The organism is Kitasatospora sp. NPDC088160, assembly GCF_044741445.1.
Taxonomy (GTDB): Bacteria; Actinomycetota; Actinomycetes; order Streptomycetales; family Streptomycetaceae; genus Kitasatospora.
In genome coordinates this window covers 1-55689 of sequence record NZ_JBIUSS010000040.1, presented here as the reverse complement: position 1 = coordinate 55689, position 55689 = coordinate 1, and the positions used below count along the sequence as shown (strand labels likewise).

At 74.3% G+C, this 55689-nt stretch carries 51 protein-coding genes and 1 pseudogene (1 of these 52 only partly in view); 31 read left to right on the top strand and 21 right to left on the bottom strand.

Annotated features, from left to right (window positions below):
- From ACIOGZ_RS39590 to ACIOGZ_RS39580, 3 genes are all read left to right on the top strand, one after another.
- On the top strand, positions 1-401 hold the 3' end of the coding sequence (locus ACIOGZ_RS39590) for an MFS transporter (protein WP_400989506.1). Its footprint begins 1129 nt before the window's first position; 401 of the gene's 1530 nt are visible here — the last part of the coding sequence; the start codon falls outside the window, past its left edge; its stop codon occupies positions 399-401.
- Between the two features lie 208 nt (positions 402-609).
- Positions 610-2220 (top strand): cytochrome bc complex cytochrome b subunit, encoded by a 1611-nt coding sequence (locus ACIOGZ_RS39585; RefSeq protein WP_400811439.1) that lies wholly within the window; start codon positions 610-612, stop codon positions 2218-2220.
- A gap of 36 nt (positions 2221-2256) precedes the next feature.
- On the top strand, positions 2257-2697 hold the full coding sequence (locus ACIOGZ_RS39580) for a PPOX class F420-dependent oxidoreductase (RefSeq protein ID WP_363585638.1): 441 nt from the start codon (positions 2257-2259) through the stop codon (positions 2695-2697).
- Positions 2698-2802: 105 nt separating this feature from the next.
- Here ACIOGZ_RS39580 and ACIOGZ_RS39575 read toward each other — a convergent pair whose 3' ends face one another.
- Together ACIOGZ_RS39575 and ACIOGZ_RS39570 are read right to left on the bottom strand one after the other, a co-directional pair.
- A complete protein-coding gene (locus ACIOGZ_RS39575; protein WP_363585639.1) occupies positions 2803-3006 on the bottom strand; it encodes a hypothetical protein in 204 nt (67 codons plus the stop codon).
- A complete protein-coding gene (locus tag ACIOGZ_RS39570) occupies positions 3003-3272 on the bottom strand; it encodes a DUF1876 domain-containing protein (RefSeq protein ID WP_063346968.1) in 270 nt (89 codons plus the stop codon). The genes ACIOGZ_RS39575 and ACIOGZ_RS39570 overlap by 4 nt, the downstream gene beginning before the upstream one ends.
- 155 nt (positions 3273-3427) lie before the next feature.
- On the opposite strand from ACIOGZ_RS39570, the gene ACIOGZ_RS39565 reads away from it, so the two are divergent.
- The 9 genes and pseudogenes from ACIOGZ_RS39565 (at position 3428) to ACIOGZ_RS39525 (ending at position 10924) form a co-directional block, all read left to right on the top strand.
- The gene (locus ACIOGZ_RS39565; protein ID WP_363631387.1) at positions 3428-4270 is read left to right on the top strand and encodes a YndJ family protein; all 843 of its coding nucleotides are present in this window, start codon (positions 3428-3430) and stop codon (positions 4268-4270) included.
- Positions 4267-4779, top strand: a complete 513-nt coding sequence (locus ACIOGZ_RS39560; protein ID WP_363631389.1) for a DUF1990 domain-containing protein — start codon at positions 4267-4269, stop codon at positions 4777-4779. Before ACIOGZ_RS39565 ends, ACIOGZ_RS39560 begins: the two co-directional genes overlap by 4 nt.
- A gap of 85 nt (positions 4780-4864) precedes the next feature.
- A complete protein-coding gene (locus tag ACIOGZ_RS39555) occupies positions 4865-5605 on the top strand; it encodes a hypothetical protein (protein ID WP_363585642.1) in 741 nt (246 codons plus the stop codon).
- Between the two features lie 114 nt (positions 5606-5719).
- Positions 5720-6121: pseudogene (locus tag ACIOGZ_RS39550) on the top strand (thioredoxin family protein); the annotation flags it as partial.
- A gap of 154 nt (positions 6122-6275) precedes the next feature.
- A complete protein-coding gene (locus tag ACIOGZ_RS39545) occupies positions 6276-7010 on the top strand; it encodes an alpha/beta hydrolase (RefSeq protein ID WP_363631392.1) in 735 nt (244 codons plus the stop codon).
- A 157-nt stretch (positions 7011-7167) separates the two neighbouring features.
- On the top strand, positions 7168-7386 hold the full coding sequence (locus ACIOGZ_RS39540) for a hypothetical protein (protein WP_363631394.1): 219 nt from the start codon (positions 7168-7170) through the stop codon (positions 7384-7386).
- Positions 7383-8825 (top strand): NAD(P)/FAD-dependent oxidoreductase, encoded by a 1443-nt coding sequence (locus tag ACIOGZ_RS39535; protein WP_363585645.1) that lies wholly within the window; start codon positions 7383-7385, stop codon positions 8823-8825. The genes ACIOGZ_RS39540 and ACIOGZ_RS39535 overlap by 4 nt, the downstream gene beginning before the upstream one ends.
- Positions 8826-8994: 169 nt before the next feature.
- Positions 8995-10089, top strand: coding sequence for a WD40/YVTN/BNR-like repeat-containing protein (locus ACIOGZ_RS39530; RefSeq protein ID WP_400989504.1), 1095 nt, complete (start codon positions 8995-8997; stop codon positions 10087-10089).
- Between the two features lie 73 nt (positions 10090-10162).
- Complete coding sequence (locus tag ACIOGZ_RS39525) at positions 10163-10924, top strand: GNAT family N-acetyltransferase (RefSeq protein WP_363631397.1); 762 nt, start codon at positions 10163-10165, stop codon at positions 10922-10924.
- Positions 10925-10986: 62 nt separating this feature from the next.
- On the opposite strand, the gene ACIOGZ_RS39520 is transcribed toward ACIOGZ_RS39525, so the two are convergent.
- On the bottom strand, positions 10987-11844 hold the full coding sequence (locus ACIOGZ_RS39520) for a DMT family transporter (RefSeq protein ID WP_363631399.1): 858 nt from the start codon (positions 11842-11844) through the stop codon (positions 10987-10989).
- Between the two features lie 74 nt (positions 11845-11918).
- Here ACIOGZ_RS39520 and ACIOGZ_RS39515 point away from each other — a divergent pair, with 74 nt between their 5' ends.
- Both ACIOGZ_RS39515 and ACIOGZ_RS39510 read left to right on the top strand, forming a co-directional pair.
- Positions 11919-12785: a MurR/RpiR family transcriptional regulator gene (locus ACIOGZ_RS39515; protein WP_363585649.1), complete on the top strand. Its 867-nt coding sequence runs from the start codon at positions 11919-11921 to the stop codon at positions 12783-12785.
- A gap of 66 nt (positions 12786-12851) precedes the next feature.
- The gene (locus ACIOGZ_RS39510; protein WP_063346980.1) at positions 12852-13898 is read left to right on the top strand and encodes a LacI family DNA-binding transcriptional regulator; all 1047 of its coding nucleotides are present in this window, start codon (positions 12852-12854) and stop codon (positions 13896-13898) included.
- A 70-nt stretch (positions 13899-13968) separates the two neighbouring features.
- Here the strand turns inward: ACIOGZ_RS39510 and ACIOGZ_RS39505 are convergent, their stop codons facing one another.
- Both ACIOGZ_RS39505 and ACIOGZ_RS39500 read right to left on the bottom strand, forming a co-directional pair.
- A complete protein-coding gene (locus tag ACIOGZ_RS39505) occupies positions 13969-14481 on the bottom strand; it encodes a GNAT family N-acetyltransferase (RefSeq protein WP_400989501.1) in 513 nt (170 codons plus the stop codon).
- Between the two features lie 158 nt (positions 14482-14639).
- A complete protein-coding gene (locus tag ACIOGZ_RS39500) occupies positions 14640-15092 on the bottom strand; it encodes a molybdopterin-dependent oxidoreductase (RefSeq protein ID WP_400989499.1) in 453 nt (150 codons plus the stop codon).
- Between the two features lie 420 nt (positions 15093-15512).
- On the opposite strand from ACIOGZ_RS39500, the gene ACIOGZ_RS39495 reads away from it, so the two are divergent.
- Entirely contained in the window at positions 15513-17138 is a 1626-nt protein-coding gene (locus tag ACIOGZ_RS39495) for a PucR family transcriptional regulator (protein WP_400989497.1), read from the top strand.
- Between the two features lie 84 nt (positions 17139-17222).
- Here the strand turns inward: ACIOGZ_RS39495 and ACIOGZ_RS39490 are convergent, their stop codons facing one another.
- Complete coding sequence (locus ACIOGZ_RS39490; protein WP_063350998.1) at positions 17223-17690, bottom strand: MarR family winged helix-turn-helix transcriptional regulator; 468 nt, start codon at positions 17688-17690, stop codon at positions 17223-17225.
- A 129-nt stretch (positions 17691-17819) separates the two neighbouring features.
- On the opposite strand from ACIOGZ_RS39490, the gene ACIOGZ_RS39485 reads away from it, so the two are divergent.
- Entirely contained in the window at positions 17820-18602 is a 783-nt protein-coding gene (locus tag ACIOGZ_RS39485) for a class III extradiol ring-cleavage dioxygenase (RefSeq protein WP_363631404.1), read from the top strand.
- A 22-nt stretch (positions 18603-18624) separates the two neighbouring features.
- On the opposite strand, the gene ACIOGZ_RS39480 is transcribed toward ACIOGZ_RS39485, so the two are convergent.
- The 3 genes from ACIOGZ_RS39480 to ACIOGZ_RS39470 form a co-directional block, all read right to left on the bottom strand.
- Complete coding sequence (locus ACIOGZ_RS39480) at positions 18625-19272, bottom strand: NAD(P)H-binding protein (protein WP_363585655.1); 648 nt, start codon at positions 19270-19272, stop codon at positions 18625-18627.
- A 245-nt stretch (positions 19273-19517) separates the two neighbouring features.
- Positions 19518-19904, bottom strand: a complete 387-nt coding sequence (locus ACIOGZ_RS39475; RefSeq protein ID WP_363585656.1) for a VOC family protein — start codon at positions 19902-19904, stop codon at positions 19518-19520.
- A gap of 4 nt (positions 19905-19908) precedes the next feature.
- Positions 19909-20475, bottom strand: coding sequence for a GNAT family N-acetyltransferase (locus ACIOGZ_RS39470; protein ID WP_400989495.1), 567 nt, complete (start codon positions 20473-20475; stop codon positions 19909-19911).
- A 260-nt stretch (positions 20476-20735) separates the two neighbouring features.
- Between ACIOGZ_RS39470 and ACIOGZ_RS39465 the strand changes: the two genes are divergently transcribed.
- A complete protein-coding gene (locus ACIOGZ_RS39465) occupies positions 20736-22274 on the top strand; it encodes an AMP-binding protein (protein WP_363585658.1) in 1539 nt (512 codons plus the stop codon).
- A 48-nt stretch (positions 22275-22322) separates the two neighbouring features.
- Here ACIOGZ_RS39465 and ACIOGZ_RS39460 read toward each other — a convergent pair whose 3' ends face one another.
- Positions 22323-23105 carry a LuxR C-terminal-related transcriptional regulator gene (locus ACIOGZ_RS39460; protein WP_363585659.1) on the bottom strand — a complete coding sequence of 261 codons (783 nt, stop codon included), beginning with the start codon at positions 23103-23105 and terminating at the stop codon, positions 22323-22325.
- Between the two features lie 159 nt (positions 23106-23264).
- Here ACIOGZ_RS39460 and ACIOGZ_RS39455 point away from each other — a divergent pair, with 159 nt between their 5' ends.
- A complete protein-coding gene (locus ACIOGZ_RS39455; protein WP_400989493.1) occupies positions 23265-24092 on the top strand; it encodes a TIGR03084 family metal-binding protein in 828 nt (275 codons plus the stop codon).
- A 64-nt stretch (positions 24093-24156) separates the two neighbouring features.
- Here ACIOGZ_RS39455 and ACIOGZ_RS39450 read toward each other — a convergent pair whose 3' ends face one another.
- From ACIOGZ_RS39450 to ACIOGZ_RS39440, 3 genes are all read right to left on the bottom strand, one after another.
- Positions 24157-27399, bottom strand: coding sequence for an error-prone DNA polymerase (locus tag ACIOGZ_RS39450; protein ID WP_400989491.1), 3243 nt, complete (start codon positions 27397-27399; stop codon positions 24157-24159).
- A gap of 103 nt (positions 27400-27502) precedes the next feature.
- Positions 27503-29197: a DNA polymerase Y family protein gene (locus tag ACIOGZ_RS39445; protein ID WP_400989490.1), complete on the bottom strand. Its 1695-nt coding sequence runs from the start codon at positions 29195-29197 to the stop codon at positions 27503-27505.
- Positions 29198-29200: 3 nt separating this feature from the next.
- Positions 29201-29920: a hypothetical protein gene (locus ACIOGZ_RS39440; protein ID WP_363631415.1), complete on the bottom strand. Its 720-nt coding sequence runs from the start codon at positions 29918-29920 to the stop codon at positions 29201-29203.
- Positions 29921-30120: 200 nt separating this feature from the next.
- On the opposite strand from ACIOGZ_RS39440, the gene ACIOGZ_RS39435 reads away from it, so the two are divergent.
- The 3 genes from ACIOGZ_RS39435 to ACIOGZ_RS39425 all read left to right on the top strand — a co-directional run bounded on the left by ACIOGZ_RS39435 (position 30121) and on the right by ACIOGZ_RS39425 (position 32509).
- On the top strand, positions 30121-30723 hold the full coding sequence (locus tag ACIOGZ_RS39435) for a DinB family protein (protein WP_363631416.1): 603 nt from the start codon (positions 30121-30123) through the stop codon (positions 30721-30723).
- A gap of 261 nt (positions 30724-30984) precedes the next feature.
- Positions 30985-32094, top strand: coding sequence for an SUKH-4 family immunity protein (locus tag ACIOGZ_RS39430; protein WP_400811407.1), 1110 nt, complete (start codon positions 30985-30987; stop codon positions 32092-32094).
- 40 nt (positions 32095-32134) lie between these two features.
- On the top strand, positions 32135-32509 hold the full coding sequence (locus ACIOGZ_RS39425) for a hypothetical protein (protein ID WP_159398386.1): 375 nt from the start codon (positions 32135-32137) through the stop codon (positions 32507-32509).
- 3 nt (positions 32510-32512) lie between these two features.
- On the opposite strand, the gene ACIOGZ_RS39420 is transcribed toward ACIOGZ_RS39425, so the two are convergent.
- Both ACIOGZ_RS39420 and ACIOGZ_RS39415 read right to left on the bottom strand, forming a co-directional pair.
- Positions 32513-33895: an MFS transporter gene (locus ACIOGZ_RS39420; RefSeq protein ID WP_400989488.1), complete on the bottom strand. Its 1383-nt coding sequence runs from the start codon at positions 33893-33895 to the stop codon at positions 32513-32515.
- Positions 33896-33902: 7 nt separating this feature from the next.
- Positions 33903-34802 carry a DMT family transporter gene (locus tag ACIOGZ_RS39415; protein WP_400811453.1) on the bottom strand — a complete coding sequence of 300 codons (900 nt, stop codon included), beginning with the start codon at positions 34800-34802 and terminating at the stop codon, positions 33903-33905.
- A 291-nt stretch (positions 34803-35093) separates the two neighbouring features.
- Between ACIOGZ_RS39415 and ACIOGZ_RS39410 the strand changes: the two genes are divergently transcribed.
- From ACIOGZ_RS39410 to ACIOGZ_RS39400, 3 genes are all read left to right on the top strand, one after another.
- Complete coding sequence (locus ACIOGZ_RS39410; RefSeq protein ID WP_363585710.1) at positions 35094-35966, top strand: LysR family transcriptional regulator; 873 nt, start codon at positions 35094-35096, stop codon at positions 35964-35966.
- Positions 35967-36067: 101 nt separating this feature from the next.
- On the top strand, positions 36068-37117 hold the full coding sequence (locus ACIOGZ_RS39405) for a DUF2332 domain-containing protein (protein ID WP_400989486.1): 1050 nt from the start codon (positions 36068-36070) through the stop codon (positions 37115-37117).
- A gap of 88 nt (positions 37118-37205) precedes the next feature.
- Entirely contained in the window at positions 37206-37973 is a 768-nt protein-coding gene (locus ACIOGZ_RS39400) for a MerR family transcriptional regulator (protein ID WP_363585669.1), read from the top strand.
- A gap of 42 nt (positions 37974-38015) precedes the next feature.
- Here ACIOGZ_RS39400 and ACIOGZ_RS39395 read toward each other — a convergent pair whose 3' ends face one another.
- Positions 38016-40400 (bottom strand): FtsX-like permease family protein, encoded by a 2385-nt coding sequence (locus ACIOGZ_RS39395; protein ID WP_400989484.1) that lies wholly within the window; start codon positions 40398-40400, stop codon positions 38016-38018.
- 118 nt (positions 40401-40518) lie between these two features.
- Positions 40519-41232, bottom strand: a complete 714-nt coding sequence (locus ACIOGZ_RS39390) for an ABC transporter ATP-binding protein (RefSeq protein WP_363585671.1) — start codon at positions 41230-41232, stop codon at positions 40519-40521.
- 233 nt (positions 41233-41465) lie between these two features.
- On the opposite strand from ACIOGZ_RS39390, the gene ACIOGZ_RS39385 reads away from it, so the two are divergent.
- The 4 genes from ACIOGZ_RS39385 to ACIOGZ_RS39370 all read left to right on the top strand — a co-directional run bounded on the left by ACIOGZ_RS39385 (position 41466) and on the right by ACIOGZ_RS39370 (position 45940).
- Positions 41466-42917 (top strand): sensor domain-containing protein, encoded by a 1452-nt coding sequence (locus tag ACIOGZ_RS39385; RefSeq protein WP_363585672.1) that lies wholly within the window; start codon positions 41466-41468, stop codon positions 42915-42917.
- Positions 42869-43516: a response regulator transcription factor gene (locus ACIOGZ_RS39380; RefSeq protein WP_363585673.1), complete on the top strand. Its 648-nt coding sequence runs from the start codon at positions 42869-42871 to the stop codon at positions 43514-43516. Before ACIOGZ_RS39385 ends, ACIOGZ_RS39380 begins: the two co-directional genes overlap by 49 nt.
- A gap of 334 nt (positions 43517-43850) precedes the next feature.
- On the top strand, positions 43851-44882 hold the full coding sequence (locus ACIOGZ_RS39375; RefSeq protein ID WP_400989482.1) for an isopenicillin N synthase family dioxygenase: 1032 nt from the start codon (positions 43851-43853) through the stop codon (positions 44880-44882).
- Positions 44883-45202: 320 nt separating this feature from the next.
- Positions 45203-45940: a MerR family transcriptional regulator gene (locus ACIOGZ_RS39370; RefSeq protein WP_400989480.1), complete on the top strand. Its 738-nt coding sequence runs from the start codon at positions 45203-45205 to the stop codon at positions 45938-45940.
- A 128-nt stretch (positions 45941-46068) separates the two neighbouring features.
- Here ACIOGZ_RS39370 and ACIOGZ_RS39365 read toward each other — a convergent pair whose 3' ends face one another.
- Genes ACIOGZ_RS39365 through ACIOGZ_RS39350 form a run of 4 tightly spaced genes read right to left on the bottom strand, consistent with a single transcriptional unit; the run spans position 46069 to position 51872 of the window.
- The gene (locus ACIOGZ_RS39365; RefSeq protein WP_363585676.1) at positions 46069-48261 is read right to left on the bottom strand and encodes a 3-hydroxyacyl-CoA dehydrogenase NAD-binding domain-containing protein; all 2193 of its coding nucleotides are present in this window, start codon (positions 48259-48261) and stop codon (positions 46069-46071) included.
- A gap of 38 nt (positions 48262-48299) precedes the next feature.
- Positions 48300-49514, bottom strand: coding sequence for an acetyl-CoA C-acetyltransferase (locus ACIOGZ_RS39360; protein ID WP_363585677.1), 1215 nt, complete (start codon positions 49512-49514; stop codon positions 48300-48302).
- A gap of 40 nt (positions 49515-49554) precedes the next feature.
- Positions 49555-50697 carry an acyl-CoA dehydrogenase family protein gene (locus ACIOGZ_RS39355; protein WP_363585678.1) on the bottom strand — a complete coding sequence of 381 codons (1143 nt, stop codon included), beginning with the start codon at positions 50695-50697 and terminating at the stop codon, positions 49555-49557.
- A gap of 2 nt (positions 50698-50699) precedes the next feature.
- Complete coding sequence (locus ACIOGZ_RS39350) at positions 50700-51872, bottom strand: CaiB/BaiF CoA-transferase family protein (protein WP_363585679.1); 1173 nt, start codon at positions 51870-51872, stop codon at positions 50700-50702.
- A gap of 211 nt (positions 51873-52083) precedes the next feature.
- On the opposite strand from ACIOGZ_RS39350, the gene ACIOGZ_RS39345 reads away from it, so the two are divergent.
- The 3 genes from ACIOGZ_RS39345 to ACIOGZ_RS39335 are packed head-to-tail and all read left to right on the top strand — an operon-like array spanning position 52084 to position 55660.
- Positions 52084-52545 carry a hypothetical protein gene (locus ACIOGZ_RS39345; RefSeq protein ID WP_363585680.1) on the top strand — a complete coding sequence of 154 codons (462 nt, stop codon included), beginning with the start codon at positions 52084-52086 and terminating at the stop codon, positions 52543-52545.
- Positions 52546-52583: 38 nt separating this feature from the next.
- Complete coding sequence (locus tag ACIOGZ_RS39340; protein WP_400989478.1) at positions 52584-54734, top strand: hypothetical protein; 2151 nt, start codon at positions 52584-52586, stop codon at positions 54732-54734.
- A 5-nt stretch (positions 54735-54739) separates the two neighbouring features.
- A complete protein-coding gene (locus ACIOGZ_RS39335) occupies positions 54740-55660 on the top strand; it encodes a hypothetical protein (protein WP_400989476.1) in 921 nt (306 codons plus the stop codon).
- Positions 55661-55689 lie beyond the last annotated feature (29 nt).

Genomic DNA, 55689 nt, shown 5'->3' with positions numbered 1-55689 from the left:
GCCTCGGCATGGGCACCGCGTTCATGCCGGCGATGAGCCTGGCCACGCACGGCGTCCAGCCGCGCGACGCGGGCGTCGCCTCGGCGATGGTCAACACCTCGCAGCAGGTCGGCGGCGCCATCGGCACCGCGCTGCTGAACACCATCGCGGCCAGTGCCACCACCAGTTGGCTGGCCTCGCACGCGACCGCCGCGGCGGCCGCGTCGCCGGCCGCCGCCCAGACCCTGCAGTTCCAGGGCATGGTGCACGGCTTCACGACCGCGATCTGGGTGTCCTTCGGGATCCTGGTGGCGGCCTCCGCGATCGCCTTCACCCTCGTGAACGCCGGTCGCCCGGACGCGGCGTCGGCGTCGGGTGCCGGTGCGGCGAAGAACGACGAGGTGCCGGTGCTGGTGCACTGACGCCTGCGGGTTGCTCGGGTGCGTACGCGGCCCGTCCGGTGTCCCCTTCCTGGGGCTCCGGGCGGGCCGCTCGCCGTTTCCGGGTCGACGGTTCCGGGGTCTGGATCACAGCGACCCCGGGTAGAAGTGGGGTCAGCTCCCCGATTATGGTGGCCCCAGCGAGAAGCGGGGAACTATCCCCACTTCCTTCCGACCGAGGTGCGTGCACATGACCCGGAATCAGAACCCAGGACGGGGGCGGCGGGCCGTCGACTGGGCGGACGGCCGGCTGGGGATCCACACCCTGGCCAGGGCCAACCTGCGCAAGATCTTCCCGGACCACTGGTCCTTCATGCTGGGCGAGATCTGCCTGTACACCTTCCTGATCATCATCCTGACCGGCGTCTGGCTGACCCTGTTCTTCAAGCCCTCCATGGGCGAGGTGATCTACGACGGCTCGTACGTGCCGCTCAAGGGCGTGCCCATGTCGCAGGCCTACGCCTCGACGGTGGACATCAGCTTCGAGGTCCGCGGCGGGCTGCTGATCCGGCAGATCCACCACTGGGCCGCCGTGGTCTTCGTCGCGGCCATGTTCGTGCACATGATGCGGGTCTTCTTCACCGGCGCGTTCCGCAAGCCGCGCGAGGTCAACTGGGTCTTCGGCTTCCTGCTGCTCTTCCTCGGCATGCTGGACGGCTTCTTCGGCTACTCGCTCCCGGACGACCTGCTCTCCGGCACCGGCATCCGGTTCATCGAGGGCGTGCTGCTGGCCATCCCGCTGGTCGGCACCTACCTCCAGATGTTCCTGTTCGGCGGCGAGTTCCCCGGGCACGACATCATCCCGCGGTTCTTCACCGTCCACGTGCTGCTCGTGCCCGGCATCATGCTCGGCCTGCTGGTGGCGCACCTGATCCTGGTCTTCCACCACAAGCACACCCAGTGGGCCGGGCCCGGGAGGACCGAGAAGAACGTCGTCGGCATGCCGCTGATGCCGGTCTACCTGGCCAAGGCCGGCGGGTTCTTCTTCCTGGTCTTCGGCATCGTCGCGCTGATGTCCGCCGTCGCCACCATCAACCCGATCTGGGCGTACGGCCCGTACCGCCCCGACCAGGTCTCCACCGACGCCCAGCCCGACTGGTACATGGGCTTCGCCGAGGGCCTGATCCGGGTGATGCCCGGCTGGGAGGTCGGGCTCTGGGGGCACACCCTCAACCTCGGCGTGCTGATCCCGTTCACGCTGTTCCCGGTGATCCTCGGCGCGATCGCGGTCCACCCGTTCATCGAGAGCTGGGTGACCGACGACAAGCGTGAACACCACCTGCTGGACCGGCCGCGCAACGCGCCCGTCCGCACCGCGCTCGGCGCCGCCTGGATCAGCCTCTACCTGGCGATGCTGGCCGGCGGCGGCAACGACCTCATCGCCACCCATCTGCACCTGTCGCTCGACACCATCACCTACGCGGTGCGGATCGGCTTCTTCGCCGTCCCGGTGGCCGTCTTCGTCATCACCAAGCGCTGGTGCCTCGGCCTCCAGCGCCGCGACCGCGACAAGGTGCTGCACGGACGCGAGACCGGCGTCGTCAAGCGCCTGCCGCACGGCGAGTTCACCGAGGTGCACGCCGGGCTCGCGCCCGCCGAACTGCACCGGCTCACCGCACACGAGCAGCCCCGCCCCCTCGAACTGCCGGCCCCCGTCGACGAGAATGGAGTCGCCCGGAGCGCGGGCGTGCTCACCCGCACCCGCGCCCGGCTGTCCCGCGGATTCCACGGCGAACACGCCCGGATCGCCAAGCCCACCGCCGAGGAGTACCGCGAGATCACCGAGGGCCACGGGCACTGACCCACGGCCCCGGTCCCCACGCCAGAGGGAGGACAGATGCACGACCGATCCGACCAGCTCGCCGACAACAGATACCTCCTGCTCACCACCTTCGGCGAGGACGGCACCCGCCAGGACTCGCAGATCTGGGTGGTGCCCGACGGCACGGCGCTCGGCGTCTGGACCCCGGCCCACTCCGGCGAGGCCGAACGGATCCGGCGCCACCCCCGGGTGCTGGTCGGCCCGTGCGACTCCCACGGGCGCCCGACCGGGCGGCCGGTGCCGGCCCGCGCACGGCTCTGCGACCCGGACGACACCGCCCGCTACCGCACCTCGCTGATCAACAAGTACGGCCTGACGGCGCTGATCGCCCTGGCCCGCAGCCGGTTCCGGGTCGGACTGGCCGGGACGGTCGGCATCCGGATCACGCTCAACGAGCTGGAGCAGCGGCTGGTCGGGCCCGAGTGGCAGCTGCCGACGACGTACTGCGTCAACTGACCCCGTCGGGCCACCTGATGACGCCGGGGGCAGGACCGGGCACGGACCGGCCCGGCCCCCGGCGCCGTTCGCGTGGTGAAGCGTTCGCGCTGCCGGGGAGCGCTGTCAGGGCCCGTCGTCCGGCGCCTTCGCCAGGTCCCCGGGTTCGCACGCCTCCCGGCCCGTCGCCACGTGCACGACCCTGACCGCCCGGTCGGGGCCGCCGGGCACGACCTGCTGTTCGTGCCCGCAGCGCGGGCAGATCAGCGGGATGCGCGGACGGTGCTCCCGGCCGCCGGCGTGGCCGCCGTCCGGGTGCGGGGCGCTCACGTCAACGGGTGGGTCGGGACCGGGCTGACCTCCTGGATCTCGCCGTGGGCCTTGGTGAGCAGCTGCGAGGCCAGGTCGTTGAGGGCTCTGGCCCCCGCGATCTCCTCGCCGACCCGCAGCTGTTCCGGGTCCGAGGGGTGGCGGCTGCTGTAGCCGTGGGCCCGTAGTTCCCTGCCGTCGCGCAGCCGCAGCATGGCCGCGGCGGTCGTGCGCGGGCCGTCCTCGCGGAACTCCATCTCGATGTGCCAACCGACCAGAGTCTGCATGGCGGATCACCTCCATCGGTTACTCCTCCAGAGTGCGCCGCACCCACCGTGAACACCAGGGCAGGCGGACCGGGGGCGAGTTGAACGCGTTCAACTCTGCGGCGTAGAGTCGTCGACGACCAAGATTTGAACGCGTTCAAGGAGGCGCTTCCGGCATGGGCAAGGGCACGACGGAGCTGGTGAACCTGCTGGTCCTGCTCGGTATGGGCGCCGTCGTCCCGCTCGGCCTCGCCCTGATCGGCGAACCCGGCCTCGCCCGCGTCCGCCGGCTCTGGCCGCTCGCCGCCGTCCCCGGCGCGCTCTCGCTCTGGCTCCCGCGCGGCGGCCTCGCCACCGGCAGCGCCGCCCTCTACGCGCTCGGCACCCTGGCCGTCGCCCTCCACGCACCGCTGCGGCTGCGCCGGACCCGCTCGCTCGCGCCCGCCGAACTCGCCGTCCTCACCGCGCTCGCCGCCCCGGCGGTGGCCGGCACCGCCCTGGTCGCCGAGCGCTCCGGCTACCCGCTGTTCGACTTCGAACCACACGTCCTGGCGCTGACCGTCCCGCACTTCCACTACGCCGGATTCACCGCCGCCCTCGTCGCCGGGCTGGTCTGCCGCAGCACCCGGGCGGGTTCCGGCGCCGCCCGCTGCGCCGCGCTCAGCGTGCCGGCCGGGACGCTGCTGGTGCTCGCCGGGTACTTCCTCGGCACCTGGGTCCAGTTCGCCGGGGCCTGCGTGCTCACCACCGGGATGTGGCTGGTCGGCCTGGTCACCTGGCGCGACCTGCGGCCGCGCGCCGCCGACCCGGTCACCGCCCGGCTGCTCACCGCCTCCTCGGCCGTCCTCGCCCTCACCATGCTGCTCGCCCTGTGGTGGGCCCTCGGCCAGGCGTCCGGGCTCCCCCACCCCACCCTGGCCTGGATGGCCGCCACCCACGGCGTCGGCAACGCGCTCGGCTTCGCGCTCTGCTCGCTGCTCGCCTGGCGCCGGATCACCACCGCGGAGGACCACCGATGACCGACCTCAGCTACCCGGAGCAGGGCGCCAGCGCCACCGGCCACCTGCCCGGCGGGTACCGCCACCTGCGCCACCGGGCGCTCGTCGGCCGGGGCCGCCCCGCCCTGGAGGTGGCCGGGGCCGCCCTGCTCGGCTGGCGGATGCACCGGCTGGCCGGCGTGCGGATCGACGCCGACGCGGACCAGGCCGCCCCCGGCGTCGCCGTGCACTGCGCGATCGGCGTCGGCCCGCTCCGGGCCGGCGCCCCCAACCGGGTGCTGGCCACCGTCGACGGCCCGGACCGGTACGGCTTCACCTACGGCACCCGGGCCGGCCATCTGGCCCGCGGCGAGGAGACGTTCCTGGTCGAACTGGAGGCGGACGGGGCGGTCTGGTTCAGCGTGACCGCCTTCAGCCGTCCGGTCGCCCGGTACGCCCGGCTGGCGGGGCCGCTGCTGCCGCTCGCGCAACGGGCCTTCGCCCGGCGCTGCGGCCGGGTCCTGGCCCGGATCGCGGCGGACGCGGGGTAACGCCTTGGCCCGACGGGCGGGCCGTCCGACATGATCACCCGGTGATGCGCACACAGTCGGCCCCCGACGTCACCGCGGGGCAGCCGTGACCAGCTTCCTGACCCACCGGGCCCGGGTGCACGACGAGCGGCTGCCGGCGCGCCGCCGGTTCAACGCCCTGCGGACCTGCCTGACCTGCTTCGCGCCGTACGGCTTCCGGGCCACCTACCACCACCTCACGCTCAGCGCCCGGATGCCCCGGCTGCTGGAGGCCGACCCGGACTCGCTGGTGCGGGCCGTGGAGGAACTGCACGAGGCACGGGTCCTGTGGCTGGCCGGGGCGCAGGAGTACGCGGCGCGGCGCCGGGCGGAGAAGCGGGCCGGGCGGCGGCAACCGCCCGAGCCGGTGTGGTGGAACCGCCCCTGGTGGGGCGCACCGGACGCGGCCTGGCGGGCGGACCCCTTCCTCCACCCGCCGCTGCGGCTGCCCGACTACGTCCGTCGGCAGAACGCGCTGCTGGACGGCGCCGAACTGCCCGGCTGCCCGGCCTGCGGGGACGAGGAGCCGGTGCTGTCGCGCTCGACCGGCCACGGCCTGGCCGAACTCTGCCGGACCTGCGCCTGGGTGCGACAGCCGTGCCCCTGCGGACGGTGGCACAGCTTCGAGCCCGCCCTGCGGGTCGGCTGGAACCGCATCTGGCAACGGCAGCACCTGATCGGCGACGGCACGCCGAACCCGCGCTGGCCCGGCGTGCAGGGGCCGGCCCGGGTCGAGCGGCTGGCGGTGTACGAGGTCTCCCGCCCGTGGGGTTTCCGCTCCGCACGGTGTGTGGCGCCCGGGCGCTGAACCGGCGCGGGCAGCTGCCGGCAGAGGCGGCCACCGGCGCGCGGCCGCGGAATACCCCGTCGGGGCGCGCGGTTGTCGCGAGCACGTGATCGGTAGCGCCGCCTCCGGAAGGGAAGGAATCGCGAGATGAGCAGCACGGTCGAGCTGACCAAGGAGAACTTCGACGACATCGTCCCTGGTCCGGAGGGCCAGGACTTCGTCCTCATCGACTTCTGGGCCGGGTGGTGCGGGCCGTGCCGCCAGTTCGCCCCGGTGTACGAGAAGGCGGCCGAGCGCCACACGGACCTCGTCTTCGCCAAGGTGGACACCGAGGCGCAGGTGGAGCTGGCCGCCGCGTTCGGGATCCAGTCGATCCCCACGCTGGCGATCATCCGTGAGGGCGTGCTCGTCTTCTCGCAGGCCGGTGCGCTGCCGGAGTCGGTGTTCGAGGACCTGATCGGCCAGGCCAGGAAGCTGGACATGGCCGAGGTGAAGCGCAAGGTGGCGCAGGAGCAGGCGGCCGGGGGCCAGGCCTGACCCGCCCGGGCGTCCGGGTGTCCGTTCGTCCGAGGGCCCGGGGAGTCACGCTCCCCGGGCCCGGCCGCTCGGAAATCCGGACGAAGTCCGGCCGGGGTCGGTCCTAGAGTCGTCCGCGACGGAGATCCCGCCCGACCGCGAGGAGCGACCCACCATGAGCACGTTCGTACTGGTCCCCGGTTTCTGGCTCGGCGCCTGGGCCTGGGACGAGGTCGCCGCGCCGCTGCGCGCCGCCGGGCACACCGTCCACCCCGTGACCCTGCCCGGGCTGGCGGAGCGCGCGGGCGAGGCCGAGCCGATCGGGCTGGCGGAGCACATCGCCGCGCTGGCCGACCTGCTGGTCCGCGAGGACCTTTGGGAGGTGGTGCTGGTCGCGCACAGCGGTGCCTGCGCCCCGGCCGGCGGTATCGCGGACCGGATGCCGGAGCGGATCCGCCGGGTGGTCTACCTGGACAGCGGCCCGATGATCGACGGCGGTTCGCTGTACGACCTCTGGCAGCCCGACCACCGTGCGGCGGCCGATGCCTCGGTGGTCGACGGCCGCCTCCCGATGCCCTCCTGGGCCGACCTCGCCGCCGACGGCGCCGACGTGGAGGGCCTGGACGAGGCCGCGCTCGCCCGGATCCGCGAGCGGGCCACCCCGCACCCGGCCGGGGCGTACCGGGACCGGCTGCGGCTGACGGGCGCCTCGGCCGCGCTGCCGCAGGCGCTGGTGACCTGTTCCTTCCCGCTCGCCCAGGTGCAGGCGATGATCACGGCCGGGCACCCGTGGTTCGCCGGGCTCGACGGGCCGAACTGGGAGCTGCGCGAACTGCCCACCGGGCACTGGCCGATGTTCTCCCGCCCGGCCGACACGGCGGCGGTGCTGGCCGAGCTCGCGGCGCTCTGACCCGCCCTCGGCTCCCACCCGCCCTCGACTCGGGCCCGTCGGCGGGTTCGACTGCGCGAAGCCCCGCCGGCGTCGCAGGATGGGCACGGCGCCGGGCACGCGGCCCGGCGCCCGTCCGGCCGGGGGCCGGATCCCACGGGAAGGCGAGCCCCTGCGGATGCACGCGGAGCGCGAGAAGTGGCCGCCGGAGGCCGTTCGGGTCAGGCTCGGGTACGAGACGAACGGCAGCCGCGGGCCGACCTCCCGGAAGGTCGCCCTCACCGGCGCGCCGGCCGACGCCCGGCGCGCCCGGCTGCTCGACGTCCGCGACCACACGCCCGTCACCCTGGCCCTGCGGGCCGGGGTGGCCATCGACACCACGGAGGACCGGGTATGACCAGCAGCGCCGAGGAGTACGACGTCATCGTCCTGGGGGGCGGCCCGACCGGCGAGAACGTCGCCGACCGGACGGCCTCCGCCGGGCTGCGCACGGTCGTCGTTGAGGCCGAACTGGTCGGCGGCGAGTGCTCGTACTGGGCCTGCATGCCGAGCAAGGCGCTGCTGCGCCCGGTGGCCGCGCTGGCCGAGGCCCGCGCGGTGGCGGGCTCCCGGGAGGCGGTCGGCGGCAGGCGGCTGGACCCGGCCGCGGTGCTGGCCCGGCGGGACTCCTTCACCTCGCACTGGAACGACGACGGCCAGGTGCAGTGGCTGCGGGACGCCGGCATCGAGCTGGTGCGCGGCCACGGCCGGCTGGCGGGCGTGCGGACCGTCACCGTGGAGGCCGAGGACGGCACCGAACGGGTGCTCACCGCCCGGCACGCCGTCGCCGTGTGCACCGGCAGCCGTCCCGTGCTGCCCACGGGCGTGCCGGGGCTGGCGGAGGCCCACCCGTGGACCAACCGGGAGGCGACCGCCGCTCCGGCCGTGCCCGGGCGGCTGGCGGTGGTCGGCGGCGGCGTGGTCGGGGTGGAGCTCGCGACCGCCTGGCGGGCGCTCGGCTCCGAGGTGGTGCTGCTGGTGCGCGGCGACCACCTGCTGCCGCGGATGGAACCGTTCGCGGGCGAGCTGGTCGCGGAGGGCCTGCGCGAGGCCGGGGTGGACCTCCGGTTCGGGACGGAGGCCACCGCGCTGGAGCGGGCGGACGGCGCCGGGCCGGTGGTCCTGACGCTCGGTGGCGGCGAGCGGCTGACCGTGGACGAGGTGCTGTACGCGACCGGACGGGCCCCGCGCACCGCCGACGTCGGGTTGGAGCAGGTCGGGCTGAAGCCGGGCGGCTGGCTGGAGGTGGACGACAGCTGCACCGTGCTCGGCGTCGACGGCGAGTGGCTGTACGCCGCCGGGGACGTCAACCACCGGGCGCTGCTCACCCACCAGGGCAAGTACCAGGCCCGGATCACGGGCGCGGCGATCGTGGCCCGCGCCCAGGGGCGTGCGCTGGACACCTCCCGCTGGGGCGCGCACGCCGCGTCGGCCGACAGCGCGGGCGCGCCGCAGGTCGTGTTCACCCATCCGGAGGTCGCCGCCGTCGGACTGACCCTGGCGGCGGCCGAAGGGGCCGGTCTGCGGGTCAAGGCCGTCGACCACGACTTCGGCGCCGTCGCCGGGGCCTCGCTGTACGGCGACCACTACCGCGGCCGGGCCCGGGTGGTCTTCGACCTGGACCGCGAGGTGCTGGTCGGCGCCTGCCTGGTCGGCCCCGGGGTCGCCGAACTGCTGCACTCGGCGACCGTCGCCGTGGTCGGCGAGGTGCCGATCGACCGGCTCTGGCACGCCGTGCCCTCCTACCCGACGATCAGCGAGGTGTGGCTGCGGCTGCTGGAGGGCTGCCGGGGGTGAGCCGGGCGGGTGAGCCGGACGCACGGGTGAGCCGGACGCACGGGCCTTCCTGGTGAGCGGGCCTTCCGGGTGATCGGGCGCGGCGAGATGTGGCCACCGGTGGACGGCGGGACACTGGGCGCCGGGGGCCGTCCCGGGGGGCCGTACTCGTCACCAGGTGGTGTGGGGCATGACCGAAGTGCTGTTGGCCGTCGGAACCGAGAAGGGCCTCTTTCTCGGCCGCAGCCGCGACCGGCTGGACTGGGAGTTCAGCGGGCCGCACTTCCGGATGAACGCGATCTACTCCGTCTCCATCGACCGCCGCGACGGCCGCACCCGGTTGCTGGTCGGCGCCGACAGCAGCCACTGGGGGCCTTCCGTCTGGCGCTCCGACGACCTCGGCGCCACCTGGTACGAGCCGCCGCGGCCGGCGATCCGCTTCCCCGAAGCCACCGGCGCCTCGCTCACCAGGGTCTGGCAGCTCCAGCCGGCCGGCCCGGAGGCCCCCGGCGTCGTCTACGCGGGCACCGAGCCCGCCGCGCTGTTCCGCTCCGAGGACGGCGGCGAGACCTTCCGCCTGGTCGAGTCGCTCTGGAACCACGCGCACCGGACCGACTGGGGCGCCGGCTACGGCGGCCAGGGCCTGCACACCGTCGTCACCGACCCCCGCGACCCGCAGCGGCTGCTGGTCGCCGTCTCCACCGGCGGCGTCTACCGCAGCAAGGACGGCGGCGACAGCTGGGAGCCCGCCAACACCGGTCTGCGCGCCGAGTTCCTCCCGGAGGAGGGCCAGTACCCCGAGTTCGGCCAGTGCGTGCACAAGATCGCCCCCGACCCCGTCGACCCCGACCGGCTGTACCTGCAGAACCACGGCGGTGTCTACCGCAGCGACGACTGGGGCGCGAGCTGGCGCTCCGTCGCCGACGGACTGCCCGCCGCGTTCGGCTTCGCCGTCGCCGCCCACCCGCGCCGGGGCGACACCGCCTACCTGTTCCCGCTCAGCGGCGCGGACGACCGCATCCCGCCCGACCACCGTTGCCGGGTCTTCCGCACCACCGACGGCGGCACCAACTGGCAGCCGCTCGCCGACGGCCTGCCCGGCGAGGACCACTACGGCATCGTGCTGCGCGACGCGCTGCGCACCGACGACGCCGAACCGGCCGGGATCTACTTCGGCAACCGGACCGGCGACGTCTACGGCAGCCACGACGAGGGCGAGAGCTGGTCGTTGCTGACTTCCCACCTGCCGGACGTGCTCTGCGTCCGCGCCGCGGTGGTGGCCTGACAATTCGGTTGCCCCCGGGAGCGCTCTCGTCGACCATGACAGCGGACGAACGACCGTACGAATGGGGCTTGGTGTGACCGAGACGGATTTGATGATCGGGCGTAACGGCGAGGGCGTACCGGTGGTGCGCTACCTCCCGGGCGAGCGGGAGGGCCGGCCCTGGGCCGACCTGCTGGAGGTGGTGGACGAGACCGGCGGCATCGACCCGGTGGAGTTCGTGCGCACCGAGATGGCCGGGTGGGTGGTCTCCGGGACGCCCGAATTCGGCCTCGCCCTGCTGGAGCACGGCGCCACCGTGCTCCGGCACGCCCACGCCATGCGGCGCGACCTGGTCGCCGACCCGCCGCCCGCCGACTGGACCGGGGCCCCGCTGCACGGCGGCCTGCGGGCCGTGCCCTGCGACCGCGCGCCCGAGGACCTGTTCGAGGCCTGGCGGGCCGCGTTCGCCCCGGGGCACCCGGACCACTTCGCGGGCGACGACCGGCAGGCGCTGGCGGAACGGATCGCCCCGCTGCTCGCCGGCGAGGTCATCGGGCCGGTGCTGCCGTCCAGCCTGCTCGCCGTGGACGCGCAGGACCGGGTGGTGGCCGGGATCGTCCTCACCGACCGCGGCGGCCTGCCGTGGATCGCCGACGTCTTCCGGCACCCGGAGCTCGGCTACCGGGGCCTCGGCGCGGACCTGCTGCGCCGCGCCCTCGCCGACGCCGCCGAACGCGGGCTCGTCGAGGTGCAGTTGGCCGTCACCGACGGCAACCCGGCCCGCCGGCTCTACGAGTCCCTGGGCTTCGAGCTGCTGAGCACCGCGCTGACCGTGATCGTGCCGGAGAAGGGCTGACGGCCACCGGGCCCTGTCCGGCCGGTCTCGGGGGGATCGGCCCGCGATCGGCCGGACAGGGCCTACGGCCGGGCCAGCTCCAGGACGGCTATCCCGGCCAACACGGTGAGGCTGGCGCTCAGCCGCAGACGGCCGAGCCGCTCGCGGAACACCACGGTGGCGATCAGGGCGGCGATCACGATGCTCGTCTCGCGCAGCGCCGCGATCGTCGCCAAGTCCCCCCGGGACTGCGCCCACACCACCAGGCCGTAGGCCGTCAGCGAGAGCACGCCTCCCGCGATCCCCACCGGCACCACCTTGCCGACCCCGGTCAGCAGCGAACGGCCGCGCCGGGCCCAGGCGATCAGCGCGAGCGTCGGCCCCTGCAACAGGAACAGCCAGGCCACATAACCGCCGACCGTCCCGGCGTGCCGGACGCCGCTGCCGTCCAGCACCGTGTAGACGGCGATCATCACGCCCGTCCCGGCGGCGGCCCCGAGCGCGGGCAGTTGCGCCCGCCCCGGGACGCCCTTGGCGAAGGCCAGCCCGATCAGGCCGCAGGAGATCACCACCACGCCCAGCAGCTCGCCCGCGCCCGGGTGCTGACCGAGCACGGTGGCCGACAGCAGGGCCACCAGCAGCGGCGCCGAGCCGCGCGCGATCGGGTACATCTGCCCGAAGTCGCCCAGCTGGTAGGCGCGTAGCAGCAGGACCGTCGACGTCGTCTGGACGGCGACCGAGGCCAGCAGGTACGGCCAGGACGAGGCCGCCGGCAGCGGGTTGAGCAGCACCAGGGCGAGCGCGCACGCGGTGTAGGTCAGGTTGATCAGCGCGAAGCCGACCAGCTTGTCCGCGATCCGGTGGGCCAGGCCGTTCCAGACAGCGTGCAGCCCGGCCGCGGCGAGCACGGCCACCGGCACGGCCGGCACGATCTCGGACATGGCGAAGCTCCCCTCCGACGGCCTTCCGGCGATCCGGCACGGCCTGGAACCGAATTCCACGCTACCCTAGCGCCATGGAAGGACATTCCGACATGACGCCCCTGGAGTCCCAGCTCGCCGCGCGGATCCGGGCCCGGCTCGGCGACCTGCGCGGCGCCGAGGCGCGGGTGGCCGAGGTGGTGCTCGACCGGGGCGCCGGCCTGGTGCACCTGAGCGTCAGCGACGTCGCCGCACTGGCCGGCACCGCCCCCTCCTCCGTGGTCCGGGCCTGCCAGCGGCTCGGCTTCCGCGGCTACCAGGAGCTGAAGATCGCCGCCGCCCGGCACTCCCCCGCCACGGCCCCGGCCCCCGCCGACGACGCGCGCGACCCGGCCGCCCGGGCCCTCGCCGACACCCTGCGGGCCGCCCGCGCGGCCCTGGACGGGATCACCGCCACGCTCACCGCCGACGACCTGCGGGCGGCCGCCGAGGTGCTGGCCGGCGCCGGCCAGGTGGTACTGGTCGGCTCCGGACTGTCCGGCGCGGTGGTACTCGACCTCGCCTACCGGCTGCGCGCGCTCGGCCTGCGCGTCGACGCCCCCGCCGACCCGCTCACCGCCCAGCTGGCCGCCGCCCAGCTCCCGCCCGGCGGCGTCTGCTTCGCGGTCAGCCACGGCGGCGCCACCCCGCTGGTGATCGACGCCGCGCGCCGGGCCCGGGCGGCCGGGGCGGCCGTGGTCGCGCTCACCAGCTACGCCCGCTCACCGCTCACCGAGACGGCCACCCACACCCTGGTCGCGGGCGGGCAGGACCTGGTCTTCGGCCTGGAGACCACGGCCAGCCGGCTCGCCCACCTGGCCGCCGTCGACGCGCTGGCCCAGACCCTGCTGGCGCTGCGCGGGCGACCCGCCGAACAGGCCCTCGGCCTCTCGGCGGACATCACCGCGGACCACACGTACTGACCGCGGCGGGCGTCCGGCGGCGACGGCAGCCCGGAGCCGTCGGAGGCGCTGTGTAGGCTCGCGGGCATGGCGAGGGTGACACGGGACGATGTGGCGCGGGTGGCGGGGACGTCCACGGCGGTCGTGAGTTATGTGATCAACGACGGGCCGCGGCCGGTGGCGCCCGCGACCCGGGCGCGGGTGCTCGCGGCGGTCGAGGAGCTCGGCTACCGCCCCAACCGGGTCGCCCAGGCGATGGCACGGCGGCGGACCAACCTGCTCGGCATGGTCGTGCCGGACGCCCGCCAGCCGTTCTTCGCCGGGCTCGCGCACGCCGTCGAGCAGGCCGCCGCCGACCACGGCCGGCTCCTGCTGATCGGCAACTCCGACTACGTGGACGAGCGCGAGGCGCACTACATCCGCGCGTTCCTCGGCATGCAGGTCGACGGGCTGATCCTGGTCACCCAGGACCCGGCCACCCCCGGGCTCACCGGCTTCGACGTGGGCGACGGCACCTCGGTCGTGCTGCTGCACCACCGGGCGGAGACCGCCGACGGCGTCGCGGTGGTGGCGGACGACGAGGGCGGCGCCCGCGAGGTGGTCCGGCACCTGCTCGGGCACGGCCACGCCGAGGTGCACTGCTTCGGCGGCACCCTCGCGCTCAGCCCGCACGACCCGGTCACCGGGCGGACGGCCGGCTGGGCCGCCGCGCTGGCCGAGGCCGGGCTGGCGACCGAGGGGCGGCTGGTGCCGGCGCCGTTCGACCGCGTCCGGGCGCACGCCGAGGCGCTCGCCCTGCTGGCCCGGCCCGACCGGCCGTCCGCCGTGTTCTGCACGACCGACGACCAGGCGATCGGCCTGCTGCGGGCCGCCGACGACCTGGGCATCCGGGTGCCGGAGCAGCTCGCGGTGGCCGGTTTCGACGACATCGCCGAGGCGGTGATCGCCGGCCCGGCGCTGACCACCGTCGCGACCGCGCAGGACGAGATGGCCCGCGCCGCGGTGGACCTGGTCCTCGGCGGGGCCGAGCGGCGCTCCACCGGCGCGCGGACCTTCCCGGCCCGGCTGGTGCTGCGACGCACCTGCGGGTGCCCGGCGCCGGAGCGGGCGACCGCGGGCGCAGCCGCGATCTGACTCCGCGTCACGCGCGCTCCGGTTCGGTCGAGGCGCTGCCGGGCCGCCCACCACCGCGCGGGCGCACCGGTCAGCGGAGTTCGTCCGCGAGGAGGTCCATCAGCAGGTTGTCGTGCCAGGTGCCGTCCGGGCCGCGCTCGTACTGGCGCATGGTGCCGACGGAGCGGAAGCCGACCTTCGCGTAGCAGCGGATCGCGGCCGTGTTGTCGGCCGCCGGATCGATGATCAGCCGGTGGTAGTGGTGGTGGTCGACGAGGTGGCGGGCCAGCGTGCGGACGGCGTCGGCGCCGAGGCCGACGCCGTGGACCTCCGGGTCGAGGTAGATGTCGATGCCGGCGTGCCGGTACTCGTCGTCGTTGTTGGCGTACCACTGGATGGCGCCGACGATCTTCCCGCCCACCTCGACGGCGAGGGTCTCGGTGTCGGGCTCCTCCAGGTCGCTGGCGACGGCGTCGGCGAGGTCGTCACCGCCCCGCCAACGGGCGAACACCTCGGGCGTGCCGCGGATGGCCGCGAGCGCCGGGATGTCGTCGGCGTCGGCGGTGCGGAGGGTCACCAGGGTGCCGTGCAGAATCGTCCCCATATGGGGCATGTTGGCACGGAAACAGGCATCCGGCGAGCTGTTTTCCGGTATTCCCCGCGATCGACCGCACCCCCTCCGAGCAGCGACGATGCTCCACCGCGAAGCACTCGCCGAGAGCGGGCCCCGGGGCGGGGCCAAGGCCCGCCCGCGGCCGGGGCTCAGGCCTCCGGTTCACCCAGCGGGCCGAGCCACACGGCCGTGACCCCGCTGACGTAGCGGGCGCCGCAGTGGTCGTCGGGGACGACGAGCTGCGGGCCGGCGGCGTCCAGCGGGGCGCCGTCCATGCTGGTGGCCAGCAGGATCCGCTGGCCGCCGAAGTCGGGGTCGATCTCGGCCCAGGAGACGACGGCCCGGTGGCCGTCCGCGCCGCTGACCGACAGCAGGAAGCGCAGCCGCTGCTTGCGGCCGGAGAAGTCGATCCGGGGCCGGGCCGCGCGCAGCACGTCCCAGAGCGCGGGCCCCTCGTAGTCGTGCCGCTGCTCGCCCTCGGCCAGGCAGTCGAAGCTGACCTCGACGCGGTGCGCGGGGAGGGCACGCAGCTGGTCGACCGACAGCTCGGCGGGCCGGTCGAAGTGGCCGTGCAACCGGACGGTGGGGCTCGACGGGGTCATGGCGCTCCCTCCTCCCGGGCCGCGCCGCCGCGACCCGGGAGGGGGTTACCCGAGGGAGGGCCCGGGCATTCGCAGCTGCGGCACCGAAAGGATGATTTCAGCGGTATCTGCGATGGGTGAAGCCGCTTACCGCCAGCAGCTGCGATGGCACGGGCGGGCATGTCCGAGGAGACGGCTCGACGCGCCCCGCACCGGCGGAAGCCGATCGAAGCCGGCGGAAACCGCTGGAAGCAGCACCGCAATCGGGTGGACGACTGGTTCCGCACACCCGCCGAGGGGCCCACGCTGGATGATCCGACAAGAAGAATCACTGCCGCGTGACTTGCATTTACGATGCCCACGAGCACCTGAACCTTGCACTTGCGAGGCACAGCCGGGCGCGGCACACAAGGGCGAGAGCGAGAGCGAGATGAGCGAGAGATGATCGTCGGCGACCTGCTGCACCTCGACGACCTGGACATCCGCCTGGCCTGGGGCACCCCGGACCTGCTCGACCGCCCGGTCACCGGGCTCAGCTCCACCGACCTCCAGGACCCGGCCCACTACCTCCAGCCCGGCGAACTCGTTCTCACCGGCCTGGTCTGGTGGCGGCCCGCCGACGCCTCCGGCGCGCTGCGCTTCGCCACCGCCCTGCGCAGCGCGGGCGTGGCGGCGCTGCTGGCCGGCGAGGGCACCCACGGCAGCGTCCCGGACAGCCTCGCCGACGCCTGTCGCACCCACGGCATCCCGCTGCTGACGGTGCCCGCCGGAGTCAGCTTCCGCGCCGTCACCGACCGCGTCTACCTGCGGCCCTGGGGGGGCCTGCGGGTCGGCGCCCAGGACACCGCGGCAATCCCGGAGACCGTCCGGCACGAGCTGCTCGACCTGCTGCACGCGGACGCCGGGGCCGGCGAGGTGCTGGCCCACGCGGTCGGCCGGCTCGGGGTACCGGACTGCTCGATCACCACCGCCGGCGGCCGGGCCGTCGCCGCCACCGCCGCACCCGCCACCGCACCCGCACCCGCACCCGCACCCGCCAATGCCGCACCTACCACCGCCGCATCCGTCCCGCCCGCCGGGCGCGGCGACACCGGGCTGCCCGTCGGGCCCCAGGACGGCTCGCCGTTCGACGGCTGGCGGCTGCGCCCGCACCTGCGCTCGGCGGCGGCCGAACCGGTGCTCCAGTCCCTGGCCGAACTGCTCGCCCCGCTCGCCGCCCGTGCCCACGCCGACGCGAGCGCGCGGCGCCGGGCCGCCGGGCGGCTACTGGACGCGCTCGCCGGGGAGGCCGGGCTCACCGAGCCGCTCGCCGCCTGCGGGCTGGGCGGGGCCGAGTCGCTGGTGGCGGTCACCACGCGGATCGACGGCGGCCGGGCGGGCGAGGCGGGTGCCGCGCCGGGCGACGGCCCGCCCGCCGCCTGGGCGGCGCACGCACTGGCCGAGGCACTGCACCCGCTCGGCGCGCCGTACGCCGCCGGGACCGACCGCGACGGGCGGTCCGCCGCGCTGGTCGCCGCGCCGGTCGAGCAGGTCGCCGAACGGCTGCGCCGGGCCCGGCCCGCGCTGCAGAGCCGGCTGACCGGCGGGCGCACCCTGCGGGTCGGCGTCGGCCCGGCCGCCCCGCCCGCCCCCGCCGCACTGCGGGCGGCGCTGGTGCAGGCCCGCTACGTCCTGGAGGGCTCGGCCGGCCCGGTCGGCAGCGCCGCCGAACTGGACTCGCTGGACGGACTGCTGCGCGGCATCCCGCCGGAGGTGACGGCCGCCTTCCACGTCCGGCTGCTGGCCCCGCTGGCCGCCCACGACCGGGAGAACAGCGTCTCGCTGCTGGGCACCCTGGCGGTCTTCCTGGACCACGACGGCTCGTGGGCGCGGACGGCCGAGGCGCTGTGCATCCACGTCAACACCGTGCACTACCGGATCCGCCGGATCGAGGAGCTGACCGGCCGCAGCCTGGCCAGGCTGCGGGACCGGCTCGACCTGCGGACCGCCCTGCTCTGCGCCCCGCAGCCGGCCCGGGCCCGGGCCCGGGCTCAGGCTCAGGCTCCGGCTCCGGCTCCGGCTCGGTAGATCGCCGAACGGGAGCGGCAGTTGCTGCTGCGGGGAGCGGCGCGGGGGGGGGGGACCGACTGAGGGGCTCGGGGCTTCAGGAATTCAGGGTGTGTCGTCGAGGCGCAACCGGGCACTGACCTCGCCGAGGCTTTCGGCGAGCACGGCCAGCTGCTCGCGGGTGAGCACGTCGATCAGCAGCTCGCGGACCAGGGCGACGTGCCCGGGTGCGGCCTGCCGCAGCGACTCCCGCCCCTGGTCGGTGAGTTCGGCGATGACGCCGCGCACGTCGCTGGGACAGGAGCGGCGGGCGACCAGGCCCATCCGCTCCAGCTGGGTGACCTGGTAGGTGAGGCCGCTCTTGGAGGTGACCAGCTTGTCGGCGAGTTCGGTCATCCGCAGCGCGTGGGCCGGGGCCGCGGACAGGTGCACCAGGATCTCGTACTGCTGGTGCGAGAGGCCGGAGTCCTCCTTGAGCTGGCGCTCCAGTCGGCGGTTGAGCAGGTTGCTCGCGACGACGAAGCCCCGCCAGGCAGCCATCTCGTCCTGGTCCAGCCAGCGGGGTTCGTTCAGTGTGGACATGTGGTGAAGTCTACTCCTGTTGTTCAAATTCGAACGAAGGTGTACGGTCAGCGAGTAGAGGTTCAAATTTGAACTACTCTTCTGAGCCACCCGTTCCGTTCGACCCAGGAGGAGGACGCCATGAGCACCGCGGCCCCCGAGCGTATGCCCGCCCTGTACCTTTCGCACGGCGCGCCGCCGCTCGCCGACGACCCGGTCTGGCCCGGCGAACTGGCCGCCTGGTCCGCCGACCTGCCCCGGCCCAAGGCCGTCCTGATGGTCTCCGCCCACTGGGAGGAGGCACCGCTCGCCCTCGGCGCCGTCACCACCGTGCCGCTGGTGTACGACTTCTGGGGCTTCCCCGAGCACTACTACCAGGTCCAGTACGCCGCTCCCGGCGCACCGGCGCTCGCCGACCGCGTCCGCAAGCTGCTGCGCGCCCCCGGCACGCCCGTCCAGGACATCCCCGACCGCGGCCTCGACCACGGCGCGTACGTCCCGCTGGTGGAGATGTTCCCGGAGGCCGACATCCCCGTCCTCCAGATCTCCATGCCCACGCTCGACCCGCAGCGACTGCTGGAGATCGGCCGCCGGCTCGCCCCGCTGCGCGACGAGGGCGTGCTGATCGTCGGCAGCGGCTTCTTCACCCACAACCTGCGGGCGCTCAGCAACGACGGCCGGATCAGCTCGGTGATGGCCGAGTTCGACGACTGGGGCCGGCGCGCCCTGGACGCCCATGACCTGGACGCGCTGCTCGACTTCGAGCGCAAGGCCCCCGCCGGGCGGCTCGCCCACCCGCGCACCGAGCACTTCGCCCCGCTCTTCGTCACCCTCGGCGCCGGTGAGGCCGACCTCGGCAGCCAGCGCAGCGTCATCGACGGGTTCTGGATGGGGCTCGCCAAGCGGTCGATCCAGCTGGGCTGACCGGGCTCGCCGTAACCGAGAGTCACAGCGCGCAGCAGGTGAAGCGCTCGCCGATGTGCTCGGGCTGCTCGGCCTCGTCGACCAGGGCGACCGCGTAGTCCGGCACCGAGATCCGGCTGCGCCCGGCAGCATCCGTGAGCAGCTGCTCCAGGCCCGTCCGGTAGCGGCCGGTCCGCTCCCCCGGGCCGATCTCGGCGGCCGGGCTGAGCACCGTCCAGCGGACGTCGGAGACCGCCCGGTAGTAGTCCAGCGCCGCGCCGTGCGCGTGCATGATCTCCAGCACCGGCTCCGGCAGTCCCGGCGCGTCCCAGACCCGCACCCCTGGCGCGGTCTCCAGGCTGCCCGCGCCACCGACCGCGATCAGCCGGGGTGCGGCGTCGCCGAGCGAGCGCAGGCCCTCCACCAGCGACCGGGCGGCCGGCTCGATCAGCGCCAGGTGGCCCGGGCCGTCGCCGCCGCCGACCGCGCTCACCAGGACGTCCTGGCCGGCCGCCACCCGGGCCACCTGGGCCCGATCCAGGACGTCCGCGCGTTCGACGAAGGCCGCCTCACCCCGGTAGTGGTCCGGGTCGCGGACCACCGCGGTGACTTCGTGCCCGCGCGCGGCCGCCTCCGCGACGGCGGCGCTGCCGATGGTGCCGTTGGCGCCGATCACGGCGATCCTGGCCATGGGGTACCTGCCTGTCTCTCGGGTGGTGGGGTCGGGGAAAATCGCCGCGACGTGGCATCAGCCAGGTTCGATTATCGGACGGTTCCACTGCGACGGCCCGAGACATCGGCCTGTCGTGTGACGGGTGCACCGGGCGGGGCGAAACGAACGGCCGCCGGGTCCTCGTGGACTCGGCGGCCGTTCGTTCAGGCGGTGGCCCAGGCGGTGGCCCGAACGTTGGCTCAGGCGTTGGCTCAGGCGTTGGCTCAGGCGTTGCCGGTGGCGATGCGCTCGGCCTGGCTGCGCTCGACGCACAGCTCGTTGCCCTCGGGGTCGCCCAGGGTGACCCAGCCCTTGCCGTCCGGGGTGCGGTGGTCGCCGAGCACCGTCGCGCCGAGCGCGACCAGGCGCTCCACCTCCTCGTCCCGGCTGCGGTCCTGCGGCTGGAGGTCGAGGTGGACCCGGTTCTTCACCGACTTGCCGTCGGGCACCCGGATGAACAGCAGCGAGGCGCCAGCGGACTGCACCACCGCCTCCTCGTCACCCGGGTTGTCGTCCTCGGCCAGGGTGCCGTCCAGCGCCTGGGCCCAGAACTGCGCGAGGCCGTACGGGTCGGCGCAGTCGATCGTCACGTGTCGTACCAGAGATCCCATCCGGCTACTCTGACCTGCCGTGTTCGGTTCCGTCCAGCCTTTTCCTGGAGTGCCGGTGACCGTCCGACGGGAACTCCGGCGGCAAGGCCGTCAGCACCTCCTGGAAGGCGTAGCCGCTCTTCTCCTCGACCCGGCAGGAGGCCGGGTTGTCCACCTGGTGCAGCAGGTCGATCCGGACCAGGCCATCGTCGGCGAGCACGTCGAAGGCCCAGGCGGTGAGCGCCACCACCGCGCGCGGGGCCACCCCCCGGCCGCGGGCGGCGGCCGCCCTCCAGTAGCCCACCTCGGCCGCCTCCCCGCCCGGGGTGCCCCGCTTGAGCGCGACGTTGCCGAGCAGTTCGCCCGTGCCGGGCTCCAGCACCGCGAAGCTGTACCGGCGGCCCTCCGCCCGGCCCCGGTACTGCAGCCCGAGCCAGTGCGCGGCCTCCTCGGCGTTCCCCACCGGGACGCGGGTGAAGCGGCGCAGCGTCTCGTCCCGGTACGCCGCTATCAGGGCCGGTGCGTCCGCGTCCTCGAAGGGGCGCAGCAGCAGGCCCTCGGCCCTCGGGTGCGCGGTGGCGGGGGCGGTCACCGCAGTCCCCCGGCCTCGTGGAGGGTGCCCGGGTCGTCGGTCGCTCATGGTGCTTCTCCCCGTGGGTGTGTGGCCGTTCGCTGCGATCTTCCCAGCAGGAGGCCGGCCGGCCCACCGCATTGGTCGCCCGTCCGTTCGCGACGGGCTCAGCAGACGGAATCCGCCCCTTCCGCCCGACTTTCACCCTCCTTCCGCCCTTCCGCAGGTGACACCCCCGATCGGGGGTGTCCGGCGGGCGGCCGGGAGAGGACAGTGGGCGCATGCAGATTCCACTCTCCGTGATGGACTTCCTCGACCGGGCCGAGCTGGTCTACGGCGACCGGGTCGGCATCGTCGACGAGCCGGTGCAGCCGGCCGAATCCTGGGGCGAGCTGAGCTACCGCCGGGTCGCCGAACTGGCCCGGGCGCAGGCGGCCGGGCTGGACCGGCTGGGCGTCGGGCCGGGCGAGCGGGTCGCCGTCGTGTCGCACAACTCGGCCCGGCTGCTGACCTCCCTGTTCGGGGTGAGCGGGCACGGGCGGGTGCTGGTCCCGGTGAACTTCCGGCTGAAGGCCGAGGAGGTGGCGTACATCGTCGAGCAGAGCGGCGCGTCCGTCCTGCTGGTCGACCCCGAACTCGCCGACGCGCTGGACGGGGTGGCGGCCAAGCACAAGTTCGTGCTCGGCGCGGACAGCGACGCGCTGCTGCACGACTTCGACAACTCCCCCCGGCGGTACGAAATCGCCGAGAACGACACCGCCACGATCAACTACACCAGCGGAACCACCGCCCGCCCCAAGGGCGTTCAGCTCACCCACCGCAACATCTGGCTGAACGCGGTACTGATGGGCCTGCACTACGGCGTCGGCGACCGGGACGTCTACCTGCACACCCTGCCGATGTTCCACGCCAACGGCTGGGGCCTGCCGTTCGCCCTCACCGGGCTCGGCGCCCGGCACATCGTGCTGCGCAAGGTGGACGGCGCGGAGATCCTGCGCCGGGTCGAGCGGCACGGGGTGACCTTCCTCAGCGGCGCGCCCGCCGTGGTCCAGATGGTGCTGGACGCGGCCGCCGAGTGGGACGGCCCGGTGCCGGGCCGGGACCGGGTGCGGATCGTGGTGGCCGGCGCGCCGCCGCCGACCTCGGTGGTGCAGCAGGTCGAGTCCGAGCTGGGCTGGGAGTTCATGCAGCTCTACGGCCTGACCGAGACCTCCCCGGCGGTCACGGTCAACCGCTCGCGCGCCGAGTGGGACGCCCTGCCCGCCGCCGAACGGGCCGAGAAGCTGGTGCAGGCGGGCGCCCCGGCGCTCGGCACCCGGCTGCGGGTCGACGCCTCCGGCGAGGTCCTGGTGCGCTCCAACACCGTGCTGGACGGCTACTGGCAGCAGCCCGCGGCCACCGCCGACGCCCTGCGGGACGGCTGGTTCCACACCGGCGACGGCGGCGTCCTCGGCCAGGACGGCCAACTGACCATCTCGGACCGGAAGAAGGACGTCATCATCAGCGGCGGGGAGAACGTCTCCTCGATCGAGGTGGAGGACTGCCTGTACGGCCACCCGGCGGTCGCCGAGGCCGCGGTGATCGGAGTGCCGCACGAGAAGTGGGGCGAGACCGTCAAGGCGCTGGTGGTCCTCCGAGAGGGCCAGGAGGCCGTCACCGAGGCCGAGTTGATCGCGCACTGCAAGCAGCGGCTGGCCGGCTACAAGTCGCCCACCTCGGTGGAGTTCCGGGCGGCCCTGCCGCGGACCGCCACCGGGAAGCTACAGAAGTTCCGGCTGCGCGAGCCGTACTGGACGGGGCGGGATCGGCAGGTCGGCTGAGGCCCGCCACCGGCCGACCGGGTACGCCCACCGGCCGACCGGGTGCGCTCACCGGTCGACCAGGCCGGACTCGCGCGCCGCCAGGGCGAGTTCGGTGCGGTTGCGAACACCGAGCTTGTGCATCGCGGACTTCAGGTAGCCCGTCACGGTGTTGCAGGTGAGGCCCAGCCGGGCGGCGATCTCCGGGTTGGTCCGGCCGGTCGCCGCCCAGCGCAGCACCTCGTGCTCGCGCGGGGTCAACGGCCGTACGGGGGCGGCCCGTCGGGGCGGCGCGGAGCGCCAGGCGGCCGCCCCCGCCAGGGCCCGGGTCGCGGTCGCGGCCAGTTCGCCGACGGCGGCGATCCGCACGTCCCCGAACGGGACGACGGCGCGCAGCGACGCGTACACCACGCCGTACACGGTGTCGCCGTGCAGCAGCGGCACGGTGAGCATCGCGTACAGGTCCTCGGCGCTGACGGCGGCGTCGTGGTCGTGCGAGATCGTGGTGGCGGCACGGTAGTCGGGCACCCAGCTGGGCGCCCGCTCGGCCAGTGCCCGCCCGCCCAGGCCGGTGCCGGTCGGGACGGCCCGGTCGTGCAGCAGGTCGGCCCGGGTGCCGGCCCAGTGGCGCAGCACCATGCCCGCGTCGCTCCCCCGGGGCCCGGACGGCGGCTGCGGCACGCCGACCAGTCCGACGTCGGCCCCGCACTCGGCCACCACCCGCCGCGCGAGGTCGCCGAGCACGGCGTCCCGCACCAACTCGGCGGCGCGGGCGGCGAGCCCGGGATCGTCCGGGTGCGCCGGGGTGGTGAGGGTGTCCGCGGCCCCGGGGCCCGTCTTCGCCCTTGTCATCGCGAGATTGTCACACGCGGCACGGCCGCTGGCGAGAGTGCTGACGTGGGTGTTCCCCGCGTCTTCGACGGAGTGGCGGGCGCGGCGGCCGGGCCGGGCGTAGGGTGCGGCCGTGGCTTACCGGCGGGTAACGCGCCGGACCCGGAAGGAGGGAAACCGATGACGGACCCGAACACCCCGACGACGCCCGCGGCGGACGTCCTGACCGCGCTGCTGGACGACCTGCGGGCCGAGAGCGCGGTGCTGGACGCCCTGGTGGCCGGGCTGGACCCGGCCGGCTGGGCGCGCCCGACGCCCGCCGAGGGCTGGACGATCGCGCACCAGATCGCCCACCTCGCCTGGACCGACGACTGGACGGCGCTGGCCGCGCGCGACGCGGACGGCTTCGCCGCCGCGCGCGACGAGCGCTTCGGCACGCTGCCGGCCGCCGGCGTCGACCCGGTGGACGAGGGCGCGGCCGGCGGCGCGGCCGCCGCACCCGCGGACCTGCTCGCCCGCTGGCGCGCCGGCCGGGAGGAGGTGTCGGCCGCACTGGCCGCCACCCCGGCCGGCACCCGGCTGCCGTGGTTCGGCCCGCCGATGAAGCCCGCCTCGATGGCCACCGCCCGGCTGATGGAGACCTGGGCACACGGCCAGGACGTCGCCGACGCGCTCGGCGCCGCCCGCGAGCCCACCGCCCGACTGCGGCACATCGCCCACCTGGGGCTGCGCACCCTCGGCTTCGCGTTCACCCTGCACGGGCTGCCCGCCCCCGAGTCGCCCGTCCGGCTCGAACTGACCGCGCCCGACGGCGGCCTGTGGACCTTCGGGCCGGACGGCGCCACGGACCGGGTGACCGGACCGGCCCTGGACTTCTGCCTCCTGGTGACCCAGCGCCGCCACCGCGACGACCTCGCCCTCACCGCCACCGGCCCCACCGCGACCGCCTGGCTCCCCATCGCCCAGGTCTTCGCCGGCGCCCCGGGCAAGGGGCGGACGCCCGCCTGAGCCGACCGGGTCGCCATCTGCGGCGGTGCGGACGGCAGGCCTGGAGGCCACCCCCCTGCCCCGCTCAGAGTCCGATCCGCAGCGGGGTGAGCCGGGTGGCGATCAGGTTGGTGGCGCCGCGGTCGCGCTCGATGCGGCCGTGGACCAGCAGGCCGGCCCGGTCGAGGGTCGTACGGCGCTGGGACTCCCAGACCGGGCGGTTGCAGACCACGTTGATCAGGCCGGTCTCGTCCTCCAGGCTGAGGAAGAGCACCCCGCCGGCCGTCGGCGGCCGCTGCCGGTGGGTGACCAGGCCGCCGACCACCACCTCCGATCCCGGTGCCGTGTCCGGGAGTTCGGCGGCGGACAGGGCGCCGCCGCGCTCCAGGCGGGCGCGCAGGTGCTGGAGCGGGTGGCTGGTGGCGGAGGTTCCGGTGGCCCACAGGTCGGCGATGGTCTCCTCGACCGGGCTCATGCCGGGCAGCGGCGGCACCTCCGTCCCGGGGGTGGTCCCCGGGATCAGTGCGGCCGAGATACCGGCGAACGCACCGGCGGTCCACAGTGCCTGACGTCTCGTCAGCCCGAAGCAGTCGAAGGCGCCCGCCGTCGCCAGCGCCTCCAGCGCCGGCGCGGGCAGACCGGTACGGCGCGCGAAGTCCTCCAGGTCGGCGTACGGTTGACCGGCCGCGATCGCCGCGGCCTGCGGGGCGCCGATGCCGCGCACCGTCTCCAGGCCCAGCCGGATCGCCGGCTGCGGGCGGCCCGCGGTCAGCGGCGGCTCCGGCGTCGGCCCCCGGTGCGGCTCCAGGGTGGGGCGCGGCGCGCTGGCGTTGACGTCCACCCCGCGCACCCGCACGCCGTGCCGCCGGGCGTCCGCGACCAGGCTCAGCGGCGAGTAGAAGCCCATCGGCTGGTTGGCCAGCAGGGCGCAGGTGAAGGCCGCCGGGAAGTGGTACTTGAGCCAGGCGCTGGCGTACACCAGGTAGGCGAAGCTGATCGCGTGGCTCTCCGGGAAGCCGTAGTTGGAGAACGCCTCGATCTTGCCGTAGACGTCCTCGGCGACCTCCTCGGGGATGCCGCGCTCGGCCATCCCGCCGAGCAGCCGCTCGCGCAGCCGGGCGACCCGCTCGTGCGAGCGCTTGGCGCCCATCGCCTGCCGCAGCCGGTCCGCCTCGGCGGGCGTGAACCCGGCGCAGTCGATGGCGAGTTGCATCATCTGCTCCTGGAACAGCGGCACCCCGAGGGTCTTGCCGAGCGCGTTCTCCATCAACGGGTGCGGGCAGCCGGCCGGTTCGGCGCCCGCCCGGCGGCGCAGGTACGGGTGGACGGAGCCGCCCTGGATCGGGCCGGGCCGGATCAGCGCGACCTCGACCACCAGGTCGTAGAAGTGGTCCGGCTTGAGCCGGGGCAGCGTCGCCATCTGGGCCCGCGACTCGACCTGGAACACGCCGACGGTGTCCGCCCGGCGCAGCATCGCGTACACGCCCGCGTCGCCGTCCGGGATGGTGGCCAGGTCGTAGCGCAGGCCGTGGTGCTCGGCGACCAGGTCGCAGGCGTCGTGCAGCGCGGCGAGCATGCCGAGGCCGAGCAGGTCGATCTTCACCAGCCCGGCGCCGGCCGTGGACTCCTTGTCCCACTGCAGCACCGAGCGCCCGGGCATCCGGGCCCACTCGGTCGGGCAGATCTCGCCGATCGGCTCCCTGGTGAGCACCATGCCGCCCGAGTGGATGCCCAGGTGGCGCGGCAGGCCGTGGAGTTGGCCGGCGAGCGAGAGCACGTCGGCGGGGATCACGGCGTCCGCGCCGGGCGCGGAGCGGAAGTCGGTCTGCCGGCTGAACGCGTCCACCTGGCCCTGCGGGTAGCCGAGCACCCTGGCCGCGTCGCGGATCGCCAGCCGGGGCCGGTAGGTGATCACGTTGGCGACCTGCGCGGCGTGCTCGCGGCCGTAGCGGCGGTAGACGTACTGGATGACCTCCTCGCGGCGGCGGTTCTCGATGTCCAGGTCGATGTCGGGCGGGCCGTCCCGGGCGATGGACAGGAAGCGTTCGAACAGCAGTTTGTAGTGGACCGGGTCGACGGCGGTGATCCCCAGGGCGTAGCAGACCGCCGAGTTGGCGGCCGAGCCGCGGCCCTGGCACCAGATGTCCTGGCTCCGGCAGAAGTCGACGATGTCGTGCACGATCAGGAAGTAGCCGGCCAGGTCGAGGTCCTCGATGACGTCCAGTTCCAGGGCCAGCTGGCGTCGGGCGGCGGCGTTGCCGGGCCCGAAGCGGACCGGGCCGTCGGCGGCGACCAGGGCGCGCAGGTGGCTGATCTCGCTCTCGCCCTCCGGGACGGGGAAGCCCGGGAGCTCCGGGTCCAGCCCGGTGAAGTCGAAGGCGCAGGAACGGCCGAGTTCGGCGGTGGCCCGCCGCACCCCCGGGAAGCGGGCCAGCCGGGCGGCCATCTCCCGGCCGGAGCGCAGGTGCGCGGTGCCCGCGGCCCGCGTCCAGCCGACCGCGTCCTGGAGGGTGCGGCGCCCGCGCAGCGCGGCCAGGCTCTGTGCCAGCCGGCCCTGGGCCGGGCCGGCGTGGTGGGCGTTGGTGGAGGCGACCACCGGGAGGCCCTGCTCGGCGGCGAGCGCGGCGAGGGCGTCATTGCGCCGGTCGTCGCCGGGAAGCCACTGGTCGATCAGCTCCACGTGGACGTTGTCGCGACCGAACGCCTCGGTCAGGGTGCGGAGTTGGTGCCCGGCCGTGCCGTCATCGAGTTTTGCCGGGACGCGGCCGAGGCGGCAGCCGGTGAGCACCGCCCAGTGCCCGTCGTGCGCCCCGGCCAGTGCCGCGAGGTCGTACGCCGGGCGGCCCTTCGCGCCGCCGGCCAGCTGGGCGGCGGCGATCGCGGCGGACAGTCGGCGGTAGCCGGCCGGGTCTCGGGCCAGGACCAGCAAGTGTTCCACCTCTGCGCCGTTGTGACGGATCGTCAGTTCGGCGCCGAACGCGGTGGCCACGCCCGTCCCCCGGGCCGCCTCGGCCAGCCGGACCGCGCCGTACAGGCCGTCGTGGTCGGTGATCGCCAGCGTCTCCACGCCCAGCCGGGCCGCCTCGGCGACCAGGTCCTCCGGGTCGCTGGCGCCGTCCAGGAAGCTGAAGGCGGAGTGGACGTGCAGTTCGGCCCAGGGCTCGCCGCCGTCGCCGGGGGCTCCGGGGGCGGGGGCTCCGGGGACTCCGGGGGCGGGCTCCTCCTGGGCGGGGCGGCGCAGGGGGACGACCGTACGGTCCGGCACGGCGCCGGTCAGGCGGCGGTGCAGCTCGCTCCAGGGGAGGGTGGGGTGGCTGGTGAAGCCCATCGGGGGTCGCCTTCGTTCTCGCGGTTCGTCACCTCTCCCCCCTCGGATCCCCCTCGGATCCCCCTCGGATCCCCCTCGGATCCCCCCCTCGGGCCGGCGGCCGTCAGTCGTAGCCGGCCTCCAGGTACCACGCGCCCCCCTCCACCGTGAGCAGCAGCGCCCGGCCACCGCCCAGCACGACCTGGAACCGGGCCCGGCGGCGGGCGAGCGACTGGTCCCACCAGTACTCGACCGCCGGCCAGGGGCCGGTCCAGCCGTCCACCCGCTCCTGTCGCCCCTGTCCCCCACGGCCCGGCCGTCCACCCTGGAACACCACCAGGGCCGGCCGGGCCGACACCCCCGCCCGGCCGTCCACCGTGACCGGCAGCCCGGCCTCGTCCAGCACCCGCACCGGCACCGGTTCCCGCAGCACCACCGCCGGCCACACGTCCGGCAGCCGCCCGGGCCAGGGCGCGCCGGCCGGCCCCGCCGCCTCGTACGGTTCGCCCCACGGCACCTTGACCGCCTGCTCGCCCGGACCGCGCCCGCCGGCCGGCTCGATCCGGCGCAGCCCGGCGTGTCCGAGCACCGCCTGCACCCGGGCCACCGCGCGCTCCACCCGGTCGTCCGCGACCGCCTGGCCCCACAGCGCCAACTGCCGGCCCTGGTCCGGGGAGAGGCCGTCGGGGGCCAGCCGGAGCAGGGCGAACCCGGCGTCGGGCGCCTCCCCGGACGCGGCGAACGTGCCCGCGCCCTGCCAGGCCTGGAGCTGCCAGCGGACCCGCTCGGCCAGCGCCGTCGCCGACAGCCCGCCCTCGTGCCGCCACAGCCGCGAGGCCGTCCGCCCGTCCGCGCAGGCCACCTCGACGGCCACCCGGCGGCAGGTCAGCCCGGCCCCGGCCAGCCGCTGGTGCAGCTGCTCGGCCAGTGTGCGGGCGACGAACACCAGCGGCTCCGCCAGCGGCTCGGGCGGGTCGAAGCGCTGCTCGACGGCGAGGTCCGGCTCCTGGTCGCGCGGCACCAGCGGACGCGGCTGCAAGCCCCGGGCCAGCCGGTGCGCCACCGCCCCGGCCGGGCCGAAGCGGTCCACGACCGCCTCGGGCGGCAGCGCGGCGAACGCCCCGACGGTCGGCAGGCCGAGCCGCCCCAGCACCTCCGCCAGCGCCTCGTCGCCGAGCACGCCCACCGGGTACGGCGCGAGGAACTCCGCCGTCCGCCCGGCCGGCACCAGCACTCCGGCGCGGGCGGCGAGCACGGCGGCGAACAGGCCGTCGGCGACCCCGACCTGGGCGGGCGGGGGCGGGGGGTGCTCGGTCCCGGTGGGGGCGGGGGGCGTGGCGGCAGGGGTGGCGGGGGGTGTGGTGGCGGGGGTGGCGTCCGTACCGGGCACGGAGACCGCGCCGGGGGCGGCGTCCGGGACCGGCTCCCGCGCCAGCGCGTCCGCCACCGCCGTCCGGACCTTGGCCGCCAACGCCTCCTCACCGCCGAAGTAGCGGCCCGGCCCCTTCACCGGGATCGCGCACAGGCCCGGGCGGACCACCTCCACCCGGGGCGTGAACGCCTCCACCGCCGCGACCGCCGGCTCGAAGCGGCCGGCCTCCGCCTCCGGGTCGCGGTCGCGCAGCTCCAGCGCCGGGCAGAGCCGCTTGGCCAGCTTGAGCCGCTGCCCCTGCCGCACCCCGGCCGCCCGGGCACCCGCCGAGCAGGCGAGGATCCGCCCGCCCTCGGTCACCGCCACCGGGTCGTCGCCGGTGACGGCCGCCACCGGCCAGTCCGGGCACCAGACCACCAGCACCCGCGGTGTCCTGTCGTCCGCCATCGCTCACACCACCGCTACCCGTTCGAGCGGCTGCTCGACGGCCCCGGGCCGCCCCGGAACGGGGCGCTCCAGGACGGGGCGCTCCAGGGGCGGCCGGTCCAGGACCGGTCTGTCCGGGACCGCCCGTACCGCGCCGTGCTCGTCCGGCAGCCAGAGCCGGGCGGTCCGCCCGCGCACCGCCGAACCGCGCCCCTCGGCCACCACCTCCACCTGCCGCCCGGCGAGCTGCCCGTAACCGTCCCCCAGCCCGAACCAGCGCCCGGACCGGACCCCGAGCCGCAGGGCCGCCCCCGGCCACGGCCCGGCCACCAGCAGCACGCAGCCGCTGCGCCGCAGCACCGCCGCCAGCCGGGTGGCCAGCTTCGGCGGCACCGGGCCGTCCGGGCGCAGCATGACCAGTTCGACCGCGCCGGCCAGCACCGACACCACCTCGGCCCAGTGCGGCCCCGGGTCGTCCGCGACCAGCAGCCGCCGCAGGTCCAGCCCGTACCCCTCGGCCGCGGCCAGCCCCAGGTCCGGCAGCCCGACGGCCGCCGCCCAGCCGCCCTCGGTCTCCTTCACCCCGGCTGCCAGCGCCAGCAGCAGCCCGGTGTCCCCGCCCGCCACCGACACCGCCGTCCCCCGCCGCAGCCCGCCGTCCGGCAGCACCTCCCGCAGCGCCGGCACCACCGGCACCACGCCCCGCCCGGCCCGCCCTTCCGCCGGCACGGCGGCCGACGCCACCGGCCGGAGCGTCGGTCGCTCGGCGATGGAATCGAAAACAGGTTCGAAAACGGACACAACCCCAGGATCGAACATTCGTTCGCAAAGATTCAAGTCCACACCCTCCCCGCCCCACCCGTCACACTCCGTAGTTCCCCTTGCCGGCCCCTGGGTGCGCGGAATTCGGTGGACAGGTCCGACGCGATCAACAGACTGATGCCATGACGGCAACCGATCCCAAGACCGATCCCAGGACCGACCTCCGGATCTATCTCCAGGACGCCCGCGACGTCCTGCTGTGGAAGCTCGACGGCCTCTCCGAATACGACCTCCGGCGCCCGCTGACCCCGACCGGGACCAATCTGCTGGGGCTGGTCAAACACGTCACCGGGGCCGAGGCGATGTACTTCGGCGACACCTTCGGGCGGCCGTTCCCCGAACCGACGCCGCTGTGGTTCACCGGCGACGCCGAGCCGAACGCCGACCTGTGGGCGCGGGCGGACGAGACCACGGAGGAGATCACCGGACGCTACCGCCGGGTCTGGGCGCACACCGACGCCACTATCGAGGCGCTGCCGCTGGACGCGATCGGCCGGATACCGTTCGGCCGGCGGGCCGAGCAGACCTTGCACCGGGTCCTCGTCCACATGATCGCCGAGACCCACCGCCACGCCGGCCACGCCGACCTCCTCCGCGAACTCGTCGACGGCACCACCGGCCAGCGCCCGGACGGGATCAACACCGCCCCCGGCGACGCGGCCTGGTGGCAGGCCCACCACGCCCGCGTGGAGCGGGCCGCCCAGGAGGCCGGCGGGCTCGTCTGACCCGCCCCGTACGGCGCCCGGGTGGGGTGGGGGGCGGATCCGGGAAACCGGCTCGCCCTGGTCCGCCCTGGTCCGCCCTGGTCCGCCCTGGTCCAGCTGGAGCCCTGCGGCGGCTTGCGGCGGCTTGCCGGCTCTGGTGTCGGATGGGGCGGCTAGGGTCTGGGGGTCAAGGGTCGGGGCGGTGGAGGGCGGGGGGACGTGGGGGGCATGGGGGACGCGGGGTGTGCGCGGGTGGCGGCGGACGGGTTGCCGAGTGGGGTGGTGCATCCGGGGAGCCGGGAGTTCCTGATCCGGGAGGGGCTGCCGCTCTCGGGGGCGTTCCTGGACTTCGGGGTGCTCGGCGGCGGGGCGTTGGCGGCACTGCCGGAGACGGAGCGGCTGTTCGTCCTGGGCGAGACGGAGTACTGCGCGCCGTTCGCCGCGGCCGGCGGCCTGGTGCTGCTCGACGGAACGACCGGCGAGGTGTTCCTCGGCGAACCCGGCCCGAGGCGGGACCTGCTGGCCTCCGGTCTGCCCGCGCTGGCCGGGCTGGTGCGGGAGGTGGAGGCGGTCGCCGAGTCGGCCCGGCGGGCGGACGCGCTGGACGGGCGGCGCGGCCCCGCGGTGGTCGCCGAGGTGACGGCCGGGGCCGAACGGCGGATGCGGGAGATCGACCCCGGGCTGTTCGGGCGGTCCGCGACGCCGCCCGCACACTGGGGCACGGCGCTGCTCGTGCGAGCACTGGGCTGGGGCGCGCTGCCGGGCGGTCCGGGCGGTCCGGCGTACGAGGTCGGCCCGGAGCTGGTGGCGGAGCTCGCCGCGCTGACGGGCGAGGAGGGCGGTGCGGGCCTGGTGCACCGCTACCGGGCGCAGGAACTGCCCGCCGGGCTGGTGCACGAGCCGACCCGGCGGCTGCTGACCGAGATCGGACTGCCGCTGGGCGGGGCGATGTTCGGGGTCTGCGAGGAACCGCTGGTCACGATGGCGGAGGCGTACCCGGAGTACTTCGACGGCGAGGAGGAGCGCCCGTACCAGCGGGAGTTCCTGGCCCTCGGGGACTGGCCGACGGATCTGACGATCGCCCTGGACGGTGTCACCGGCCGCCTGGAGCTGCCGGACTGGTACGACGACGGCCAGCCGGAGGCCTACCTCAACCGCGACCTGTCCGCCCTGCTGTACGCGCTGTGGACGTACGAGCGGCTGCGCGCCGAGTGGGAGCGCTGGGACTGCGGGCGGGCCCGGGACACCTGGGCGGTGTTCGACCCGCAGTCGCTGCTGAGCACCGTGGTGGACCGGCTCGTCGAGGCCGTCGACCCGGAGGCGTTCGCCTCGCCAGGGTGCTCGTGGCGGCTGCTCGCCGAGGACGCGCACATGGGCGGCCTGCTCGGGTGATCACGGGGCGCCCCGGCTGGGGCGCCGGTACGCTGCCCCGGTGACGAACATCCGTACGGCGACCGGGCGACGGCGGGCGGTGCTACTCACCTTCGGCGCCGTCCTGTCCCTCGCGGCGGCGGGCTCGCTGTACGGGCTGCTGTACGTGCGGTCACTGGACTTCGGCGAGCGCTGCGAGCAGGGCCTGGTACCCGGCGGCGGACGGCTGCTGGAGACGGGCGCGTCCTGGCTGCCGCCGGACGCGTGGTGCCGGTTCGAGGACGGGAGCATGTCCACCACGCCGTTCTGGGCGCTGCTGCTGTTCTACGCCCTGCTGACCCTGGTCGTCTGGTCGGTGACCGCGCTGCTGCGGATCCACCGCCCGCGCCCGCACCTGGGGCTGGACTGGCAGCCGGGGCACGGGCCGGGCTGGTAGGTCTCAGGCATGTCGGGGCTGCGCGGGGAGCTGGGTGGGAGTCTGCGCGGGGACGGGGCCTTCGGAGGCTTCGGCTTCGGCTTCGGCTTCGGGGAGCCGGCGGCGGGTGCGGATCGGGGAGAGGAAGACCGGCAGGAAGGCCACCGCGAGGACGGCTCCGCCGCACCAGAGGGTGGCCCGCAGGCCGACGAGTTCGCCGAGCAGCCCGGACAGCGCGGAGCCGATCGCGAGCGCTCCGGTGAGCAGGAAGCGGAAGGTGGCGTTCATCCGGCCGAGGAGCGCGTCCGGGGTCATCCGCTGGCGCAGGCTCACCCCGAGGACGTTGTCCATCCCGGTCTTGAGCGAGACCAGCAGCCAGCCCGCCCCCGCCGCGAACAGCCAGGGGCCGTGCCCGATCAGCGGCACCAGCAGCCCGGCGGGCGCCACGCAGACGCCGGCCAGGCCGAGCGTACGTCCGTAGCCGAGTCGGGCGGCGATCGGGCGGGCGCAGCGCGAGCCGAGCAGGATGCCGACCCCGCCGACCGCCCAGAACAGGCCCAACGCCCCGGCGGAAAGGCCCAGTTCCCGCACGAACAGCACCGGGAGCAGCGTGTTGACGAGTTGGAAGCCCAGGTTGGTGAGGGCCGCGGTGAGGGCGAGCGCGCGCAGTTCCCGGTTGCCGAGGACGTGCCGCAGCCCCTCGGCGATCTGCGCTCCGAGCCCGCCGCCCTCGCCCCTGCCCTTGCCCTTGCCCTTGCCCCTGTCGGCGTCCCCGTCCCCGCCCTCGCCCCTGCCCCTGCCCCTGTCGGCGATCGGTTCGGAGGCGGGGGTGCGGCGCAGCCCGATCAGGCGAAGCGCCGAGCCGAGGTGGCTGAGCGCGGTCGCGACGATCGCGAACGGCGCGGTGAGCAGTTGGACCAGCAGGCCGCCCGCGCCGCGCCCGGCGACGTTGCCGACCGCCATCAGGCCGACGACGGCGGCGTTCGCCTGCACCAGGTGCCCGCGACCGACCAACCGGGGCAGCACGCTCTGCGAGCCGACGTCGAAGAAGACCGTCGCGCAGCCGGTGAGCAGCGCGACCGTGTACAGCTGCCAGAGGGTGAGCCCGCCCAGCCACCAGGCGAGCGGGATGGAGGCGTACAGCGCGGCCTTCACCAGGTCGGCGACGATCAGCACGCGGCGGTGGCGCATCCGGTCCACCCAGGCGCCGGCGGGCAGGCCGATGAGCAGGAAGGCGAGGGTGCTCAGGGTGGCGAGGACGCCGACCTGCCCCGGGCCCGCGTCGAGCGCCTCGACGGCGATCAGCGGGACGGCGACGTAGCCGACGTTGGTGCCGAGTTGAGCGAGGGCGGTCGCGGTGAAGAGGGTGCGGAAGTCGGCGGTTCGCCAGAGGGAGTGGGGGTGCATGGTCCGTTCAGTCGCGTGAAGCGGTGGGGGTCGACACGAGGGCGGGGGCCTGGGCCCTGTGATGTTTCGTCAGGAAAACACCGGCGAGTACGACGATCATTCCGGCAACGGTCCGGATCGTCAGCTCCTCGCCGAGGACGAGCGCGCCGAGCGCGGTGGAGACCACCGGCAGCAGATAGCCGACGGTGGCCGCACTGGTGGGGCCCTCCGTGGCGATGAGGCGGTAGTTGAGGTGGAACGTGAGCCCGGTGCAGGCGACGCCGAGGACGGCGACGGCGACGAGTCCGAGCGGATCGGCGCCCGCAACCGGGTCGAGCGAGCCGCCGACCGGCAGCGCGAGCGTGCTCAGCCCGGCCGCGGCGGTGAGCTGGGCGGCGGAGAGGGCCAACGGGGCCGCTCCCGTGCCGGTGAGGGCACGGGCCATGTAGGCGAAGGCGATGGCGTAGCTGGCCGCCGCACCGAGCAGGGCGAGTGCGGGCAGGGCGGGGAGGCCACCGCCGTCCCGCCACGGGGAGAAGATCAGCAGCACGCCCGCGAAGCCGAGCACCAGACCACCCGACCGCAGCGGGCCGCGGGCGCGTTCGGTGCCGAGGGCGAGACCGACCAGCAGGGACCAGAGCGGGGTGGTCGCGTGCAGCACCCCGGCCAGGCCGGAACCGACGCCGCGCTCGCCGTACGCGGTCAGGAGGAACGGCAGCGCGTTGCAGAGCAGCGCCGCCAGCGTGAGCCGGCGCCAGACGGCGGCACCGCGCGGCAGGCGCTGCCGGGCGGAACGGGCGAGCAGCAGCAGGACGGCGGCGCCGAGGACCGAGCGGAGCACGGTGATCTGCACGGGGGTGAGCCCGTGCTGGAGCGCGAGCCGGATCCAGAGGAAGCCCGAACCCCAGAACAGGGCGAGAACGGCCATCCGCAGCACGGGCGGTGCTCCTTCTGTCGAGGTGACGGTGTCGGGTGTGTCGATGTCGGGTGTCGGGGGGCGCGTGTCGGGGGGCGGGTGTCAGGGGGCGGGTGTCAGGGGGCGGGTGTCAGGGGGCGGGTGTCAGGGGGCGGGTGTCAGGGGGCGGGTGTCAGGGGGCGGGTGTCAGGGGGTGTCGGGGCGTTCGACGACGGTCCCGCGACGGGATCCGGTAGCACAAGCGAAATGTTCTTCACCACCTTTAAGCTGAGCTACATGAATGAGGTGCTCGACGTCCGACGGATGCAGGTCCTGCGGGCCGTGGTCGACCACGGCTCGGTGAGCGCGGCGGCCGGCGCGCTCGGCTACACCCCGTCCGCCGTCAGCCAGCAGGTGGCGGCGCTGGAGCGGGAGACCGGGACGGCCCTGCTGGAACGCGTCGGGCGCGGCGTGCGGCCGACCGCCGCCGGACTGCTGCTCGCCGGGCACGCCGCCGTCATCGAGCGGCAGGTCGCGGAGGCCGGCGCGGCGCTGGCCGACCTGCGGGCCGGGCGCAGCGGCAGCCTCACCGTGCGCTACTTCGCCACGGCCGGCGCCGCGTTGGTGGCCCCGGCGGTGGCCGCGTTCCGCCGGACGCACCCGGGCGTACGGCTCGACCTCGGCATGACCGACCCGGAGGACCCGCTCACCGAGGTGCTGGACGGCCGGGCCGACCTCGCGGTGGTGGTCCGGTCCGACGGCGCCGCGCACCCGGGCCTGCGGCTGGTCCACCTGCGCGACGACCCGTACCGGGCGGTGCTGCCCAAGGGCCACCGGCTCGCCGCGAAACGCGTCCTGGACCTCGCCGAGCTCGCGGACGAGCCCTGGGTGGGGGCCGAGCCGCCCGGCCCGTGCCGGGAGGTCGTCCGGGGGGCCTGCGACGCGGCCGGGTTCGGGCCGTCCGTCGCAGTGGACAGCGCCGACTACGCGACGGCGCAGGGCTTCGTCGCGGCCGGACTGGGCGTCGCCCTGGTCCCCGCCCTCGGGCTCGCCCAGCGCCACCCGGGCGTCACCGTGCGCCGGCTCCGCGGCCCGGAGCCGGTCCGTGCGCTGCACGCCGCAGTGCGCGAGGGCGCCTGGGGACAGCCGGCGCTCGGCGCGCTGGTGTCCGCGCTGCGGGCGGCGGCGCAGCCGTAGGACCACCGGCCCGACCGGAAAGGCACGGACAAGGCTGTGCCAATTCGTTGAAGAGAGCTGAAGAGAGCTGAAGAGAGTCGAAGAGAAAGGAAGTACGGGACGTGGACAGTGCTATCGGGGACCTCTACCGGGCCTTCGCGGAGCGGGAGGCGCGCGGCAACTCGGCGAGCTACCAGGGCCTCGCCGAACGCGCCGCCGGGGACGATGAGTTGTGCGCCCTGCTGGACGGGCTGCCGGCCGCGAAGCGGCAGCCGAACCTGCTGTTCGGCTCGGTCCGCCACCTCGGCGGACCGGTGACGGCCGGCTATCCGGCCTTCCGCACCTGGGTGTCGGCGCACTGGGACGAGGTTGCGGCGACGATGCTGCGACGGCGGACGCAGACCAACGAGGCCGGCCGGTGCGCCACCCTGCTGCCGCTGCTGGCGGCGCTGCCGCAGCCCCTCGCGCTGATCGAGGTGGGGGCCTCGGCGGGGCTCTGCCTCTACCCGGACCGGTATCGGTACCGATACACGGTTGAGGTGGGCGAAGTAGGCGGAGCGGGCGAAGCGGGTGAAGCAGGCGGCCCGGCGATCGAGTTCGGCGCCCAGGAGAGCCCGGTGACGCTGGAGTGCGCGGTGCGCGGGCCGGTACCGCTGTCGGCGTCGTTGCGGGAGCGGCTGCCCGAGGTGGTGTGGCGCGCCGGGATCGACCTCAACCCGCTGGACGTCCGGGACGAGGAGGACATGCGCTGGCTGGAGTCGCTGGTCTGGCCCGAGCAGGCCCACCGGCTGGAGCGGCTGCGCGGCGCCGTCCAGGTCGCCCGGGCCGAGCCGCCGCACCTGGTGCGCGGCGACCTCAACGCGACGGTGAGGGAGTTGGTGGCACAGGTGCCCGCCGGTGCCACGCCGGTGGTGTTCCACAGCGCGGTGCTCGCCTACCTGTCCCCGGAGGCGCGGGAGGAGTTCGCGGTGACCATGCGCGGCCTGCCCGGGCACTGGATCTCCAACGAGGCCGTCTCGGTGCTGCCGACCGTCGAGCGACGTCTCCCCCACCCCGCGCCCGTCGGATCCGGGCTGTTCGCGCTCGCCCTGGACGAGCGGCCGGTGGCCTTCACCGGACCGCACGGGCAGTCCCTCGACTGGTTCCAGCCCCGGGACGGTCTCGGGGCTTGAAGCTGCCGCAGCGTCAGCTTCTACCGTCGTGACCAGGGCCGGAGGAACCGGCCCTGGTCCAAGCGAACGTGAACGAGGGAGACGGCGCATGGCAGTGGTCTGGCCGATCGCGGAAGTCGTCCGGATGTCGGGCGTGACCGCCCGGACCCTGCGGCACTACGACGAGATCGGACTGCTGCCACCGGCCTGGATCGGCTCCAACGGCCACCGCTACTACGAGGAACGGCAGTTGCTCCAGCTGCAACAGATCCTCGTACTGCGGGCGCTGGGGGTCGGGCTGACCGAGATCGCCCGGATCCTGGGCGACCAGGTGGACGAGCTGGAGGCCCTGCGGGACCACCGGCACCGGCTGCTCGCCGAGCGCGACCGGCTGGGCACCCTGGCCGCCACCGTCTCCCGCACGATCGCCGACCTGGAACGTTCCCGAGAGGACGGCACACCCATGACCAGCATCAACCGACCGGAGAACCTGTTCGAGGGCATCCAGCCCGGCGACGTCGAGGAGAGCCTGCGGGACTTCCCCGAGCACGCCGAGGCGGCGCGGCGCGCCACCGCCGCGATGAGCCAGGCCGACGTCGAGGCCGGACAGCGCGAGCGGACGGCGCGGATGATCCGCCTGGCGGAGCTGCTGACGGCCGGCCACCCGGCGGACGCCGAGCCCGTGCAGAACCACATCGACGCCGAGTACCGGGCGCTCAGCGCGCTCCGGACGGTCTCCGTCGAGGAGTTCCGCGCGATCGCGCGCTCCTGCACGGAGAACGCCCAGTGGAGCGCCGCGTACGAGGCCATCACCCCGGGCCTGGCCGCGTACCAGCGGGCCGCCTTGGAGGCGTACGCGGCGGCACGGCTGGTCTGAGTCACCGGCGGAGCGGGCCTTCCCTACCGCCCCGCCCCGCCGTCACTCGGTGCGCAGCGCCGTGACCGTCCGGGTGCGAGCCGTCCAGGCGGCGGGGAGGAGGGCCCCGAGCAGCGCCAGCACCAGGCCGCCGAGTATCAGCGGCCCCACCACCGAGGGGTGGAACACGGTGAGGTCCGCCTCCGGCACCCCGACCCCGGCGGCGCGGGCCATCGCCGGCATCACCTGGTGGTGCAGCAGGATCCCGATCGGTACCCCGATCAGCCCGGCCGTCAGCCCGCTGCCGCAGACCGAGGTGAGCACCATGCCGACCGTCTGCCGGGGCGACATCCCCAGCGCCTTGAGCACCCCGAGGTCGTGCACCCGCTCCCGGGTGTCCAGCAGCACCGTGTTGAGCACGCCCAGGCCGGCCACCACGGCCAGCAGCAGGGTGAGCGTCCCGGCGAGGGTGTTCATGGCCAGCATCACGATGCTGATCTGCTGCCCGCCCGCTTCGGCGCTCAGGCCCAGCGGCCGGACGGCGTCGTCGAGCCCGTCCGCGTACGCCTTCGCGTCCGTGCCCGGGGTGAGGTCGATCTGGAAGGCGACCGCGTCGGCCTGGACGGCGGTGCCGAGCGGGGCCAGTGCGGCCCGGTCGACGAACACCTGGTCGCTGGTGGTCAGGACCTCACCGCTGATCCGCACCGGGGTGCTGCGCCCGTGGTCGGTGAGGGTGACGGTGTCGCCGACGCGCACCTGGTTGGCGCGCAGGAAGGCGGTGGCGACGACCACTTCGCCGGGGCCCTGGAACCACCGGCCGGAGATCAGCTGGTAGCCGCCCCAGGAGGCGTCCCCGGTGAAGGCGATCACCGCGGTGCGCCCGGTGTTCCCGGCCACGGCGACCGGCGTCGGAGCGGTGCTGTACCAGGCCCGGGTACCGGGGCGGCCGGTGATCGCCCTGGTCGCGGCGGCCTCGTCCACGTGGTCGGGGGCCTTCGTCGAGCTCTCGATCGGGGTCTGGAGCACGACCTTGCCGGAGCGCCCGGCCTGGAGGCCGTCCTGGAAGGAGCCGAGCGAGAGCGTCAGGCCGACGCACAGGGTGACTCCGGCCGTGCCGAGCACCACCGCGGCGGCCGTGGTCGCCGAGCGGCCCGGCCGGGTGAGCGGGGTCGCCAGCCCGAGGCTCAGGGCGCGCGGCACCGGTAGGCGGCCGATGAGCTGCTGGATCCTGGCGGCCGGACCCGACGCCCCGGCCGGACCCGGGCCGCCGCGGGAGGCTGCCCGCCGGGCGCCCGGCGCCGTCCGGCCGACCGCGAGCGCCTCCACCGTGCGCAGCCGGCCGGCCCGCAGCGCGGGCACCAGGGCGGTGCCCGCCACGGCCGCCAGGGCCACCGCCGAAACGGCGACGTCCACCCAGAGCGGGATGCCGAGCAGGCCGCCGCGCAGGGCCTTGTGCGCCATCCCGAGGACGGGCACGGACAACAGGTTTCCGCCGAGCGCCGTGCCGACCCCGGCCGGGATCAGTGCCTGGCCGACGTAGGCGCGCGCCACCTGGGACGGGGTGAAGCCGAGGGATTTGAGGATGCCGATCCGCCGGGTGGCGGCGCTGACGGCGCCGCTGACCACGACGCCGATGATCAGCACCGACATGGCCAGGCCGAGCACCCCGAAGGCCGTCACGAACGGGACGAAGGTCGCGGCCGTCCGGTTGGCCTCCGCCTGGGCCGGCCGGTACGAGGTGGCCCTGGCGAGGGCGCCGCCCGGCACCGCGGCGGCGAGCGCGGCGCGGTCCGCCTCCACCTCGGCGTCGGTGTCGGCGTGGGCGAAGCGGTAGAGGTACTGGGCGGCGGGCGCCGCACCGGGCGCGGTGAGCCCGGCGACCTGTTCGGGGGCGATCCAGCCGTCCGCGCTCCAGGAGGGGGAGGCGGCCAGGCCGACGACCTTGAGGACCGGGTGCCCGGGGAGGTCGGGGAACTGCATGCTGTCGCCGACGCCCAGCGGCGAGTGGCCGTCCAGGAACACCACCTCGCCGGGGCCGGCGAGCCAGCGGCCCATGGTGATCCGCAGACCGTCCAGCGGGCCGTCCTTCGCCCGGCCGACCAGCGTCACCGGCGGGAGCAGGCTGCCGGCCGGCGGGATCCGCAGCTCGTCACCGGCGCGCGGCTGGACGGTGAGCGCCGGGTAGGGGCCGGCCGAGGCCGTCACGCCGGGGGCGTGCGCGGTCGCGGCGAGTTGGGCGGGGCTCGCCCTGGCCGGGTCGTACAGCGCGTTGAGGTGCGCGCCGCGCTGGTCGGCGAAGGTGCGCTGGTACGGGCCCTGGGAGGCGACCAGCAGGCCCGTGGCGAGGATGCACGCCGTCACGGCCGCCATCGTGGTGAGCACCATGACCAGGGTCTGCACCCGCTTGCGGCCGACGCCGGCGCGAACCACCTTGCCCAGTACGCTCATGCGCCCGCCTCCCTTCGCCCGGCGGGGGCGTTCGCCCGCACGCGCCCTCCCGTGATCCGCTCTCCCCCAGCCTCCGGCCGGGGGCACCCCCACCACTCGCTCATCGCGCACCGCTCGCTCATCGCGCACCGCCGGGGGCCGGCACGGCCGCCGTGTCCCGGACCAGCCGGCCGTCGAGCAGTTCGATGGTCCGGTCGGCGCAGGCCTCGGCGAGCGCGGTGTCGTGGGTGACCAGCAGGATCGTCTGGCCCTCCGCGTTGAGCCCCCGGAGCAGGTCGCGGACGTCGGCGGCCGAGGCGGTGTCCAGCGCCCCGGTCGGCTCGTCGGCGAGCAGCAGCGGCGGGCGGTTCATCAAGGCCCGCGCCACCGCGACGCGTTGGCGCTCGCCGCCGGAGAGCCGACCGGGGAAGGCCTTGGCGTGCCGGGCCACCCCGAGCCGCTCCAGCAGCTCGCCGGCCCGGACCCGGGCCGGCTCCCGCCGCATCCCGGCGAGCTGGGCCGGGAGCAGCACGTTGTCCTCGACGTTCAGGTCGTCCAGCAGGTTGAAGAACTGGAACACCATGCCGATCCGCTTCCGCCGGTACTCGGCCAGGGCGGCCTCGCCGAGCTCGTGGACGGCCACGCCGTCCACCTCGACGGCGCCCTCGCTCGGGCGGTCGAGGCCGGCGACCAGGTTCAGCAGGGTGGACTTGCCGCTGCCCGAGCGGCCGAGCACGGCCAGCGCCTCGCCGGCCCGGACCTCCAGGTCGAGCCCGGCCAGCGCGGGGTGGGCGGCGTCGGATCGGTCGTACGTCTTGCTGACGCCGCGGATCCGGATGATCGGCGCGTTCACGGGCCCTCCACGATTCGAGGTCCGGCGCCGGAAGTCCGGGCCGGCTGACGGGACATGACGCTACGAATCCGGGGCGGGGCGCGGACAGCCGTCTGGACGGCCTCTCGGGGGTGTATCCAGGTACACCCCGGATTGGGGGCGCAGACCTAGAGCGCCGCACGTCACGGCGCGGCAGACTGACGCCGGATGATCAACCGGGGCCGCGGGGCCACCGACCGGAGGGGAGGCGCGGGATGAGGACGAGCGCAGTGTCCAGGGCCGTCGCGCAGCTGGAGGGGGCCGTCGTGGCCGGCGTGCGGGCGCTCTACATGGTCACGTTGGCCGTCACGGGGCTGATGGCGCTGCTGGCCGGGCCGGTCCTGCTGGCCGCCGCCCTGCTCGGCCCCGACGACACCGAGCCGTTCGCCCACGGTCCGGGCGGGCCGCTGATCCTGCTGGTGCCGCTGGCGCCGGTCGCCCTCTGGGCGCTCTGCTGGGCCACCGGGGGCGGCGGCCGGGCGGCCGGGGCCGTCCTGTTCGCGCCGGGCTCGCTCGCGCTGATGGCCACCGACCTCTACGGCGGCGCCCCGCCCGGCGGCCGGTCCGGATCGCTCTGCCTGGGGCCGGCGATGCTGGTGCTCGGCCTGCTCGGCACGCGCTGGATCGCGACGGAGAACCGGCGGATCGTCGGCCGGTGGAGCGGCCGACCGATCCCGGTGCCGTACCACCGCGTCGACGCCGGGCCGTGGCAGCGGCTGCGCGCCGGCGGCTGGCTGGCCGATCCGGCGACGTGGCGGGACCTCCTCTGGGTGCTCGTCTCCGGCTGCGCCATCCCGATCACCGCCGTGATCGTCGTGCTGACCCCGATCGCCCTCCAGGTGCTCGGCCGGAACGGGCCGTTCCTCCCGCTGGGGCCCGTCTACCTGATGGGGCTCTACATCTCCCCGCTGGCCGCCCTGTGGGCCGCGCCGGTGGTCCTGCGGGTGCACGAGCGGGCCGCCCGCGCCCTGCTCGGCCCGTCCCGACGGAGCGAACTCGCCCGCCAGGTCAGTCATCTGGCCCGGACCAGGGCGGACACCATCGACGCCGGGGCGGCCGAGCTGCGCCGGATCGAGCGGGACCTGCACGACGGGGCGCAGGCCCGGCTGGTCGCCCTGGGCATGCTGCTGACCGTGGCCGAGCAGGTGAAGGACGACCCGAAGGCCCTGCAACCCCTGCTGGTCGAGGCCCGGATGTCCTCGGTCAAGGCCCTGAGCGAGCTGCGCGACCTGGTCCGGGGCATCCATCCGCCGGTGCTCGCCGACCGAGGCCTGGCCGACGCGGTCGAGGCGACCGCGCTGGACCTCCCGCTGCCGGTCACCTTCACCGGCGGGTTGCCCGGCCGGGCGCCCGCTCCGGTGGAGTCCGCCGTCTACTTCGCGGTGAGCGAGCTGCTGGCCAACGTGGTGAAACACGCCGGCGCCTCGCACGTGTGGATCGAGATAGGGCACAGTGGCGGGCTGCTGCGGATATCGGTCACCGATGACGGGCGCGGTGGCGCCAACCCGTCCCGGGGGACCGGCCTCAGCGGAACCGAACGCCGACTGGCCGCCTTCGACGGGGTGCTCGCGATCAGCAGCCCATCCGGTGGCCCGACCATTGTGAACCTGGAGATCCCGTGCGCGTTGTCATCGCCGAAGACCTCTTCCTCCTCCGGGACGGCCTGACTCGGCTGCTGGAGGCCAGCGGCATGGAGGTCACCGCGGCGGTCGAGACCGGCGACGAACTGCTCGCCGCAGTGGCCGCCGACCGGCCGGACATCGCCGTGGTCGACGTCCGGCTGCCGCCCGGCTTCACCGACGAGGGGCTGCGGGCGGCGCTGGCCGCCCGCCAGGCACACCCCGGGCTGCCCGTCCTGGTGCTGTCGCAGTTCGTGGAGCAGTTGTACGCGCGCGAGCTGCTGGCCGGCAGCACCGGCGGGATCGGCTACCTGCTGAAGGACCGGGTGCTGGACGGCGCCCAGTTCATCGACGCGGTGCAGCGGGTCTCCCGGGGCGGCACCGTGATGGACCCGGAGGTGATCACCCGGCTGCTCGCCCACAACTCCTCGGCCGGCCCGGTCTCCACCCTCTCCCCGCGCGAGCGGCAGGTGCTGGCGCTGATGGCCGAGGGGCGCTCCAACGCGGCGATCGCCCAGCAGTTGGTGATCACCGAGCGGGCCGTCGCCAAGCACACCGCGTCGATCTTCGTCCGGCTCGACCTCCAGCCCTCCGACGACGACAACCGCCGTGTCCTGGCCGTGCTGGCCTACCTCAACAACGGCTGAGAGGGGCGACACACGAAGGCTTTCCACCCTTGAAGGGCCACTGCCAAGTGAGAGGCAGCCCTCCGCCGCAGGGGGCTCGCCCGCTCCGGTCAAGGTCATCTACGCTGGTGACGTGCTCATCCTTGTTCGCCGTCGCCACGTGGACCTGCTCCGCGTGACAAGCATGTCCTGTCGACGCTCCAGCTGAACCTCGCGCCACCACCCTCAAGGGCAGCCTCCACCCGGCCGCCTCCGCCTCCCGGCTCCCGGAGCACCCGCCGCACCAGGCGGCCACTCCGGCCTTCCCCCGGTCGATCACCGGGACCGGCCGGGACGAGACCAGCGGATGTCACACATGTCGCAGCAGTACACCCCCATATCCGACTCCCTCCCGGTGATCGACCTCTCGCTCGCCGACGGCGGCCCGGACGACCGCCGCCGGCTGCACGACGGGCTCCGTGCCGCGGCCACCGACGTCGGGTTCTTCCAGCTCGTCGGCCACGGCATCACCCCGGAGGAGACGGCCGCGCTCACCGACGCGATGCGCGCCTTCTTCGCCCTCCCCGAGGCCGACCGGCTCGCCGTGAGCAACCTCAACTCCCCCCACTACCGCGGCTACACCCGCACCGGCGACGAGCGCACCGGCGGCAGCCAGGACTGGCGCGACCAGCTGGACATCGGCGCCGAGCTGCCCCCGCACGTCCCCGGCACCGACGAGCCCCCGTACTGGTGGCTGGAGGGCCCCAACCAGTGGCCCGCTGCGCTCCCCGAGCTGCGCACCGCCGCGCTCGGCTGGATCGACCACCTCAGCGGCACCGCCCGCCGACTGCTGCACGAGCTCCTCACCGCGATCGGCGCCCGCCCCGACTTCTACGACGAGGCCTTCGCCGGCCACCCCCACCTGCGGCTCAAGCTGGTCCGCTACCCCGGTACCGCTCCGAACGGCGCCGGCCAGGGCGTCGGTGCCCACAAGGACTACGGCTTCATCACGCTGCTGCTCCAGGACACCGTCGGCGGCCTCCAGGTCGAGCGCCCGGACGGCACCTTCCTGGAGGTCCCGCCGATGCCGGGCGCCTTCGTCGTCAACCTCGGCGAGCTGCTGGAGGTGGCCACCGACGGCTACCTCAAGGCCACCAACCACCGCGTGGTCAGCCCGGTCGGCGCCCGCGAGCGCTTCTCCGTCCCGTTCTTCTACAACCCCCGTCTCGACGCCCACATCGAGCCGCTGGACTTCCCGTTCGCCCGGCACGCCCCCGGCGCCACCGAGGATCCGGACAACCCGCTGTTCGCCGAGTTCGGCCTCAACGAGTGGAAGGGCTACACGAGGGCCCATCCCGAGGTCACCCGCCGCCACCACGCCGACCTGGCCGACGCCGCCTCCCGGTAGCCCCACGCCGCGGAGGCCGGGACCAGCCGCGCCACAGCGCAGGAGCAGCGCCGGTCAGAGCAGGCTCCGGCCAGAAGCGGCGCCGCCAGAGTCACCGGCACCCCGAGTCCGCCCCCGCCGCTCCCCAGCGGCGGGGGCGGACTCACGTGCGCGGCGGGCCGCCGTCGCCGGTGGACCAGCCGCTGGACCAGCCGCTGGACCAGCCGGTGGACCAGCCGGTGGACCAGCCGGTGGACCAGGGGGACGGGCACTGTCACACTGCTGCTGTCACAGTGGAAGTGTGCCAGTGCAGGAGGCGGCAGATGGGGGAGCGCGGGGCCATGGGAGACGGGGGCGGTGTGCGGCTGACGGTCGACGAACTGGCGGCGCGGGCCGGGGTGACGGTCCGGACGGTGCGGTTCTACGGGACGAAGGGCCTGCTGCCACCACCGGAGTTGGGGCCGCGCCGGGTCGGGCTGTACGGGGCCGCGCACCTGGACCGGCTGGAGCTGATCGAGGAGTTGCAGCGCCAGGGGCTGACGTTGGCCGCGATCGAGCGGTACCTGTCCCGGCTGCCGGAGGACAGCACGCCGCTGGACCTGGCGATCCACCGGGCGCTGGTGGCGTCCTGGACGCCCGAGGCGGCGGAGGAACTGGGCCGGGCGCAGTTGGAGCGGCGGGCCGGGCGGGGGCTGTCGGAGGAACAGGTGCAACGCCTGGTCGCGATGGGGGCGTTGGAGCGGACGGCCGATCCGGAGCTGTTCCGGGTGGATCCGGGCCTGCTGCCGCTGGGGGTGCGGATCCTGGACGTGCCGATCCCGCTGGAGACGCTGCTGGCCGCGCGGGCGGTGGTACTGGAGCACAGCCGGGCGACGGCCCGGGAGTTGCAGCGGCTGTTCCGGGAGACGGTGTGGCGGCCCTACCGGGAGAGCGAGCCGGCGCCGGACGAGCTGGCCCGGATGAGGGCGCTGACGGACCACATCCAGCCGATGGTGGCGCAGGCACTGGTCACGGCGTTCCAGCGCTCGCTGCGGGAGGAACTCGGCGAGGAACTGCGGGAGGACTCGGCGGGGAGCTGAGCGGGAAGCTGAGCAAGGAACTCGGCGAGGAGCTGGGCGGGAAGCTGGGCAAGGACCTGGGCGGGCAACCGCAGGAGGAGCCGGGTGGGGCCGTCCGGCACCCGGCCCCACCCGCTCAGGCCTGACGGTCAGTCGGTGAAGGTGCGCCCCTCCGCCGCGATCCGCTCCAGCAGCGCCGGCGGCGCGAACCGTTCGCCGTAGGCGGCGGCGAGTTCGCGGGCCCGGGCCGCGAAGCCGGCCGGGCCGCCCTCGTACCCGTTGATGTACTGGAACACGCCGCCCGTCCAGGCTGGGAAGCCGATGCCCAGGATGGAGCCCACGTTGGCGTCGGCGACCGAGGTCAGCACGCCCTCCTCCAGGCAGCGCACCGAGTCCAGCGCCTCGCTGAACAGCATCCGCTCCTTGAGGTCCTCGAAGGGGAGGTCCTCGAAGGGGACGTCCGCGGCCGGCTCGCCGAAGTGCTCGCGCAGCCCCGGCCAGAGCCGCCCGCGCTTGCCGTCCTCGCCGTACTCGTAGAAGCCGGCGCCGCCGCTGCGCCCGGGGCGGCCGAACTCGTCGACCATCCGGTCGACCACCGCGTCGGCCGGGTGGGGCGTCCAGCCGCCGCCGGCGGCCTCGACCGCGCGCCGGTACTCGTCGCGGATCTTGCGCGGCAGGGTGAGGGTGAGCTCGTCCATCAGCGAGAGCACCTTGGCCGGGTAGCCGGCCTGGGCGGCGGCCTGCTCGATGCTGGCCGGGGGGACGCCCTCGCCGACCATGGCGACGCCCTCGTTGAGGAACTGGCCGATGACCCGCGAGGTGAAGAAGCCGCGCGAGTCGTTGACCACGATCGGGGTCCGGTCGATCTGCCGGACCAGGTCGAAGGCGCGGGCGAGGGCCTCGTCGCCGGTCTGCGGGCCGCGGATGATCTCGACCAGGCGCATCTTGTCGACCGGGGAGAAGAAGTGCAGCCCGATGAAGTCCGCGGTGCGCTCGACGCCTTCGGCGAGCAGCCCGATCGGCAGGGTGGAGGTGTTGGAGCAGAGCAGCGCGTCGGGGGCGAGGACGCCCTCGACCTCCTGGAACACCTTGTGCTTGAGCTCGGTGTTCTCGAAGACGGCCTCGATCACCGCGTCGCAGCCGGCCAGGTCCGCGGCCTCGGCGGTGGGGGTGATCCGGGCGAGCAGCGCGTCCCGCTTGGCCTCGGTGGAGCGGCCGCGGGCGATCGCCTTGTCCAGCAGCCCGGCGGAGTAGGCCTTGCCGCGTTCGGCGGCGGCCATGCTCACGTCCTTGAGCACGACCTCGATGCCGGCCTTGGCGCAGGTGTAGGCGATGCCCGCGCCCATCATCCCGGCGCCGAGCACGGCGACCTTGCGGACGAGTCGTTTCTCGACGCCCTGGGGGCGGCCGGCGCCGGAGTTGACCGCCTGGAGGTCGAAGAACAGCGCCTGGATCATGTTCTTGCTGGTCTGTCCGCAGGCGAGCTCGGTGAAGTAGCGGGCCTCGATCGCCATCGCGGTGTCGATGTCGACCTGGGCGCTCTCCACGGCGGCGGCCAGGATGTTGCGCGGGGCCGGGTAGGGCGCGCCGTTCAGCTGCTTGCGCAGGTTGGCCGGGAAGGCGGGCAGGTTGGCGGCGAACGCCGGGTTCGCCGGGGTGCCGCCGGGGATCTTGTGGCCCTTGACGTCCCAGGGCTGGACGGCGGTCGGGTTGGCCTCGATCCAGGCCCGCGCCCGGGCGGTCAACTCCTCCGGGGTGGCCACGAGTTCGTGGACCAGCCCGTGTTCCAGGGCCTGCGCCGGGCGGTACTGGCGGCCCTCCAGGAGGAACTTCAGCAGGGCGTCGGTGATGCCGAACAGCCGTACCGTGCGGACCACTCCGCCGCCGCCCGGCAGCAGGCCGAGGGTGACCTCGGGCAGGCCGAGCCGGCTGGCGGGGTTGTCCAGGGCGATCCGGTGGTGGCAGGCGAGGGCGATCTCCAGGCCGCCGCCGAGCGCGCTGCCGTTGACGGCGGCGACGACCGGCTTGCCGAGGGTCTCCAGCCTGCGCAGCGCGCGCTTGATCCGCTGGGACTTCTCGAAGACGGCGGCGGCGTCCTCGGGGCGGGCGGCGGAGAGCAGCCGGAGGTCTCCCCCGGCGAAGAAGGTCTTCTTCCCGGAGGTGACGACGACGCCGCGCAGCCCGTCGGCGGCGGCGAGGCCGGCCAGCCGGTCGACGACGGCATCGAGGTCGGCGGTGAAGGCCTCGTTCATGGTGTTGACGGACTGGGTCGGGTCGTCGAGGACGAGGGTGACCACGCCGTCCTGGTCCTGCTCCCAGCGGATGGTGGTGGTGTCGCTCATGAGTTCAGGGTCTCCGAGGGGATCCGAGGGACAGTGGGTCAGATGCGCTCGACGATGGTGGCGACGCCCATGCCGCCGCCCACGCAGAGGGTGATCAGGCCGTAGCGCAGGTCGCGCCGCTCCAACTCGTCGATCACGGTGCCGAGCAGCATCGCGCCGGTGGCGCCGAGCGGGTGGCCGAGGGCGATCGCGCCGCCGTTGACGTTGACCTGCTCGGGCCGGAAGCCCAGTTCGCGGATGAAGCGCAGGGCGACCGCCGCGAAGGCCTCGTTGATCTCGACCAGGTCGATGTCGGCGGCGGTGAGCCCGGCCTTGGCGAGCGCCTTGCGGGTGGCCGGGGCGGGGCCGGTGAGCATGATGGTGGGCTCGGAGCCGGAGACGGCGGCGGAGACGATCCGGGCGCGCGGGCGCAGCCCGTACCGCTCGCCGATCTCCCGGCTGCCGATGGCGACGAGCGCGGCGCCGTCGACGATGCCGGAGGAGTTGCCGGCGTGGTGGACGTGGTCGATGGCCTCGACCCAGTGGTACTTCTGCAGGGCGACGGCGTCGAAGCCGCCGGCCTCGCCGATGCCGGCGAAGGAGGGCTTGAGGCCGGCCAGGGTCTCGACGGTGGTGCCGGGACGGATGAACTCGTCGCGCTCCAGCACGACCAGGCCGTTGCGGTCGCGGACCGGGACCACCGAGCGGTCGAACAGGCCGTCCGCCTGCGCCTTGGCGGCGCGGGCCTGGGATTCGGCGGCGAAGGCGTCCACGTCGGTGCGGGAGAAGCCCTCGATGGTGGCGATCAGGTCGGCGCCGATGCCCTGCGGGACGAAGTTGGTCTCGTACGCGGTCATCGGGTCCGCGAACCAGGCGCCACCGTCGGAGGCCATCTTGACCCGGGACATCGACTCGACGCCGCCGGCCAGGATGAGGTCCTCCCAGCCCGAACGGACCTTGGCGGCGGCCAGGTTGACGGCCTCCAGGCCAGAGGCGCAGAAGCGGTTCTCCTGGACGCCGGCCACCGTGTCGGGCAGGCCGGCCGCGATGGCCGCGATCCGGGCGATGTCGGAGCCCTGGTCACCGACCGGGCTGACCACGCCGAGCACGATGTCGTCGATCGCCGCCGGGTCCAACTCCGGGTGCCGGTTGCGCAGTTCGTGGATCAGGCCGACGACGAGGTCGATCGGCTTGGTGCCGTGCAGCGAGCCGGTGGCCTTGCCCCGGCCGCGCGGGGTGCGGATCGCGTCGTAGACGTACGCTTCGGTGGTCACGGTCAAACGCCTTTCGGGGCAGGGGGTTTCGCGGGAGGTCTCAGCCGAGGACGGACCGGCCGACGATCTCCTTCATGATCTCGGTGGTGCCGCCGTAGATGGTCTGGATCCGGCCGTCGGTGAACGCCCGGGCGACCGGGAACTCGCTCATGTACCCGTACCCGCCGTGCAGCTGGAGGCAGCGGTCGGCGGTGCGCTTCTGCAGTTCGGTGGCCCACCACTTGGCCATCGAGGCGTCCACCGGGGTGAGCGCGTAGCGGTTGTGCTCGGTGATGCAGCGGTCGACGAAGGCCCGGGTGACGGCGCACTCGGTGGCGAGTTCGGCGATCTCGAAACGCACGTGCTGGAGCTTGGCCAGCGGGCGGCCGAAGGCCTCGCGCTGCTTGACGTAGTCGGTGGTGATCTCGACCAGGTACTCGGCGCCGGCGATCGCCGCGGCCGCGATGGTCAGCCGCTCCTGGGCGAGGTTCTGCATCAGGTGGACGAAGCCGCCGTTGAGCTCGCCGAGCAGGTTCGCCTTCGGCACCCTGACGTCCTCGAAGAACAACTCGGCGGTGTCCTGGGCCTTCTGGCCGATCTTGTCCAGGTTGCGGCCGCGCTCGAAGCCGGGCGTACCGCGCTCGACCACCAGCAGGCTCAGCCCGTGCGCGCCGCCCTCGGGGGTGGTGCGGGCGACCACGACCACCAGGTCGGCGAGGATGCCGTTGGAGATGAAGGTCTTGGCGCCGTTGAGCAGGTAGTGGTCGCCCCGGTCGACGGCCTGGGTGCGGATGCCCTGGAGGTCGGAGCCGGTGCCGGGCTCGGTCATCGCGATCGCGGTGATCAGCTCGCCGCTGCAGAAGCCGGGCAGCCAGCGGCGCTTCTGCTCCTCGGTGGCGAGCGAGGTGAGGTAGGGGCCGATGATGTCGTTGTGCAGGCCGACGGCCAGCCCGGAGGCGCCGGCCCGGGCGAACTCCTCGGCCAGCACGGCGGCGTAGCGGAAGTCCGGGGCGCCCCCGCCGCCGTACTCCTCGGGGACGGCCATCCCGAGCAGGCCCTGGCGGCCGGCCGCCAGCCAGGCGGAGCGGTCGACGATGCCGGCCTTCTCCCAGCGGTCGTAGTGCGGCAGCACCTCCTTGGCGAGGAAGGCCCGCACGGCGGCCCGGAAGTCCTCGTGCTGCTCGGTGAAGATCTCGCGCTGCAACGCTACGCTCCTTGTCCTGCATCGGAGTTGAGGGATGGGACGGCCCAGTCGCGGGCCACTTCGGCGGTGTCCGCGCCCGGCCGGGCCGGCGGGCGGCGCAGCGTGCCGGGGGTGGCGGAGAAGCGCGGGGCCGGGGCGGGCTGGGTGACGCCGCCCGCCTCGACATAGGTGCCGCGCGCCAACAGGTGTTCCTCCCGGGCTGCCTGACGCAGCGTCAGCACCGGTTCCACGCAGGCGTCGGACCCGGCGAAGACGGCCTCCCACTCGGCCCTGGTCCGGGTGGCGAAGCGGTCGGCGATCAGGGCCCGCAGTTCGGGCCAGCGGGCCAGGTCGTACTGCCCGGGCGCCTGCGGGCCGAGGTCCAGCAGGCGGGCGAACTCGGCGTAGAACTGCGGTTCCAGCGCCCCCACGGCCAGGTGTCCGCCGTCGGCCGCCCGGTAGACCGCGTAGAACGGCGCGCCACCGTCCAGCAGGTTGGCGCCCCGGCGGTCCTGCCAGTGGCCGGCCGCGAGCAGCCCCCACAGCATGCTGGACAGGTGCGCCGCGCCGTCCACGATCGCGGCGTCGACGACCTGGCCGGCGCCGGTGCTCCTGGCGTGCTGCAGCCCGGCGAGCAGGCCGACGACCAGGTAGAGCGAGCCGCCCGCGTAGTCGCCCAGCAGGTTGGCCGGGATGCCGGGCGCCTCCTCGGGCCCGCCCGGCCCCGCGACCAGGCCGAGTACCCCGGCCACCGCCGCGTACCCGAGGTCGTGCCCGGCGCTGGCGGCGCGCGGGCCCTGCTGCCCCCACCCGGTCATCCGCCCGTACACCAGCGCCGGGTTGCGGGCCAGGCAGTCCTGCGGCCCGACCCCGAGCCGCTCCGCGACCCCGGGCCGGTAGCCCTCGATCAGCAGGTCCGCCCGCTCGACCAGGTCCAGCACCAGGCCGGGCCCCGCCGGGGACTTGAGGTCGACCAGCACCGACCGCTTGTTCCGGTTGGTCACGTCGTACGCCGGGTCGATGCCCAGCGGCGACGGATCCGGCCGGTCCACCCGCACCACGTCGGCGCCCAGGTCGGCCAGCAGCATCGCCGCGAACGGCCCCGGCCCGATCCCCGCGAGCTCGACCACCCGCACCCCCGCCAACGGGCCGGGGCCGGCGGCCGTGGCGCCCGGCGGACTGCTCGTGTCACGCACTGGCTGCAGAACCCTTCTGGGTTTGACAGTAAAGCTGTAACACCCGTGATGATAGGGAAGCGACCCGCCGGTAACAAGACCTCCTCCCCCATCCACCCGCCGTGCGACCGCGAACACGGAGGGTGCGTCAGTGCACTGACGGAGGGTCCCTGTACCGTCGTCATGCCACAGGGGGATTGACCCCTTCTCGACGAGAAGGAGTTGCACACACATGGTTAGCCCGTACTTCACCACCGGGCCGGTCTCGCCGGCCTCGGCTCCGGCACCCGGCTCGGCCAGGACCGCGCCGTACGCCCCACCCGTCCAGTCCGGTGGCGGCAACGTGCCCGCGCCCGTCCTCGCCCCGGGTCTGGTGACCACCCGGCTGGACGTCCCGCACGAACTCAACGCCTCGGCCGGGATGGCCCGACAGATCGCCACCGACCTCGACAACGCGAACGGCAAGGCCGGGCCCGGCGCACACAGCCTCACCGAGTACGCGAGCACCGCGTCGACCAGGATCCGCGGCTTCTCCTTCGGCGGCGCCCTCACCGGCTGCACCGAGCGCTGGATGCAGCAGTGCAAGGCCCTGCACGACACGCTCGGCAAGGCCGCCGGCAACCTCGACAGGACCCGGCAGTCCTACAGCGCCAACGAAGCCGCGACCGCCGCCGACCTCCGCGCGGGCCGCTAGGCGCTGTTTGGCCCTGTTTGGTCCCAGAAGAACAGCAGTTGGAAGACCAGAAGGGGGAACCCGGACACATGGTGTCCTTCAAGGAACTGCACGAGGCCGACTTCTCCGGGATCACCGACGCCGCCGAAGCCTGGGCCGGCGTCGCCAAGGCCCTCACCGCCCTGGACGGCCGGGTCGCCAAGGACCTCACCAGCACCGCGCAGCGGGCCGGTTGGAAGGGCGCGGCGGCCGACGACGCGACCAAGGTGCTCCAGACCGTCGACGGCGACTTCAAGCAGGCCTCGGCCGTCGCCACCGCCCTCGCCGCGATCATGAAGACCGCCGCCGAGGACTTCGCCGCCGCCCGCCGCGACCTCGACACGGCGATCCACGACGCCCAGAGCGACAACATGACCGTCGCCGCGGACGGCCAGGTCAACTGGACCCTGCCGAAGGAGACGAGGAACGACCCCGACGGCGAGAAGCTGGCTCAGACGCTCGCGGCCAAGGCCGAGGCCATCGCGGCCCGGCTGACGAAGGCCGTCGAGAAGGCCGACTCCGCCGACCGGCGGGCCACCGCCGCACTCCAGGGCGACATCGGCACCAGCACCACGGCCTTCAACCCCACGCCCTACGGCGGCGGCCCGATCGCCGACGCCAACCGGGCCAAGGACCTGATGGCCAAGGCCGGCAGCCTCAGCGATCCGCAGCTGAAGCAACTGCAGGACATCATGGCCGCCAACGCGGGCAACAAGGACTTCTCCACCACGCTGCTCAACGGCCTCGACTACGGCGGGAAGACCGGCCCGGACGCCCTGCTGGAGTACAGCAAGGTCTACGACGGCCTCGCCCACGGCAACCACAACGCCAAGGGCTACCAGGACGTCTACGGCAACCTGTCGGTGGTGCTCGCCACGGCCACCCATGACGGAGGAATGGGCAAGGCCTGGGAGGACGGCCTGCTGGCCGCCGCCCGCCGCCCGGGAGGCTCTGCGGCGGGGTTCAACGACAACTACCCGGCGCTGACGGCGCTGATGGGGGCGAAGGGGACGTACGACAAGGCGTTCCTGCTCAAGGTCGGCAACGACCTGGTCGACTACGAGCGCACCAGCAAGGCCAAGGGCGAGGACCTCTGGGGCCCGAACTGGAACGGCCGGGTCGACCAGTCCGACCCGATGGGCGGTCTGATGAACGCGTTCAGCCGCAACCCCGAGGCGTCGAAGGACTTCTTCGACCCCGGGAAGAGCAAGAACCTGGACTACCTGCTGCACGACCGGAAGTGGCCCTTCCAGGGAAACGAGCAGAACGTTCCCGCCGACTTCACTCCCTCCCGTAGCGCATTCGGCTATGCCCTGGAGGCGGCCACGACCGGTCGGGACCCACACAGCGACCAACCGGTCGTCCGCCCGCACGACAAGGTCATGTCGCAGATCATGGACGAGACGATGAAGTCGTTCGCGGGCACCGGCCCCGGGGACAAGACGTCCCTTCCGGCCGGACTCCGTCGGCCGATGGCCGACATGATCGCCGACTACGCTGCGGACACGCACGAGATCCTCGGCAAGGACCTGTACGGCGCGTCCCAGCCGGACGGGCTCACCGTCAACCGCGAGCAGCTGCTGCGCCTGATCCGAGGCACCGTCGAGGACCCGGCGGCATTCGCCGTCATCCAGCACGCCGAGACCCAGGAGATCGCCCGCCGCCTGGACGGGTACGGCCCCGACGCGGTGAAGCCCGATGCGACGGGTGGTGTGAACCACGGACTGGATGCCCTCGTCCACGAGTCCGGCAGGACTCTCGGCGCGCTCGACGCGGTGTACGCCGACTCCGTCGTCGACCACGCGGACTCCGCCAAGTCTGCCCAGGACTGGCAGGCGAAGATGAATTACCACCTGCTCGGCACACCCTTGAACTTGATTCCGGGTGTGGGCGACATCGCGCAGCGCTACGCCGATATCGGGACGGCCACCTACGCCGACGCCGCCAAGGCCAAGATCGACAGCAAGCTCCAGGACAACCTGAGCTCCCACTTCTCGGCAGGACAGCAGCAGCTGAAGGCGATGATCGACTACAAGCTGATCATGTCCGGAGTCGACCATCAGACCATGGACCTCGACGGGGGCGTGCCACAGCAGCTCCAGAGGACCGCGGGATCCGCCTACAACAACGGAATCGACACCACCTATCGCACCGTGTTCGGCAGGGCGTGAGGACTATGGAGACCAAGAGCAAGAGCAAGAGCGGGCGTCCCGACGACGCCGTAGGACTGGCCGGCAAGGTCGACGCGGCACTCAATCGGCGCGGGTTCACCACGCGCGCCCTGCGGGTGCGGTTGACGGCGGTGCTGTTGGCATTCTCCCTCGCTCTGGCAGGGGCGGCGGGCTTCGCGCTGTACCGGCTGACGAACATCGGCGGGCCCGACAGCGTGTGCGACGGAGCGGCCACAGCGGAGCAGGTGCACGACCTGCTGGGGTCCGGACCGATGAGTGAGAACAAGAAGGGCTACTCGGCGACGAAGAACTCCACCGGGAACAGCTGCTCCGCCACGGTCAGCTCCGGCTTGTTCGAGACCTCCAAGAAGGTCGTGCGGTTCACCATCGTCCTCAACACCGCTGACGGCCCGGGCGCATTGGCCGCGTCGGATGCCCGGCTGTTCTCCGGCGAATCGGCCGGCTCGGTCACCCCGGGCGCCGCGTGGGCCGTGCTCCCCGAGGCGTGCCAGAAGGGCGTACGTGCCGAGGTGAGCACCAGCGAGGCGGGCCATGACGAGGCCAGGGCCCGCCTGGCCGTGGCCTTCGCCAACAGTGTGGCCAAGGCCCGCTCGTGCGCGGACCGGACACTTCCGGCACCGAAGAGCCTGTCGGCGAAGGCGGCCCAGACGGAACCGGACTGGGCCAACCTCTGCGGCCTGCCCGGGTTCGCACCCGCGAAGAACCCCGAGGCCCAGTGGCCCATGCCGCAGCAGGTCACCACCGCGTCCAACCCGATCTGGTCCTGCACGATCGGCGAGGACCCGAGGCACGACAGTCGGTCACAGGAATTCACGATCACCACCGAGCCGCGGGTCACCGCCCTAGGCAGTGTCGTCAAAGTGATCTTGGCTAGTGGATCATGGTGTGGTGATACGTCGCCATGAACTCTCCGATGCCGAGTGGGGCTTGGTGG

Bases quoted from the DNA above. Each gene is read 5' to 3' on its own strand.
- ACIOGZ_RS39585 (WP_400811439.1), top strand. From the start codon at position 610: ATGACCCGGAATCAGAACCCAGGACGGGGGCGGCGGGCCGTCGACTGG.
- ACIOGZ_RS39580 (WP_363585638.1), top strand. From the start codon at position 2,257: ATGCACGACCGATCCGACCAGCTCGCCGACAACAGATACCTCCTGCTC.
- ACIOGZ_RS39570 (WP_063346968.1), bottom strand. From the start codon at position 3,272: ATGCAGACTCTGGTCGGTTGGCACATCGAGATGGAGTTCCGCGAGGAC.
- ACIOGZ_RS39565 (WP_363631387.1), top strand. From the start codon at position 3,428: ATGGGCAAGGGCACGACGGAGCTGGTGAACCTGCTGGTCCTGCTCGGT.
- ACIOGZ_RS39560 (WP_363631389.1), top strand. From the start codon at position 4,267: ATGACCGACCTCAGCTACCCGGAGCAGGGCGCCAGCGCCACCGGCCAC.
- ACIOGZ_RS39545 (WP_363631392.1), top strand. From the start codon at position 6,276: ATGAGCACGTTCGTACTGGTCCCCGGTTTCTGGCTCGGCGCCTGGGCC.
- ACIOGZ_RS39540 (WP_363631394.1), top strand. From the start codon at position 7,168: ATGCACGCGGAGCGCGAGAAGTGGCCGCCGGAGGCCGTTCGGGTCAGG.
- ACIOGZ_RS39535 (WP_363585645.1), top strand. From the start codon at position 7,383: ATGACCAGCAGCGCCGAGGAGTACGACGTCATCGTCCTGGGGGGCGGC.
- ACIOGZ_RS39530 (WP_400989504.1), top strand. From the start codon at position 8,995: ATGACCGAAGTGCTGTTGGCCGTCGGAACCGAGAAGGGCCTCTTTCTC.
- ACIOGZ_RS39520 (WP_363631399.1), bottom strand. From the start codon at position 11,844: ATGTCCGAGATCGTGCCGGCCGTGCCGGTGGCCGTGCTCGCCGCGGCC.
- ACIOGZ_RS39515 (WP_363585649.1), top strand. From the start codon at position 11,919: ATGGAAGGACATTCCGACATGACGCCCCTGGAGTCCCAGCTCGCCGCG.
- ACIOGZ_RS39510 (WP_063346980.1), top strand. From the start codon at position 12,852: ATGGCGAGGGTGACACGGGACGATGTGGCGCGGGTGGCGGGGACGTCC.
- ACIOGZ_RS39505 (WP_400989501.1), bottom strand. From the start codon at position 14,481: ATGGGGACGATTCTGCACGGCACCCTGGTGACCCTCCGCACCGCCGAC.
- ACIOGZ_RS39500 (WP_400989499.1), bottom strand. From the start codon at position 15,092: ATGACCCCGTCGAGCCCCACCGTCCGGTTGCACGGCCACTTCGACCGG.
- ACIOGZ_RS39495 (WP_400989497.1), top strand. From the start codon at position 15,513: ATGATCGTCGGCGACCTGCTGCACCTCGACGACCTGGACATCCGCCTG.
- ACIOGZ_RS39485 (WP_363631404.1), top strand. From the start codon at position 17,820: ATGAGCACCGCGGCCCCCGAGCGTATGCCCGCCCTGTACCTTTCGCAC.
- ACIOGZ_RS39480 (WP_363585655.1), bottom strand. From the start codon at position 19,272: ATGGCCAGGATCGCCGTGATCGGCGCCAACGGCACCATCGGCAGCGCC.
- ACIOGZ_RS39475 (WP_363585656.1), bottom strand. From the start codon at position 19,904: ATGGGATCTCTGGTACGACACGTGACGATCGACTGCGCCGACCCGTAC.
- ACIOGZ_RS39465 (WP_363585658.1), top strand. From the start codon at position 20,736: ATGCAGATTCCACTCTCCGTGATGGACTTCCTCGACCGGGCCGAGCTG.
- ACIOGZ_RS39460 (WP_363585659.1), bottom strand. From the start codon at position 23,105: ATGACAAGGGCGAAGACGGGCCCCGGGGCCGCGGACACCCTCACCACC.
- ACIOGZ_RS39455 (WP_400989493.1), top strand. From the start codon at position 23,265: ATGACGGACCCGAACACCCCGACGACGCCCGCGGCGGACGTCCTGACC.
- ACIOGZ_RS39450 (WP_400989491.1), bottom strand. From the start codon at position 27,399: ATGGGCTTCACCAGCCACCCCACCCTCCCCTGGAGCGAGCTGCACCGC.
- ACIOGZ_RS39445 (WP_400989490.1), bottom strand. From the start codon at position 29,197: ATGGCGGACGACAGGACACCGCGGGTGCTGGTGGTCTGGTGCCCGGAC.
- ACIOGZ_RS39435 (WP_363631416.1), top strand. From the start codon at position 30,121: ATGACGGCAACCGATCCCAAGACCGATCCCAGGACCGACCTCCGGATC.
- ACIOGZ_RS39420 (WP_400989488.1), bottom strand. From the start codon at position 33,895: ATGCACCCCCACTCCCTCTGGCGAACCGCCGACTTCCGCACCCTCTTC.
- ACIOGZ_RS39415 (WP_400811453.1), bottom strand. From the start codon at position 34,802: ATGGCCGTTCTCGCCCTGTTCTGGGGTTCGGGCTTCCTCTGGATCCGG.
- ACIOGZ_RS39410 (WP_363585710.1), top strand. From the start codon at position 35,094: ATGCAGGTCCTGCGGGCCGTGGTCGACCACGGCTCGGTGAGCGCGGCG.
- ACIOGZ_RS39400 (WP_363585669.1), top strand. From the start codon at position 37,206: ATGGCAGTGGTCTGGCCGATCGCGGAAGTCGTCCGGATGTCGGGCGTG.
- ACIOGZ_RS39395 (WP_400989484.1), bottom strand. From the start codon at position 40,400: ATGAGCGTACTGGGCAAGGTGGTTCGCGCCGGCGTCGGCCGCAAGCGG.
- ACIOGZ_RS39385 (WP_363585672.1), top strand. From the start codon at position 41,466: ATGAGGACGAGCGCAGTGTCCAGGGCCGTCGCGCAGCTGGAGGGGGCC.
- ACIOGZ_RS39375 (WP_400989482.1), top strand. From the start codon at position 43,851: ATGTCGCAGCAGTACACCCCCATATCCGACTCCCTCCCGGTGATCGAC.
- ACIOGZ_RS39370 (WP_400989480.1), top strand. From the start codon at position 45,203: ATGGGAGACGGGGGCGGTGTGCGGCTGACGGTCGACGAACTGGCGGCG.
- ACIOGZ_RS39365 (WP_363585676.1), bottom strand. From the start codon at position 48,261: ATGAGCGACACCACCACCATCCGCTGGGAGCAGGACCAGGACGGCGTG.
- ACIOGZ_RS39345 (WP_363585680.1), top strand. From the start codon at position 52,084: ATGGTTAGCCCGTACTTCACCACCGGGCCGGTCTCGCCGGCCTCGGCT.
- ACIOGZ_RS39335 (WP_400989476.1), top strand. From the start codon at position 54,740: ATGGAGACCAAGAGCAAGAGCAAGAGCGGGCGTCCCGACGACGCCGTA.